The organism is Caulobacter sp. HJHS_5, from assembly GCF_056683955.1.
The window spans coordinates 497,243-547,130 of sequence record NZ_JBWZNC010000002.1; the positions used below are offsets into that span (position 1 = coordinate 497,243).

At 68.2% G+C, this 49,888-nt stretch carries 49 protein-coding genes and 1 tRNA gene (1 of these 50 only partly in view); 18 read left to right on the forward strand and 32 right to left on the reverse strand.

The features are described from left to right. Nucleotides 1-532, reverse strand: the 5' portion of a protein-coding gene (gene purC / locus ACFLIT_RS06080) for a phosphoribosylaminoimidazolesuccinocarboxamide synthase (protein ID WP_479910306.1). The gene continues 227 nt to the left of window position 1, outside the view; only the first 532 of its 759 coding nucleotides appear in the window; it begins with the start codon at nt 530-532; its stop codon lies beyond the left edge, outside the window. A 238-nt stretch (nt 533-770) separates the two neighbouring features. Here purC and ACFLIT_RS06085 point away from each other — a divergent pair, with 238 nt between their 5' ends. The 3 genes from ACFLIT_RS06085 to ACFLIT_RS06095 all read left to right on the forward strand — a co-directional run bounded on the left by ACFLIT_RS06085 (nt 771) and on the right by ACFLIT_RS06095 (nt 1,510). Continuing rightward, a complete protein-coding gene (locus tag ACFLIT_RS06085) occupies nt 771-1,088 on the forward strand; it encodes a DUF1476 domain-containing protein (protein WP_479910307.1) in 318 nt (105 codons plus the stop codon). Nucleotides 1,089-1,187: 99 nt separating this feature from the next. Continuing rightward, nucleotides 1,188-1,352: a hypothetical protein gene (locus ACFLIT_RS06090; RefSeq protein WP_479910308.1), complete on the forward strand. Its 165-nt coding sequence runs from the start codon at nt 1,188-1,190 to the stop codon at nt 1,350-1,352. Next, entirely contained in the window at nt 1,352-1,510 is a 159-nt protein-coding gene (locus ACFLIT_RS06095) for a hypothetical protein (protein ID WP_479910309.1), read from the forward strand. The genes ACFLIT_RS06090 and ACFLIT_RS06095 overlap by 1 nt, the downstream gene beginning before the upstream one ends. On the opposite strand, the gene ACFLIT_RS06100 is transcribed toward ACFLIT_RS06095, so the two are convergent. Then, nucleotides 1,501-1,986, reverse strand: a complete 486-nt coding sequence (locus ACFLIT_RS06100; protein WP_479910310.1) for a DNA-deoxyinosine glycosylase — start codon at nt 1,984-1,986, stop codon at nt 1,501-1,503. The two genes, ACFLIT_RS06095 and ACFLIT_RS06100, sit on opposite strands and share 10 nt — an antisense overlap. 8 nt (nt 1,987-1,994) lie before the next feature. Then, on the reverse strand, nt 1,995-3,308 hold the full coding sequence (purB, locus tag ACFLIT_RS06105; protein ID WP_479910311.1) for an adenylosuccinate lyase: 1,314 nt from the start codon (nt 3,306-3,308) through the stop codon (nt 1,995-1,997). Nucleotides 3,309-3,435: 127 nt separating this feature from the next. Between purB and ACFLIT_RS06110 the strand changes: the two genes are divergently transcribed. Beyond that, entirely contained in the window at nt 3,436-4,239 is an 804-nt protein-coding gene (locus ACFLIT_RS06110; protein ID WP_479910312.1) for a DUF3313 domain-containing protein, read from the forward strand. Nucleotides 4,240-4,246: 7 nt separating this feature from the next. Here the strand turns inward: ACFLIT_RS06110 and ACFLIT_RS06115 are convergent, their stop codons facing one another. Together ACFLIT_RS06115 and ACFLIT_RS06120 are read right to left on the reverse strand one after the other, a co-directional pair. Further along, complete coding sequence (locus tag ACFLIT_RS06115; RefSeq protein ID WP_479910313.1) at nt 4,247-5,098, reverse strand: CsgG/HfaB family protein; 852 nt, start codon at nt 5,096-5,098, stop codon at nt 4,247-4,249. 77 nt (nt 5,099-5,175) lie between these two features. Next, the gene (locus ACFLIT_RS06120; RefSeq protein ID WP_479910314.1) at nt 5,176-5,586 is read right to left on the reverse strand and encodes a hypothetical protein; all 411 of its coding nucleotides are present in this window, start codon (nt 5,584-5,586) and stop codon (nt 5,176-5,178) included. A gap of 180 nt (nt 5,587-5,766) precedes the next feature. Between ACFLIT_RS06120 and ACFLIT_RS06125 the strand changes: the two genes are divergently transcribed. Next, a complete protein-coding gene (locus tag ACFLIT_RS06125) occupies nt 5,767-6,411 on the forward strand; it encodes a glutathione S-transferase family protein (protein WP_479910315.1) in 645 nt (214 codons plus the stop codon). Continuing rightward, entirely contained in the window at nt 6,408-6,824 is a 417-nt protein-coding gene (locus ACFLIT_RS06130; RefSeq protein ID WP_479910316.1) for an N-acetyltransferase family protein, read from the forward strand. The genes ACFLIT_RS06125 and ACFLIT_RS06130 overlap by 4 nt, the downstream gene beginning before the upstream one ends. 4 nt (nt 6,825-6,828) lie before the next feature. On the opposite strand, the gene ACFLIT_RS06135 is transcribed toward ACFLIT_RS06130, so the two are convergent. From ACFLIT_RS06135 to ACFLIT_RS06175, 9 genes are all read right to left on the reverse strand, one after another. Further along, nucleotides 6,829-7,437, reverse strand: a complete 609-nt coding sequence (locus ACFLIT_RS06135) for a hemerythrin domain-containing protein (RefSeq protein WP_479910317.1) — start codon at nt 7,435-7,437, stop codon at nt 6,829-6,831. Between the two features lie 149 nt (nt 7,438-7,586). Next, nucleotides 7,587-8,015: a VOC family protein gene (locus ACFLIT_RS06140; RefSeq protein WP_479910318.1), complete on the reverse strand. Its 429-nt coding sequence runs from the start codon at nt 8,013-8,015 to the stop codon at nt 7,587-7,589. 80 nt (nt 8,016-8,095) lie between these two features. Beyond that, nucleotides 8,096-8,917 carry a hypothetical protein gene (locus ACFLIT_RS06145; protein WP_479910319.1) on the reverse strand — a complete coding sequence of 274 codons (822 nt, stop codon included), beginning with the start codon at nt 8,915-8,917 and terminating at the stop codon, nt 8,096-8,098. Nucleotides 8,918-9,021: 104 nt separating this feature from the next. Further along, nucleotides 9,022-9,714 (reverse strand): response regulator, encoded by a 693-nt coding sequence (locus tag ACFLIT_RS06150; protein ID WP_479910320.1) that lies wholly within the window; start codon nt 9,712-9,714, stop codon nt 9,022-9,024. Next, nucleotides 9,711-12,371 (reverse strand): DUF4118 domain-containing protein, encoded by a 2,661-nt coding sequence (locus ACFLIT_RS06155; protein WP_479910321.1) that lies wholly within the window; start codon nt 12,369-12,371, stop codon nt 9,711-9,713. Before ACFLIT_RS06155 ends, ACFLIT_RS06150 begins: the two co-directional genes overlap by 4 nt. Beyond that, nucleotides 12,371-12,952 carry a potassium-transporting ATPase subunit KdpC gene (gene kdpC, locus ACFLIT_RS06160; RefSeq protein ID WP_479910322.1) on the reverse strand — a complete coding sequence of 194 codons (582 nt, stop codon included), beginning with the start codon at nt 12,950-12,952 and terminating at the stop codon, nt 12,371-12,373. The genes ACFLIT_RS06155 and kdpC overlap by 1 nt, the downstream gene beginning before the upstream one ends. A 10-nt stretch (nt 12,953-12,962) precedes the next feature. Beyond that, nucleotides 12,963-15,014 (reverse strand): potassium-transporting ATPase subunit KdpB, encoded by a 2,052-nt coding sequence (gene kdpB, locus ACFLIT_RS06165; RefSeq protein ID WP_479910323.1) that lies wholly within the window; start codon nt 15,012-15,014, stop codon nt 12,963-12,965. Nucleotides 15,015-15,034: 20 nt separating this feature from the next. Next, nucleotides 15,035-16,744, reverse strand: a complete 1,710-nt coding sequence (gene kdpA, locus ACFLIT_RS06170; RefSeq protein ID WP_479910324.1) for a potassium-transporting ATPase subunit KdpA — start codon at nt 16,742-16,744, stop codon at nt 15,035-15,037. Next, nucleotides 16,744-16,842 carry a potassium-transporting ATPase subunit F gene (locus ACFLIT_RS06175; protein WP_479910325.1) on the reverse strand — a complete coding sequence of 33 codons (99 nt, stop codon included), beginning with the start codon at nt 16,840-16,842 and terminating at the stop codon, nt 16,744-16,746. The genes kdpA and ACFLIT_RS06175 overlap by 1 nt, the downstream gene beginning before the upstream one ends. A 424-nt stretch (nt 16,843-17,266) precedes the next feature. On the opposite strand from ACFLIT_RS06175, the gene ACFLIT_RS06180 reads away from it, so the two are divergent. From ACFLIT_RS06180 to ACFLIT_RS06190, 3 genes are all read left to right on the forward strand, one after another. Continuing rightward, nucleotides 17,267-19,618 (forward strand): TonB-dependent receptor, encoded by a 2,352-nt coding sequence (locus ACFLIT_RS06180; protein WP_479910326.1) that lies wholly within the window; start codon nt 17,267-17,269, stop codon nt 19,616-19,618. A gap of 319 nt (nt 19,619-19,937) precedes the next feature. Next, nucleotides 19,938-22,355 (forward strand): TonB-dependent receptor, encoded by a 2,418-nt coding sequence (locus ACFLIT_RS06185; RefSeq protein WP_479910327.1) that lies wholly within the window; start codon nt 19,938-19,940, stop codon nt 22,353-22,355. Between the two features lie 159 nt (nt 22,356-22,514). Further along, nucleotides 22,515-24,287 (forward strand): tetratricopeptide repeat protein, encoded by a 1,773-nt coding sequence (locus tag ACFLIT_RS06190; RefSeq protein ID WP_479910328.1) that lies wholly within the window; start codon nt 22,515-22,517, stop codon nt 24,285-24,287. A 3-nt stretch (nt 24,288-24,290) separates the two neighbouring features. Here ACFLIT_RS06190 and ACFLIT_RS06195 read toward each other — a convergent pair whose 3' ends face one another. From ACFLIT_RS06195 to ACFLIT_RS06250, 12 genes are all read right to left on the reverse strand, one after another. Continuing rightward, nucleotides 24,291-25,253: a cation diffusion facilitator family transporter gene (locus ACFLIT_RS06195; protein WP_479910329.1), complete on the reverse strand. Its 963-nt coding sequence runs from the start codon at nt 25,251-25,253 to the stop codon at nt 24,291-24,293. A gap of 68 nt (nt 25,254-25,321) precedes the next feature. Then, complete coding sequence (locus ACFLIT_RS06200; protein ID WP_479910330.1) at nt 25,322-26,098, reverse strand: SDR family oxidoreductase; 777 nt, start codon at nt 26,096-26,098, stop codon at nt 25,322-25,324. 103 nt (nt 26,099-26,201) lie between these two features. Then, nucleotides 26,202-27,107 carry an AraC family transcriptional regulator gene (locus ACFLIT_RS06205; RefSeq protein ID WP_479910331.1) on the reverse strand — a complete coding sequence of 302 codons (906 nt, stop codon included), beginning with the start codon at nt 27,105-27,107 and terminating at the stop codon, nt 26,202-26,204. A gap of 86 nt (nt 27,108-27,193) precedes the next feature. Then, a complete protein-coding gene (radC, locus tag ACFLIT_RS06210; RefSeq protein WP_479910332.1) occupies nt 27,194-27,940 on the reverse strand; it encodes a RadC family protein in 747 nt (248 codons plus the stop codon). Nucleotides 27,941-28,024: 84 nt separating this feature from the next. Next, nucleotides 28,025-28,228, reverse strand: a complete 204-nt coding sequence (locus tag ACFLIT_RS06215; RefSeq protein WP_479910333.1) for a dodecin family protein — start codon at nt 28,226-28,228, stop codon at nt 28,025-28,027. An 82-nt stretch (nt 28,229-28,310) separates the two neighbouring features. Further along, a complete protein-coding gene (locus tag ACFLIT_RS06220; protein ID WP_479910334.1) occupies nt 28,311-28,685 on the reverse strand; it encodes a DUF3597 domain-containing protein in 375 nt (124 codons plus the stop codon). Nucleotides 28,686-28,870: 185 nt separating this feature from the next. Next, nucleotides 28,871-29,053: a DUF3606 domain-containing protein gene (locus ACFLIT_RS06225; protein WP_198574899.1), complete on the reverse strand. Its 183-nt coding sequence runs from the start codon at nt 29,051-29,053 to the stop codon at nt 28,871-28,873. 7 nt (nt 29,054-29,060) lie between these two features. Beyond that, nucleotides 29,061-29,885, reverse strand: a complete 825-nt coding sequence (gene map, locus ACFLIT_RS06230; protein WP_479910335.1) for a type I methionyl aminopeptidase — start codon at nt 29,883-29,885, stop codon at nt 29,061-29,063. Nucleotides 29,886-29,968: 83 nt separating this feature from the next. After that, on the reverse strand, nt 29,969-30,643 hold the full coding sequence (locus ACFLIT_RS06235) for a spermidine synthase (RefSeq protein ID WP_479910336.1): 675 nt from the start codon (nt 30,641-30,643) through the stop codon (nt 29,969-29,971). Between the two features lie 68 nt (nt 30,644-30,711). After that, on the reverse strand, nt 30,712-30,966 hold the full coding sequence (locus ACFLIT_RS06240) for a hypothetical protein (protein WP_479910337.1): 255 nt from the start codon (nt 30,964-30,966) through the stop codon (nt 30,712-30,714). Between the two features lie 252 nt (nt 30,967-31,218). Continuing rightward, nucleotides 31,219-32,055, reverse strand: a complete 837-nt coding sequence (locus tag ACFLIT_RS06245) for an alpha/beta hydrolase (RefSeq protein ID WP_479910338.1) — start codon at nt 32,053-32,055, stop codon at nt 31,219-31,221. A gap of 132 nt (nt 32,056-32,187) precedes the next feature. Continuing rightward, nucleotides 32,188-32,550 carry a winged helix-turn-helix transcriptional regulator gene (locus ACFLIT_RS06250; protein ID WP_479910339.1) on the reverse strand — a complete coding sequence of 121 codons (363 nt, stop codon included), beginning with the start codon at nt 32,548-32,550 and terminating at the stop codon, nt 32,188-32,190. Between the two features lie 102 nt (nt 32,551-32,652). On the opposite strand from ACFLIT_RS06250, the gene ACFLIT_RS06255 reads away from it, so the two are divergent. Continuing rightward, entirely contained in the window at nt 32,653-33,249 is a 597-nt protein-coding gene (locus ACFLIT_RS06255; protein WP_479910340.1) for an NADPH-dependent FMN reductase, read from the forward strand. On the opposite strand, the gene ACFLIT_RS06260 is transcribed toward ACFLIT_RS06255, so the two are convergent. After that, a complete protein-coding gene (locus ACFLIT_RS06260) occupies nt 33,246-33,626 on the reverse strand; it encodes a YciI family protein (RefSeq protein WP_479910341.1) in 381 nt (126 codons plus the stop codon). The genes ACFLIT_RS06255 and ACFLIT_RS06260 overlap by 4 nt on opposite strands. A 63-nt stretch (nt 33,627-33,689) precedes the next feature. After that, nucleotides 33,690-34,403: a DNA/RNA nuclease SfsA gene (gene sfsA / locus ACFLIT_RS06265; protein ID WP_479910342.1), complete on the reverse strand. Its 714-nt coding sequence runs from the start codon at nt 34,401-34,403 to the stop codon at nt 33,690-33,692. 54 nt (nt 34,404-34,457) lie between these two features. Here sfsA and ACFLIT_RS06270 point away from each other — a divergent pair, with 54 nt between their 5' ends. Together ACFLIT_RS06270 and ACFLIT_RS06275 are read left to right on the forward strand one after the other, a co-directional pair. Further along, nucleotides 34,458-35,228 carry a competence/damage-inducible protein A gene (locus tag ACFLIT_RS06270; RefSeq protein WP_479910343.1) on the forward strand — a complete coding sequence of 257 codons (771 nt, stop codon included), beginning with the start codon at nt 34,458-34,460 and terminating at the stop codon, nt 35,226-35,228. 52 nt (nt 35,229-35,280) lie between these two features. Beyond that, nucleotides 35,281-35,367, forward strand: a tRNA-Leu gene (locus ACFLIT_RS06275). A gap of 70 nt (nt 35,368-35,437) precedes the next feature. On the opposite strand, the gene ACFLIT_RS06280 is transcribed toward ACFLIT_RS06275, so the two are convergent. Both ACFLIT_RS06280 and ACFLIT_RS06285 read right to left on the reverse strand, forming a co-directional pair. Beyond that, nucleotides 35,438-36,466, reverse strand: coding sequence for a poly(ethylene terephthalate) hydrolase family protein (locus ACFLIT_RS06280; protein ID WP_479910344.1), 1,029 nt, complete (start codon nt 36,464-36,466; stop codon nt 35,438-35,440). 69 nt (nt 36,467-36,535) lie between these two features. After that, nucleotides 36,536-39,421, reverse strand: a complete 2,886-nt coding sequence (locus ACFLIT_RS06285) for a TonB-dependent receptor domain-containing protein (protein ID WP_479910345.1) — start codon at nt 39,419-39,421, stop codon at nt 36,536-36,538. A gap of 694 nt (nt 39,422-40,115) precedes the next feature. Here ACFLIT_RS06285 and ACFLIT_RS06290 point away from each other — a divergent pair. The 5 genes from ACFLIT_RS06290 (at nt 40,116) to ACFLIT_RS06310 (ending at nt 46,195) form a co-directional block, all read left to right on the forward strand. Next, the gene (locus ACFLIT_RS06290; RefSeq protein WP_479910346.1) at nt 40,116-41,594 is read left to right on the forward strand and encodes an aldehyde dehydrogenase; all 1,479 of its coding nucleotides are present in this window, start codon (nt 40,116-40,118) and stop codon (nt 41,592-41,594) included. Then, the gene (locus ACFLIT_RS06295; RefSeq protein WP_479910347.1) at nt 41,591-42,796 is read left to right on the forward strand and encodes a CaiB/BaiF CoA transferase family protein; all 1,206 of its coding nucleotides are present in this window, start codon (nt 41,591-41,593) and stop codon (nt 42,794-42,796) included. Before ACFLIT_RS06290 ends, ACFLIT_RS06295 begins: the two co-directional genes overlap by 4 nt. Further along, nucleotides 42,796-43,659 carry a citryl-CoA lyase gene (locus ACFLIT_RS06300; RefSeq protein WP_479910348.1) on the forward strand — a complete coding sequence of 288 codons (864 nt, stop codon included), beginning with the start codon at nt 42,796-42,798 and terminating at the stop codon, nt 43,657-43,659. The genes ACFLIT_RS06295 and ACFLIT_RS06300 overlap by 1 nt, the downstream gene beginning before the upstream one ends. Next, nucleotides 43,656-45,422 carry a thiamine pyrophosphate-binding protein gene (locus ACFLIT_RS06305; RefSeq protein ID WP_479910349.1) on the forward strand — a complete coding sequence of 589 codons (1,767 nt, stop codon included), beginning with the start codon at nt 43,656-43,658 and terminating at the stop codon, nt 45,420-45,422. Before ACFLIT_RS06300 ends, ACFLIT_RS06305 begins: the two co-directional genes overlap by 4 nt. 122 nt (nt 45,423-45,544) lie before the next feature. After that, nucleotides 45,545-46,195 (forward strand): TetR/AcrR family transcriptional regulator, encoded by a 651-nt coding sequence (locus ACFLIT_RS06310; RefSeq protein ID WP_479910350.1) that lies wholly within the window; start codon nt 45,545-45,547, stop codon nt 46,193-46,195. A gap of 40 nt (nt 46,196-46,235) precedes the next feature. Here ACFLIT_RS06310 and ACFLIT_RS06315 read toward each other — a convergent pair whose 3' ends face one another. Then, nucleotides 46,236-47,240 (reverse strand): ThuA domain-containing protein, encoded by a 1,005-nt coding sequence (locus tag ACFLIT_RS06315; protein ID WP_479910351.1) that lies wholly within the window; start codon nt 47,238-47,240, stop codon nt 46,236-46,238. A gap of 35 nt (nt 47,241-47,275) precedes the next feature. Beyond that, entirely contained in the window at nt 47,276-49,264 is a 1,989-nt protein-coding gene (locus ACFLIT_RS06320; RefSeq protein WP_479910352.1) for a pyrroloquinoline quinone-dependent dehydrogenase, read from the reverse strand. A 249-nt stretch (nt 49,265-49,513) separates the two neighbouring features. On the opposite strand from ACFLIT_RS06320, the gene ACFLIT_RS06325 reads away from it, so the two are divergent. Continuing rightward, a partial coding sequence (locus ACFLIT_RS06325; RefSeq protein ID WP_479910353.1) for an MFS transporter occupies nt 49,514-49,888 on the forward strand: 375 nt, incomplete at its 3' end.

Below are 49,888 nucleotides of genomic sequence, written 5' to 3' on the forward strand. Positions count from 1 at the left end.
TGAAATCCACCAGGCTGATGCCGACGGCGCCGAACATGCCGGTGAGGTAGTCGTTCACCCGCAGGGTCATGGCCATGATGTCGTCGATCTCCTGGGTGGCGGCCCAGTTGAATGCCGTGATGTGCTCTTCCGAGACCATCGGGTCGCCCAGCTTGTCGTCCTTGAGGTAGAACTCGATGATCGAGCGGGGAAGGGGCGTGCCCTCCTCCAGGCCGAGGCGGGTGGACAGCGAGCCGGCCGCGATGTTGCGGCAGACCACTTCCAGCGGAATGATCTCGACTTCCTTGATCAGCTGCTCGCGCAGGTTCAGGCGCCTGATGAAGTGGTTCTGCACGCCGATGGCGGCGAGCCGGCTCATCACGTGCTCGCTGATGCGATTGTTGATGACGCCCTTGCCTTCCAGCACCGCCTTCTTCTGGGCGTTGAACGCCGTGGCGTCGTCCTTGAAGTACTGGATCAGGGTGCCGGGCTCGGGGCCCTCGTAGAGGATCTTGGCCTTGCCTTCGTAGATCTTCTTGCGGTTCTTCGTCATGCCACGGTCTCTCGAGCGCCCATCGTCTTCCGCGAGGCGGCGGAAATGAAAAATCGCGCGGACCGGTCTGGCGGTGCGCGCGTGTTTCCGACTCAAGGCGGCTCAGGTGATTGTCGAGGCGGAAATTACTCCATGGGGCGTGGCGGCGCAAACCTCGGGGCGCGGCGAGTTGTCTCTTGTCATTGCCCCATCCCCGGAGGCGCTATAGACAGCGCTCGAGTTCGAGACAGAGGCTTCGATGACCACGTTTGACGACCGCGAAAAGGGCTTCGAGAGGAAGTTCGCCCTCGAGCAGGAGCAGGAGTTCAAGGTCGTCGCGCGCCGCAACCGCCTGCTGGGCGAATGGGCGGCCGGGGTGATGGGCCTGGAGACCGTCGCCGAATACGCCAAGGCGGTGGTGAAGTCGGATTTCGAGCAGCCGGGCGACGAAGACGTGCTGCGCAAGGTGTTCGGCGACCTGAAGGGCGCCGGCTCGGGCGTGAGCGAAGGCGAAGTGCGCATGAAGATGAACGAGCTGCTGGCCGTGGCCCGCGGCCAGCTGGACGCCGAGGGCTGATTTCGGCCATCTGAATTCAGAAAACGCCGGTCTTGGTCTCTCGCCAGGTCGGCGATCCTGACCCAGGCTGCCCGCACCCCTTGTGAGGCGGGCGCCTTCATGAACAGCAAGGTCGTTTCCGCCGCGCTCGCGGCCTGCGCCGCGATGCTTGCCGCCGGGCCGGCCCTGGCCGCCTGCGAGTTCAAGAAGATCGCCGACCTGAAGGTCGATACACGGCGTGGCGCGCCGATGGTCGAGGTGGGGGCAACGGCAAGACGGCGCTGATGCTGCTCAACATGTCCAGCCAGCCGAACCTGGTGCTGGGCCTCGACTTCATGAGGTCGCACCGGGTGCCGGTCTCGAACAGTCAGGGCAAGATGTACATCAGCTACAACGGCGGCCCGATCTTCTCGAAACCGGACGCTGAGGCCGCTCAGAAGTAGGCGGCGAGCGCGCGCCAGGCTTCGGCCTTGCGGGCGAAGGGTTGGGTGAAGGCGGGGCTGGAGCTCGGCAGGCGCAACACGGCCAGCCGGTCCGTCCAGGGACCGAGAGATTTGAGCCCGATCTTCGCGGCCGCGCCGCCGTTGAAGGCGACGCAGCGCAACGCCGGCAGGGTGTCGATCACGCCCTGGAGGTCGGCCGCTTCGCTGAGGCGGATGGCGCTGTCGAGGCTGCCTTCGCGCGTGGCCGAAGCGACCACGTCCCACAGGCCGACGCCCCGCGCGCGCAGGCGATCCAAGCGGGTCTCGTAGGGCAGGGCGGAGAGATCATCGCCCAGGGCGTCGCCGAGGAGGCGCCAGAAGGCGTTCCGGGGATGGGCGTAGTAGCGCTGGGCGGCCAGCGACGCCTCGCCCGGCAGGCTGCCGAGGATCAGCACGCGGGTGCGATCGTCGACGACCGGGGCGAGGTGACGCTTCACCGAAAGGGCTAGACCGCGTCGTCGCCGAACACGCGGCGGAAGATCGTGTCGACGTGTTTGAAGTGGTAGCCGAGGTCGAACAGGCTCTCGAGCTGTTCGTCGGTCAGGGCCTTGGAGACCACCGGGTCGGCCTTCAGGAAGTCGAGGAACTGGCCCTCGCCGCGCCAGACCTTCATGGCGTTGCCCTGCACGGCGGCGTAGGCGTCCTCGCGGCTGACGCCGTGCTGGGTGAGGCCAAGCATCACACGCTGCGAGTGAACCAGGCCGCCAAGGCGGTCGAGGTTCTTCTGCATGTTGGCCGGATAGACCAGCAGGTTTTCCATCAGGCCCGCCAGGCGGCGCAGGGCGAAATCGAGGTGGACGGTGGCGTCCGGCGCGATGCCGCGCTCGACCGACGAGTGGCTGATGTCGCGCTCATGCCAGAGGGCGACGTTCTCAAGGGCCGGGACGACAGCGGAGCGGACCAGGCGGGCGAGGCCGGTCATGTTCTCGGTCAGCACCGGGTTGCGCTTGTGCGGCATGGCCGACGAACCCTTCTGGCCGGGCGAGAAGAATTCCTCGACCTCCAGAACCTCGGTGCGCTGCAGGTGGCGCACCTCGACGGCCAGGTTCTCGATCGAGGAGGCGACCACGGCGAGGGCGGCGAAGAAGGCGGCGTGGCGGTCTCGCGGGATGACCTGGGTCGAGACCGGTTCGACGGTGAGGCCCATCTTCTCGGCCACATATTCTTCCACGCGCGGATCGACGTTGGCGAAGGTGCCGACCGCGCCGCTGATGGCGCAGGTGGCGATCTCGAACTTCGCCATGGCCAGGCGTTCCTTGGCGCGCTGGAACGCGGCGTAGTGTCCGGCGAGCTTGAGGCCGAAGGTGGTGGGCTCGGCGTGAATGCCGTGGCTGCGGCCGACGGTGGCGGTCAGCTTGTGTTCTAGGGCCCGCTTCTTCAGCGCCGCCAGCACGAGATCGACGTCGTTGATGAGGATGTCGGAGGCGCGGGCGAGCTGGACCGACAGGCAGGTGTCGAGCACGTCGGAACTGGTCATGCCCTGGTGCAGGAAGCGGGCTTCCGGGCCGACGATCTCCGACACGTGGGTCAGGAACGCGATGACGTCATGTTTGGTGGTGCGCTCGATCTCGTCGATGCGGTCGGAGTCGAACACCGCATTGCGGCCGTGTTCCCAGATGGCGGCGGCCGATTGCTTCGGGATCGTCCCCAACTCGGCCATCTTGTCCGCCGCGTGGGCCTCGATCTCGAACCAGATGCGATATTTGGTCTGCGGCGACCAGATGTCGGCCATCTCGGGACGGGCGTAGCGGGGGATCATCGAACAGCTCCAGAAACTCGCGCGGTGCTTGGAAGGCCGCGCCGTCGCTGTCAAGAAATGCGTCCGAGACGTTGAGCGAAACGTAGCTTGGTGTGTTTACCGTCGGACCGCTGCTCCGGAGAATTTCGTGCGTCTGCTGACAATCTCCGGCCTCGTTTGCACATGGGCGGCGGGCCTGACCGCCTGCGCCAGCGTCGACGCCACGCCGTCGGCCAGCCTGGGCGGCGCGGGAGGTGAGCTGACCGAAACCAGGGGCATGCGCGCGCGGGCCGCGTTCCGCGTCGATGCACCGGCCGTGCGGGCGGCGCGGACTGTGCAGCTGCAGCCGGCGACGGTGGCCGACGCGGCCGACGACAACATCAACGGGCGCCAGCGCGAGGTGCTGCTGACGGCGCTGAACCAGACGCTCTGCAAGCGGCTGAGCCGGCATTTCGAAGTCGTGGACGAGGGCCGGCCCGCCGACCTGACCGTGCGGGCCGACATCACGCGGCTGGGAACGACCAGCTCAGGCTCAGCCGCCGTCTCGCAGATCGCCGGCTTCATTTCGCCCGTCCCCTTCACCCCGCGCCTGCCGGTGGGCATGGGCAGCTTGGTGGTCGAGGGCGTGGCGACCGACGGTCAGGGCGCGCCCAAGGCAGCGATGGTGTGGGCGCGTGGGGCCGACATGTTCACCACCAACGCCCGCGCCTCGTCGATCGGCGACGCCTTCAGCTTGGCCCAGGCCTTCGGCAAGGACTTCGCCAAGCTGCTGGAGCGGGGCGGCGATCCCTTCAAGTCCGAGGGCGCGCCGCGGCGGGTGAAGCGTAAGGCGGAGCCGCGGGAATGCGAGGCCTGGGGCAGGAGCCAGGGCGCGGCGGGCTTCATCGGCAGCCGACTGGGTCTGCCGCCGGAGATGACGGCGGCCAAGCCGAAATCGACGCCCGATCGCTGACGCCGCTTTAGGAGCGCGGCCCGGCCAGGCCGCTCCCTTCCTCCGCCATCGTCAGGCATTGGCCGGCCGGCATGCGGTAGAGGCCCGCGCCCATCTCGGCCACGCCGCGCTCGATCAGCGAGCGGACGACGAGTTGCAGGGGCTCATTGGCGCCTGAGCCGGCCGAGACCTTGAAGAGGCCGCCGGAGAGGCCGTCGAACAGGTCGACGCCGACCTGTTTGGCCACCACCTGCTTCTGGTAGGAGACCATGTCGACTACCCGCAGAGTGCGCGTGTCGATCAGGCGAAGGTCGATGCCGACGTTCATCACCAGCACTTGGCGTCCCGCGCCGTATTCGCCGCGCTTGAGGAAATTCACGTCCGCCGAACTCGTACGGATGTCGGCGTTCAATTCGGTCACGCCGCCGACCAGATAATAGTCGGAGCGCGGGATGGCCGGTTCGGCGCGGCTAGCCTTCTCCAGCATGTCCTGGCCGTCGTAGGCGACTTCGAGCGCCGAAACGGCGGTGTCGAACCGCTCGACTAGTGGGAAGCCGGCCTTCCCGAAGGCCGTCATGGCCATCAGGGCCGCGCCCTGGGTCACGCGGGTGGCCCCCGTGCCGGTCGGGTCCAGGGCGCCGGTGTAGTCGCCGATCCGTCCCACCGCCACGCTGGGGGCGGGAAGCCGCGCGGCGCGGGCGCGATAGGCCAAGCACACCAGGGCGTTGGAATAGGGCGTTGGATTGGCGGTGACGCGGGACGCGCCGATCGGGGTGGCGTAGTTGCCGTCTGGGCGCAGGTCCGTGGCGGTGGCGCAGGCGCCCAGCGGGGCGAGCGCGAGAACGGCGAAGGCGGCGGCGAGGGATCGGCGGACGGTCATGAGCCTTGAACCTTGCATCTGGGGAAGACGGTGGGACCTCCGTGCGAAGACGGAGGCCCCTTCGCTGAAGCGGTGGATCAGAAGCCCACGCCGCCGAGGCCGATGCCCAGGCCGAGCAGGCCGCCGCTGCGACCCTTTTTGCCGACGTTGGCGTCGATGCTGAGCAGCGAGCCCCCGCGACCGTTCTTCAGGAGGTCGACGTCGGCGTCGAGCAGCGACCCGCCGCGATGTTGCGAGCCGACCGAAAGGTCGACGTCGGCCACGGAGCCGCCGCGGCGGCCGTTGTTGTTCAGCAGGTTCACATCGGCGTCGACGAGCGAGCCGCCACGGCCGTGGCTGGACTTGCCGACATCGAGATCGACGCTGACGGCGCTGCGCGGGGCGGAGGGACGATAGCTGTGGCTGTTGTAGCCGCCGGCATTGGCGGCGGTGGCGAACAGGGCGCTGGCCAGGAGGGCGGCGCCGGCGACGGTGGTGAACTTCGACATGGGGTGGTTCCTCTCCAAGAGCTACCGTCTAGGTTGACGGCAAATTAACGCCTTCAAGTTGTGTTCCATGGATTTTACCCGCTGAAATGGTCATTTCGCCGGTGATCTGGATCAATCTGGCGCCGTCCTGTTCCGAAACGGCACGGCCTCTGGCATGAGACCCCGGTGCGGGAGTGATCGATGCAACTTGTGATTGGCGACAAGGCTTGGTCGAGCTGGTCGTTGCGACCCTGGCTGGTGCTGAAGCGTCTCGGCGTTGCTTTCGAGGAGGTGCGGATCCCTCTGCGCCAGGCCGAGGTCACCGCCGCCGCCATCGCGGCCCATTCTCCGTCCGGCTGGGTTCCGGCCCTGAAGGACGGCGACCTGACGGTCTGGGACAGCCTGGCGATCTGCGAATACCTGGCCGAACGCTTCCCCGCGGCGAAGCTGTGGCCCGACGATGCGACGGCGCGGGCCGTCGGGCGTTCGGCGGTCGCCGAGATGCATTCCGGCTTTCGCGGCGTGCGAATGGAAATGTCGATGGCGCTCGGCGAGGTCCTGCCGACGCCGGACCTGACCGAGGATGCCCGGAAGGACGTCCGCCGTATCGTCGGCCTGTGGCGCGACCTGCTCTCGCGGTTCGGCGGTCCCTGGCTGCTGGGTTCGGACTACAGCATCGCCGACGCCTTCTATGCTCCGGTGGCGACCCGTTTTCGCACCTACCAGATCGACCTGGCGGCCTACGGCGACGATGCAGGCCCTGAGGGATCGGCTCGGGCCTGGGCCGAGCGCGTGCTCGCCGATCCCGCCTTCCTGGAATGGGAAGCGGCGGCGAAGGTGAGATGATCCGCGAGGCGAGGCTTGCCGACGCCGCGGCGCTCGCGCCGCTGATCGGTGAACTCGGCTACCCGACGGCCGCCGACGAGGTCGCGGCGCGGCTGGCGCCCTTTCTCTCCCAAGGTCTGCCGCCGTTGGTCTGGGACGAGGGGGACGCTCTCCTCGGCGTGCTGGTCCGGACCGTCGCGCCAAGCCTGCACCGACCTGGCGCCATCGCCGGCATTTCCGCCCTGGTGGTGGCCGAGGACGCGCGCGGGCGCGGCGTGGGACGCGCGCTTGTCGCCGAGGCGGAGGCGCGCTGCCGAGCGCTCGGTTGCTGTCGCATGGAAGTGACCAGCAACATGCGCCGCGAGGAGGCGCATCGGTTCTACGAGGCGCTGGGCTACGCGCGGACCAGCTTCAAGTTCGTGAGGGCGCTGTAGAAGGTCAGAACGTCAGGTGCGCGCCGCGAAGGGTGAGCACCGGGACGACGATCTCCTCCTCGTCGCGGAGGTGGTTGTTGATCAGGGCGGCGCCGCGTCCGATCCGATCGGCCAGGGCGGCGGCCAGGGGTTTCAGGTTGGCCTCGGACGAGCCCGGCTCGGCGCCGGTCTGGACAAGGGTGTTCGACGCCTCGGCCATGGCCGCGAGGAGATGCTCGATGGCGTCATGATCGCGGTCGAGCAGGGCGAAGCCTTGCGCCATGCGCGGCTCGACGGCGGTCAGCATCGGAAACGCCTGCTCGGTCTCCAGGGTGTGGTGATGATGCAGGTTGTTCAGTAGTTGACGCAGCCGGGGCGTCGCCGCGAGGAGATAGCCGCCGGCGTCGATCCGCCCCTCACGCCACGCGACGCCAAGCGTTTCCAGGTCCTCGATGCGATCCCGAAACCAACCATGGATATCGAGCCAATGCTGCGCCATGGGATGCAGCGCCATGCTCGGCCATGCCGAACGCGGACACCCCGTCTCCAGAAAGCGGAAGGCGGCGGGCAGGCCGTCGCGGCGATGCAGGGCGTCCGCGGGCGCGAGATCGCGGTCGGTTTCGATTGTGGACATGCGGCTACCCTCCCTGCGAAACGTCGATCGCCAGCGCCCAGATGGGGCTTCGGCCCATGGCTCCGCAAGGAGGCACAGCCGCGACACCAGGTATCGTTGAGGTGACCGGGTTTGTCCGCCGCCGGACGCTGGAAAGCCCCAGCTTGCCGTCACTCCGTCGCCGTCGTGACGTTGATCATCCAGGGGATGCCGAACTTGTCGATCAGGGCGCCGAAGCCCGGCGTCCAGAAGGTGGCGGCGAAAGGCATGGTCTGCTTGCCGCCCTCGGACAGCTGTTCGTACCAGCGCTTGGCCTCGTCGATGTCGGCGGTGTGCAGGGTGACGTCGAAGCCGTTCTTGGGCTTTTCGATGTTGGGCGCCCAAGCGGTGTCCATGTCGCCGCCCATGATCGCCTGGTCGCCGACTTCCAGCCAGCAGTGCATCAGCCAATCCTTGTACTTCGGGTCGCTGATCGGCATGTCCGGCGGCGCGTCGCCATAGGACATGGCGGAGGTGATTTTGCCGCCCAACACCTCGGCATAGAACTCGAACGCCTCACGGCATTGGCCCTGAAAGCTCAGGCTGGTCACGATCTTCATGGTCGTCTCCTGGGTTGCCCGGCCGCAGAATGGCACGCCTTTTCGGCTGTGATGCGACGAAGTTGAGGGTGGCTCCTGTCCTATTGCGTTCCCGTCGTCGGCGGCGCCGACTGCGGCTTCGGCAGGATCACGAACAGGCCGAAGGCCGCCGAGGGGATGCGACTGGTGTGCAGGCCGTTGGTGATCCAGGCCTCCTTGAGGCGCGCGCTGCCGGCGAGGTTGGCCACAAACTGAGCATCGGGCGCGCTGGGCGCCAGCACCCCGTTCAGGCCCGGCTGAACGGGGTGGAAGCTGTGATTGTGGAGGGCGATGTCCGCGCGCCAGCCGGCCCGAACGTCCCGCAGGGCGGGGCCGGTGAGCGGCGACATATTGCCGACCCCGTCTTCGTTGACCGTCATGTAGTAGATTCGCAGCCGGCGGCCGTTGGGGGAATGCAGCACCAGGGCGGCGAATTCCGTCGGGCGTTCGAACAGGTCGACCCGTGCATGCTGGTTGGCGAGCAGCAGCTTTTCAAGGCAGCCGGCGGGCCGGATCCACTCCAGGGACCGATTGGCGAGCATGGCGTTGCTCTGCCTGAGGCTGGGCTCGCCCGAGATCCAGGCGTCCCGCAGCAGGGTGATCGGATCGGTGACCGGCGCCCGCTTGGGGACCGCCGCGGCGAAGTCCTTATAGGCGGGGGCGATAGGATCGGCGGACGACCAGTAGACCGCCGCGTCGGGGACATCCCACACCTGCACCAGCCGTGCGCCCTTGGCCCCGTTCGCGCCTTCGCCGACGAGGATGCGGGGTGCGGACGGAAAGGCGCAGACGGCCGCCTTGGCGACGCCTCCGCCGCCGAGGGTGAGGGCGCACAGCGCCATCGCGATCCGCGCGGCCAGCCAGCCGAGGCGCCCAGTCATCATGGCGCGAAAGTCGGGGCGCGCCTCGCCGCTGTCAACGGCGCGCTGGATGGGAAAAACGGGGCGGGCTTGCTTCCCGCGCATCCATGCTCGTCTTCAGGCGGCCGTCAGTCCGGCGCCCAGCGGTAGCCGACGCCAGGCTCGGTGACGATGAGGGTGGGCAAGGCGGGGTCGAGCTCGATCTTCTGGCGCAGCTGGCCGACAAAGACGCGCAGGTACTGGACGTCCTCGACGTGGGCGGGGCCCCATACGGCGGTCAGCAGCTGGCGATGGGTGACCACCCGGCCCGCGCCCTGCACGAGCTGGGCGAAGAGGTCGTATTCGCGGGGCGACAGGCGGATCGGCGCGCCGTCGCGGGTGACCAGGCGCTTCACCAGATCGACGGTGAGGCCGCCGACGGCGATCACGCCGCTGACGCCGGTCGCCTCGATGCGGTGGCGCAGGGCGACACGCAGGCGGGCCAGCAGTTCGCCGACCCCGAAGGGCTTTTCGACATAGTCGTCGGCGCCGGCGTCGAGGGCGTCGATCTTCTCGGTCTCGCGGTCGCGGGCCGAGAGGATGAGAACCGGGCCGTGATAAAAGGCGCGGGCCTTGGTCAGGGCGTCCTTGCCGTCCATGTCGGGCAGGCCGAGGTCGAGGATGACGGCGTCGGGCGCCTTGCGGGCGATTTCGCGCAGGCCGTCGGCGGCGGTGTCGGCGCGGACGGGCTCGTAGCCGGCCGCGTCGAGGGCCGGTCCGAGAAAGCGGTGAATCTGCGGTTCGTCGTCGACTACGAGGATGCGGGGCCGAAAGTCACTCATAGGAAGTCCACCGGGGTGGCGCGTTCCTTGGGCAGACTGATCAGGATGCGGGTGCCTTTACCCTCGTGGATCGGGCTGGCGGCGGCGATGCGGCCGCCCATCGCCTCGACGAAACCTTTGGAGATGGCCAGGCCCAGGCCCGCGCCCTTGCCGCGATCGCTCGCCTCATCCATGCGGCGGAACTTCTCGAACACGCGCTCCAGCTCGGCGGTGGGAATGCCGCGGCCCTTGTCCTCGATGCTGATCACCACATTGCCGCGATCCTCGTAGGCGGCGACCTCGATGACGGTTTCGGCCGGGCTGTAGGCGATGGCGTTCTCGAGGATGTTCACCAGGGCCTGCTCCAGCAGCGAGGCGTCGGCCATCACCGCCGACAGGCGATCGGGGAAATCCCAGTCGACCTTGCGGCCGTCAAGCCGCCGACGGACGCGCTCGACGGCGGCGCGCAGGACGTCGCGCACGTCGGTCCACTCCCGGCGGGTGGTCAGGGCGCCGCCTTCCAGGCGGGTCATGTCGAGCAGGTCGCCGACGTAGCGGTTCAGCCGCTCGGCCTCCTCTCGGATCGAGACCAGCAGGTCGTCGCGCACGCGCGCGGTCAGGGACTTGCCGTAGTCGATCAAGGTGGTGACCGAGCCGAGCACGGTGGAGAGCGGCGTGCGCAGGTCGTGGCTGACCGAGTTGAGCAGGGCCGAGCGCAGGCGGTCGGTGCGGCGCAGGGCCTCGGCGTCGACGGCCTCGGCGGCGAACTCGGCCCGTTCGAGGGCGACGGCGCCCTGGTCGAGCAGGGCGGCGACGAAGCGCTCGGCATCCTCGGTGGCGACGGCCTCGGGCTCGACGCCCGCCACGCCGGCGCGGGCGCGCACCCCCTGCAGGGGACGGAAGGTCCAGGCGGCGTTGGGCAGGGTGCCGGTCCCGGCCCCGGCGGGCTCGCCCTTCTCCCAGGCCCAGCGGGCGGCGGCCATGTCGCCGGGGGTGATGGTCGGGGACGGAGGCGAGGCGGCGGTGACGGCGAGGTCATCCCCGGCGGGCGCGAGCACCACGGCCCGGCCGCCGGTGGCGGCGGCCATTTGCTCGGCCAGGGCGACGGCGGCGTCGCGGGTGGTGGCGGCGGCCGAGAGACGGCGGGTGGCGGCGAGGACGGCGGCGATGGCCGAGGCGCGGCGGGAGGCGGCGCGGCTGTGGTCGCGCACCCGGCCGGTGAGCCAGCCGGTGGTCATGGCCACGGCGAAGAACACCGCGAAGGTGAAGACGTCGGCGGCGTGGCCGATGGATAGGGTCAGGCGCGGTTCGAGGAACAGGAAATTGTAGGCCGCCGCCGCCGCGGCGGCGGCGCTGATCGCCGGCCACAGGCCGAAGGCGAGGCCGCTGACCAGCACGCTGAGCAGGAAGACCATGGCGAGATTGGCGCTCTCCACCGACTGGTCGACCAGCCAGGCGACGCCGGCCGCGACGGTGACGATGCCGAACGCCGCGAGGTGGCCGAGCCAGGGGCGACGGCGGGACGGCGGGCGCTGGGCCGGTTCGGGTTGGCCCGCTGTCTCCTCGGTGATGATGTGCAGCGCCGCGCCGTTGGCCTCGTCGAGCAGGGCGCGGATCAGGCTGCGGCCCCAGAGGCGTCGGCGGCGTGTCTTGCCGAGCACGATCTGGGTGACGTTGTTGCGCCGGGCGTAGTCGAGCACCGAGCCCACGAGGTCGTCGCCGGTGAGGGTGACGGTGGAGCCGCCGAGCTGGTCGGCCAGTTTCAGCGCCTCGCGCAGCCGCTGGGCGCCAACGGCCGAGGGGGCGGGCGCGTTGGGGCGCTCGACGTGGGCCACGGTCCACGGCGCGTCCATCATCATGTCCGACAGGCGGCGGCCGGCGCGCACTAGAGCCCCCGCGGTCGCGTCGGGGCCGACGAGCACGAGGATGCGCTCGCCCGCCGCCCAGGGCCCTTCGACGCCGGCCCGCTTCATGGCCCCGAGCAGTTGGTCGTCCACGGTCTGGGCGGCGCGGCGAAGGGCTAGTTCACGCAGAGCGGTGAGGTTCTCTTCCTTGAAGAAGCGCTCGGCGGCGGTGCGCGCCGTGTCGCCGAGGTAGATTTTCCCCTCGCTCATCCGTTGGCGCAGTTCGGCGGGGGTGATATCGATCAGCTCGATCTCGTCGGCCTTGGAAAGCGCGAGGTCGGGCACCGTCTCGCGTTGGCGCACGCCGGTGATCTTTGTGACCACGTCGACCAGGCTTTCGAGGTGTTGGACGTTGAGCGTGGTCCAGACGTCGATGCCCGCCGCCAGCAGTTCCTCGACGTCCTGCCAGCGCTTGGGATGGCGCGAGCCGGGGGCGTTGGAGTGGGCGTACTCGTCGACCAGCAGCAGGGCGGGGCGGCGGGCCAGGGCCGCGTCGAGGTCGAACTCCAGCAGGGTCGCGCCGCGATAGGCGATGGGCGCGCGCGGCAAGACCTCCAGGCCGCGCAGCAGGCTCTGGGTCTCCTTGCGACCGTGGGTCTCGACGACGCCGACGACGAGGTCGCCGTCCTTGGCCGCCTCGCGGCGGGCGGCCTTGAGCATCTCGTAGGTCTTGCCGACGCCCGGCGACATGCCGAGAAACACCTTGAGCCGCCCCCGCTGGGCGCGGGTGGCGGCTAGGAGCGCATCAGGGTCCGGGCGACGGGGTTCGTCCATCAGGGTTTAGCTGTAGACCTCCCGAAGGCGGCGTCGAGGGCCAGGTTGGTCTTCAGCACATTGACCCGGGGTTGACCGAGGAAGCCGAGCGCCGGGGCTTGGGTTTCTTGGCCGATGATCGTCTCCACTTCGGCCAGGGTGCGACCACGGGCGGCGGCGATGCGGGCGGCCTGGCGGTGGGCGTTGGCGGGGGAGATGTCGGGGTCGAGGCCGGATCCGGAGGTGGTCACCGCGTCGGCCGGGATCGGGCCGACGCCGCGCAGGGCGTCGGCGCTGGTCTTCACCCGTTCGATCAGGACGGGGTTCAGGGGGCCGAGGTTGGAGCCGGAGGAGCCGGAGGCGTCATAGCCGTCCGCGCCGGCCGCCGAGGGGCGGGGATGCAGATAGCCGGCGCCGGTGAAGGGCTGGGCGATCAGGGCCGAGCCGATCACCTGGCCGGAGGCGTCGCGGATCAGCCTGCCGTCCGCCTGGGCGGGAAAGACGAGGCGGCCGAGGCCGGTGACCGCCAGCGGATAGGCGACGCCGAGCAACAGGGTGAAGCCGAGGGTGAGCACCAGGGCGGGGCGGATTTGCGAGAGCATGTTCAGGTCCTTAGGCCAGGCCGAGCGCCGAGATGACGACGTCGATGGCCTTGATGCCGATGAAGGGGGCGACCACGCCGCCGAGGCCGTAGATCAGCAGGTTTCTTTGCAACAGGCGGGCGGCGCCGATGGGGCGGTACTTCACCCCGCGCAGGGCCAGCGGGATCAGGGCGACGATGATCAGGGCGTTGAAGATCACCGCCGAGAGGATGGCGCTCTCGGGGCTGGCCAGGTGCATGATGTTGACCCCGGCCAGGGCGGGCAGGGCGACCACGAAGATGGCCGGGATGATGGCGAAGTACTTGGCCATGTCGTTGGCGATGGAGAAGGTGGTCAGGGCGCCGCGGGTGATCAGCAGCTGTTTGCCCACCTCAACGATCTCGATGACCTTGGTCGGGTCGCTGTCGAGGTCGACCATGTTGCCGGCCTCGCGGGCGGCCTGGGCGCCGGTCTGCATGGCGACGCCGACATCGGACTGAGCCAGGGCCGGGGCGTCGTTGGCGCCGTCGCCGCACATGGCCACGAGGCGGCCCTTGGCCTGTTCGGCCCTGATCAGGCGCAGCTTGTCCTCCGGGGTGGCCTCCGCGAGGAAGTCGTCGACGCCGGCCTCGGAGGCGATGGCGGCGGCGGTGACCGGGTTGTCGCCGGTGATCATGACGGTGCGCAGACCCATGCGGCGAAGGTCCGCGAAGCGCGTCTTCACATTGGGCTTCACCACGTCCTTCAGGTGGATGACGCCGAACAGGACGCCGTCCTCGGTGACGGCCAGGGGCGTGCCGCCCGAGCGGGCGATGCGTTCCACGGCGGCGGTGAACTCGGCGGGAACGTCATGAGGCTCGAGGCCGAGATCGCGCAGGGTGGCGTCGACGGCGCCCTTGCGCCAGCGCTGGCCGTCGGCGTCGAGGCCCGACTGGCGGGTCGTGGCGCTGAACGGGATGACCACGGCGCCGGCCGGGGCTTCCAGAGTGAGGCCCTGGTTGCGCGCCAGCTCGACGATGGAGCGGCCTTCCGGGGTCTCGTCGCCGAGCGAGGCCAGCAGGGTGGCGCGCAGCATGGCTTCGGCGCGGACGCCGGGGACGGCGATCAGTTCGGTGGCCATGCGGTTGCCGAAGGTGATGGTGCCGGTCTTGTCGAGCAGCAGGGTGTCGACATCGCCGGCCGCCTCGACGGCGCGGCCCGAGGTGGCCAGGACATTGACCTTCAGCAGACGATCCATGCCGGCGATGCCGACGGCGGACAGCAAGCCGCCGATGGTGGTCGGGATCAAGCAGATGAACAGGGCGCCGAGCACCAGAGGGGAGAGCTTCACGCCCGAATAGGCGCCGAGGCCGAGCAGGGTGACGACGGCGATCAGGAACACCAGGGTCAGGCCCGCCAGCAGCACGGCGAGGGCGATCTCGTTGGGCGTCTTGCGGCGGTCCGCGCCCTCGACCATGGCGATCATGCGGTCAAGGAAGGACGAGCCGGCCTCGGCGGTGACCCGCACCTTGATCCAGTCGGAGACGACGGTGGTGCCGCCGGTCACCGCCGAGCGGTCGCCGCCGCTTTCACGGATCACCGGCGCGCTTTCGCCGGTGACGGCCGCCTCGTTGACCGAGGCGATGCCCTCGACGATCTCGCCGTCCGCGGGGATCACGTCGCCGGCCTCGACCAGCACGATCTCGCCGACGCCCAGCTTGTGAGCCGGGGTGGGCACGATCACCTCGTCGCCGCGACCGGTCTTGGGATCGACGATCAGCTTGGCCTTGGTGGTGACGCGGGCGGCGCGCAGGGCGTCAGCGGCGGCCTTGCCGCGGCCCTCGGCGACGCTTTCGGCGAGATTGGCGAACAGGACGGTGGCCCAGAGCCAGAGGGCCATCTGCAGGGCGAAGCCCCAGTGCTGGCCGCCGGCGATGGCGAGGCCGGCCGAGATCGAGGCCAGCAAGGCGACGATCCAGGTGGCGAAGATCACCGGATTGCCGGTCAGCTTGCGCGGATCGAGCTTGGCGAAGGCCTGGCCGGCGGCGCGGCCGATCATGGCGCCGGAGAAGCCGCCGGCGAGGGTAGGGGAAGTCGTGGTCATTCTGAGATGTCCGGACAAAGTCAGTGTCCAGCCACGGCCTGGAGCGCTTGGAAGTGCTCCACGATCGGGCCGAGGGCGAGGGCGGGGAAGAACTGCAGGCCGCCCATGATCAGGATCACCCCGATCAGGAGGCCGACGAACAGTCCGCCGTCGGTGGGGAAGGTCCCGGTGGTGGCGGCCAGCTTGGGCTTGGCGGCCAGGGCGCCGGCGATGGCCATCACCGGGATGGCGTAGGCGAAGCGGCCCAGCAGCATGCCGATGCCCAGGGTGGTGTTGAACCAGGGCGTGTTGGCCGAGATGCCGGCGAAGGCCGAGCCGTTGTTCGCCGCCGCCGAGGTGTAGGCGTAGAGCAGCTCGGTGAGGCCGTGGGCGCCCGGATTGGCGAGGCTCTTGAGCGCCACGGGCAGGACGGCGGCGACGGCGGTGAACCCGAGGATGGCCAGGGGCAGGATCAGCACCGCCAGCATGGCGTACTTCACCTCGCGGGCTTCGACCTTCTTGCCGAGATACTCCGGCGTGCGCCCGACCATCAGCCCCGCCACGAAGACGGCGATCAAGGCCATGACGATCATGCCGTAGAGGCCCGAGCCGACGCCGCCCGGCAGGATCTCGCCGAGCTGCATCAAGAACAGAGCGACCCCGCCGCCAAGCGGCATGAAGCTGTCGTGCATGCCGTTGACGGCGCCGTCGGAGGCGCCGGTGGTGGCGGCGGCGAACATGGCGGTGGAGGCGGCGCCGAAGCGGGTCTCCTTGCCTTCCATGTTCACGTCAGCGGTGACGCCGGCGGCGACGAGCGCGGGAGCCGGCTGGGTTTCGGCGGCGTAGATGGCGCTGGCGCCGGCGGCCAGCAGGATGACCATCACGGCGACGATGGCGCGGGCTTCCTTGGCGGCCATGACCACGCGGCCGAAGGCGACGACGCAGGCGAGGCTGAGGGCGTTCATCGAGACGATCTCGATGAGGTTGGTCCAGGCGTTGGGGTTTTCGAACGGATGGGCGGCGTTGGCGTTGAACACGCCGCCGCCGTTGGTGCCGAGCTGCTTGATGGCCTCCTGGCTGGCGACGGGGAACAGGGCGAGGGTCTGCCGGCCGCCTTCAAGGCCGTGGGCGTCGACATGGGCCGCGAGGCTCTGCGGCAGGCCGAGGCCGACATAGGCCAGGGCGACGACCAGCGAGATCGGCAGCAGGAACCAGAGGACGATGCGGGTGAGGTCCCGCCAGAAGTCGCCCAGACCCTCGGCGCGGTCGGCGACGAAGGCGCGGGCGAGGGCGCAGGCCAGGGCCATGCCGGCGGCGCCGGAGAGGAAGTTGTGGGTGGTCAGGCCCGCCATCTGCGAGAAGGTCGAGACCGTCTGCTCGGGCGCGTAGGACTGCCAGTTGGTGTTGGCGACGAAGCTGACGGCGGTGTTGAACGCCAGGTGCGGCGACATCCCGTCGAACCCCTGCGGATTGAGCGGCAGCAGGTTCTGGAAGCGCAGGATCAGAAAAAGGACGAGGAAGCTGGCCGCCGAGAAGGCGAGGAAGCTCATCGTATAGGCGAGCCAGGTCTGGCTGCTGTTTTCCTTGACGCCGCCGGCGCCGAGGATGGCGCGTTCGACGGGACGCAGCACCGGATCGAGCCAGGTGCGCCGCCCGGTCCAGACGCGGGCGAGATAGAGGCCAAGCGGCCAGCCGACGGCCACGATGACCGCCAGGGTGAAGAGGATTTCGAGCCAGCCCTGCGCGTTCATCAGAAGCGCTCCGGCTTGACCAGGGCGACCAGCATGTAGCCGCCGATGACGAGGGCGCCTGCGCCCCAGATCAGCATTTCAACCATCGCCGCCCTCACAGACGCCGGAGGGCGGCGGCGTAGACGCCGAAAAGCGCGAAGGCCGCGAGGCCCAGCGCCAGATAGACGAAATCGAACATTTGAAGTCTCCGGCCGGCTCTTCGCCGACGTGCGGAGGCTCGCTCAGAAGCGCATCAGGGTTCGATACGGAAAGCGGGGGAGGGGGCATAAGGCGCGCATAAAGGCGGCGGACGTTACGGGGCGGGCCTGTATTCGTCAGGGGTTTGGTGTGATCGCCTCGGCGAGGTTGTCCCGGCAATGTTTTGTTACATCGTAGATATACTTAGTAATAAGTGTGTTGTTTTGGTCGCGATATTTGTCTCGACCCTGATTGTCTAGGAAACATCACAAAGTTTGAGAAAAAGCTGCAAGCCCCAGCCTTAACCGCTGCGCCCAGAAAGACCGCCAAGGGGATCTGGGCAAAATGTCGAACAAAACCAACCTTCGTCTGGCCATGCTGGCCGGCGCCGCCGCGATGGCCGCCGTCGCCGCTCCGGCCTACGCGCAAGAGGCCGGCGCGCTGGAAGAAGTGATCGTCACCGCGACCAAGCGCGAAACCGATCTGCAGAAGACGCCGATCGCCATCGCGGTGGTGAACGCCGAAACCATGAAGGCCAGCCAGGTGCTGTCGCTGCTCGACATCGCCGGCAGCATCCCGACCCTGCGCATGTCGACCTTCGAGTCGCGCCAGACGGCGCTGACCGTCGGCATCCGCGGCATCGTGCCGAACGACGCCAACCAGCCCGCGCGGGAACAGGGCGTCGGCATCTATCTCGACGGCGTGTACCTCGGTCGTCAGCAGGGCCTGAACGCCAGCATGCTGGACCTGGAGCGCGTGGAAGTGCTGCGCGGCCCGCAAGGCACCCTGTTCGGCCGCAACACCGAAGGCGGCGCGGTGAGCATGGTCACCCGCAAGCCGACCGGCGAATATGGTCTGCGCGCCACCGCCGGGGTGAGCAACTTCAACGGCTACAACGCCGAAGCCCACCTCGACCTGCCGGAGATCGCCGGCGTGGCCATCAAGGTCGACGCGACGACTCAGCGCCACGACGCCACCACCGAAAACCCGATGTCGGGCCAGGAAGGCTGGAACTACCTCAATCGCCGCGGCCTGCGCGTCTCGGCCCTGTGGAACCCCACCGACCGCCTGGAGGCGATCTACGCCTATGACGTCGGCCACAGCGAATCGACGCCGTTCATCAGCCAACTGGTGAACTACAACCCGCTCGGCCTGCCGGTCTCCAGCGCCTTCCCGCGCCCGAGCGGCACGATCTCGCCGCTGCCGCCGAACGTCACCGTGCACCCCGACCGTCAGGACCGCGCCGACATCGGCGTGCCGCAGCAGCCGAGCGTCGACGAGATTTCGGGCCACATGCTGCGGGTCAACTACGACCTGACCGACGACCTGGAGCTGCGCTCGATCACCGCCTTCCGCGAAGTGGCCGTGCAGCAGTACGACAACGCCGGCGGCCCGAACCGCCCGCCGGTGTTCCAGCCGAATGCGCCGGAAGGCAATTCCGCCCGCAACTTCTCGCGCTACAGCCTTTCGGACCTCGAGCAGTTCCAGCGCAGCCAGGAGTTCCAGTTCGTCGGCTCGGCCCTCGAAGGTCGCTTCGACTACGTGGTCGGCCTCTACTACTTCTTCGAAAAGGCCTGGGAAGAAGCCGCCACGCCGAGCAGCCTGACCTACGTCGGCGCCAACGGCGACTATGTGGTGCGTGACCCCAAGGTGGCCGGCATCACCCGCGGCTTCCGCGCCATCGACCGCGGCAGCGTCGCCGAGTCGGAAAGCAAGGGCGTGTTCGTCCACACGGTCTACACCCCGCCCATCCTCGACGACCGCATGAAGGTCACCCTGGGGGGCCGCTACACCTCCGACAACAAGCAGGGCACGCTCTACAAGGTGAGCAACACGCCCCGGAACTTCCAGTTCACCCTGGAAGAGAACCGCTTCGACCCGGTGGCCACCCTGGCCTTCGACGCGACGCCGGACATCAACATCTACGGCACCTACGCGACCGGCTACCGCGCCGGCGGCGCCAACTCGCGCTCGCTGACCTTCACCCCCTTCCAGTCGGAAGAGGTGAAAAGCTTCGAAGTCGGCCTGAAGGCCCGCCTGTTCGACCGGTTCAACCTGAACCTGGCCGCCTTCTCGATGGATCGCACCAACACCCAGATCGAGTTCACCCTGGTCGCGCCGGACCCCACGACGGGCAATACCCGCAACACCGTCGAAACTGTCAACGCGCCGGGCACGAGCAAGATCAAGGGCGTCGAGTTCGACCTCAACGGCCGCATCACCGAAAACCTGCGGGCGAGCTTCTCCTACGCCTACATCGACGCCATGGTGCCGAACGCTCGCAACCCGTTCCCCGCCTCGGCCAACTGCCCGGCGTGCGGTACGATCCAGCCGGTCTACATCATCTACACCCCGCCGCACGCGGCCAGCGCCGCGCTGGACTACACCTATCCGCTGAGCTTCGCCGACCTGCGCTTCCACGTGGACGCCAACTTCTCCAGCGGCACGCAAAGCTTCGAGCAATCGCCCGAAAAGACCGACGACGCCTTCCTGGTGAACGCCCGCGTTTCGCTGGCCGACTGGCAGGTGGGCGAAGGCCAGCGCCTGGGCGTCTCGCTCTGGTCGCGGAACCTGCTCGACAAGTCCTACATCTACCGCCTGTCGACCGAGGGTCGCTCGGGCTCCAACGCGATCGGCGACTACGCGAACTTCAACGAGCCGCGCACTTTCGGCCTGGAGTTCAACCTGCGCTATTAAGGCGCGGGCTGTTTAGAGACGGCTGTCGGCCGGGGACCTCTGTCTCCGGCCGATTTGCGTTGTAGGGCGCACTACGGCCCGTACGGCGCAGGGAAAAAATTTCGCCTTCCTCGGCCTTGTGCCGAGGGAAGCTGGGGTGGGGGACGGGTGTTCAACGCCCACGGAAGCAACAAGCTCCACCGTGCTGTGTCATTTCGGCCGCAGACGCCGGATGCTCGGCGTCCGTCATGGAACCGTCGCAAACCCATAACAAAACCCGCAAGCCCCCGGCGTAACCGCTGCGCCAACATTTCTGAATGTTGCCAGGGGATAACGGCAAATGACTCAATCCAACCTTCGTCTGGCCATGTTGGCCAGCGCGGCCATGATGGCCGCTTTCGCCGCGCCGGCTTTCGCGCAGGACGCCGCCGCAGCGCCGCAATCGGTCGGCCTGGAAGAAGTGGTCGTCACCGCGACCAAGCGCGAGACCTCGCTGCAGAAGACCCCGATCGCCATTTCGGTGGTCAGCGACGAATCATTGGAAGCCCGCCACGTCGACAGCCTGCTGAGCTTCGCCGACGGCGCCGTGCCCTCGCTGCGCGTGGCGACCTTCGAAGCCCGCCAGTCGGCCCTGACCATCGGCATCCGCGGCATCGTGCCGTTCGACGCCAACCAGACCGCCCGCGACCAGGGTGTCGGCGTCTATATCGACGGCATCTACCTGGGCCGTCAGCAGGGCTTGAACGCCGCCCTGTTCGACGTTGAGCGCATCGAAGTGCTGCGCGGCCCGCAGGGCACCCTGTTCGGCCGTAACACCGAAGGCGGCGCGCTCTCGATCGTCACCAAGCAGCCCACGGGCGAGTTCGGCGGCCGCATGTCGGCCGGCGTCGGCAACTACGGCAGCTACAGCGCCGAGCTGCACCAGGACTTCCAGGAGTTCGCCGGCCTGTCGGTGAAGGTCGACGGCCTGATCCAGCACCAGGATCCGACCACCAAGAACCCGATGTCGGGCCAGGCGGGCTGGAACCAGTATCACCGCGTCGGCGGCCGCGTGACCGCCCTCTACAAGCCGGTGGACAACTTCAGCGCCGAAATCTCGGCCGACTACGCCAAGGACGAGAACACCCCGTTCTACAGCCAGCTGCTGAACTTCAACCCCTACGGCAAGCGCGTCCGCACCCTCGCGGAAATGCAGGCGGCGGCCTCGGCCCCGGCGGGCACGATCAACGCCCTGCCGTCGTTCCTCAAGGTGCATTCGAGCCGTCAGGACACCTCGGACGTCGGCACCATCCAGCAGCCCAGCGTCGACAAGACCGGCGGCGTCGCGGCGACCCTGAAGTACAACGTCAACGACAATCTGGAACTGCGCTCGATCACCGGCGTCCGCGCCGTGCAGACCAACCAGTGGGACAACTCGGGCATCGGCTCGCGTAACGTCTTCGCTCCGAACGCCAACTTCGGCCGCTATTCGCTGTCGGACCTGTATCAGCGCCAGGTCAGCCAGGAATTCCAGGCGGTCGGCAGCTACGGCGACGTGCTCGATTACGTGGTCGGCCTCTACTACTTCAACGAGAACGCCAAGGAATCGGCCGCCACGCCGTTCAGCAACCAGTTCAACGCCGACGGCACCGGCTGGATCATCCGCGACTCGCGCGGCACGTCGAAGGCGTCGGCCGCCACCGCTGGCTGGGAATACGGCACGCGCTTCCTGACGCGCGCCTCGCGCGCCGAGGCCACCAGCTGGGCCGTCTATGGCCAGGGCACCTACACCCCGGCGGGCGCCGACCAGTTCCACCTGACGGTGGGCGGTCGTCTGACCAAGGATAAGCGCGACGGCGTGCTCTACATCGTCAACGGCAAGGCCACGAACTTCCCGTTCACCTACGACAACGACCGCTTCGACCCGATGGTCAACCTGGCCTGGGACGCCGCGCCGGGCATCAACCTGTACGCCAAGTACTCGACCGGCTTCCGCGCCGGCGGCGCCAACGCCCGCTCTCAGACCTTCACCCCGTTCAACCCGGAAGAGGTGAAGGCCTATGAAGTCGGCGCGAAGATGGACCTGGCCAACAGCGTCCGCCTGAACCTGGCCGCCTACGCCATGGACCGCACCGACACGCAGATCGACTTCGACAACGTCGACACCACGCCCGGCAGCCCGACCCAGGGCGCGCACACCGAAGAAACGCGGAACGCGCCGGGCAAGTCGACCATCCGCGGCTTCGAAGCCGACCTGACCTGGAAGGCCAGCGAGAACTGGACCCTGGGCGCCTCCTACGCCTACACCGACGTGAAGGTGCCGGCCGCGCCGTTCCCCTTCGCGGGCAACGCCGACGTTCCGCAGGGCACGCCGTTCCCGGTCAATGTGGTCTACACGCCGCCGAACGCCGCCACGGCCTATGTCGACTATGAGCAGCCGGTCGGCGACTTCACCTTCCGCGCCCACCTCGACGCCAACTACGCCGACGCCCAGTACTCGTTCCAGACCGAGTTCGCCGACGTCTCACCGACCGGCAAGCTGATCCAGAACGTGGCCGTGAAGGGCGACGACAGCCTGATCTTCAACGGCAGCATCCAGCTGACGGACATCAACATGAACGGCGGCGGCGCCGTCGGCACCATCTCGCTGTGGAGCCGCAACCTGCTCGACTCCGACTACGTCTACCGCATCTCGGCCGCCAACCGCGGCACCATCGGCGACTACGGCAACTTCAACCCGCCGCGCACCTTCGGCCTCGAACTGAAGGTGAAGTACTAAGCTTCATCGTTTCTTCGGAACGATCGGCGCCGGCCAGGGACCCCGTCCCTGGCCGGTTTTCTTTTGGGAGCAAGGGGACAAATCGAAGAGGGTCTTGCGGAGCAGGGTCAGGTGCGCCGTCATACGTCATAAAACGACGTTACGGGGGACATCGAGTTCGTGAGTCTGGACGCGGCGAGTCTGTTCGAACGGGCCAAGGCGGCGCTGATGGCCGGCGATCCCACCGCCGCGGCGACGGCGGCGCGGCAGGTGGTTCTTCTCGCGCCCGGGGCTTGGCCGGCGCTCTATCTGCTGGCCGTCGCCGAACGCGACAGAGGCGCCAGCGAGGCGGCGCGGCGCGCTTTCGAGGCGGCGTTGAAGGCGGCGCCGGATCATCCCGACATCCTCAACGATTACGCTCGCCTGCTGGAGATGGCGGGCGAGCGCGACGCCGCCATCGCTCGCTATCGACAGGTCGTCGCCGCGCGGCCGGATCACCTGGAGGCCTGGACGAGGCTTTCGGCGGGTCTGACCGCCGTCGGCGCGCTCGGCGAGGCGCATGAGGCGGTCCTGACGGCGACGCGCCTGGCGCCGCAGAACGCGGAAATCTGGCTGATGATGGGCGGCAACCGCCATGCGGCGGGCGACGCCGATGGGGCGGCCGAGGCGCTGGAGCGCGCCGTCGCCCTGGCGCCAGACGATGTGCGGGCGGTGCGGGCGCTGGCCGAGCTGGAGACCGACCGCAGCGGATCGGGTCTGGCGCTGTTCCACCGCGCCGCGGCCATGGACCCCGGCGATGTCGACACCGCCATGGGCCTGGCCCTGGCGCGGCACGAAGCCGGCGAGACGGCGGCGGCGATCGCCGCCCTGCTGGATCTGGCGCGTCTTCGTCCCGGCTGGGTCACGCCGCTGCAAACCGCGGCCAAGCTGGCGATCACCGATGGCCGCCCCGAGGCGGCGCGAGCCATGTTCACCGAGGCGCTGGAGGTGCGGCCGAACCACTCCGGGCTGTGGCACGCCTACCTGCAGATGCTCGCCCAGCACGAGGACTATGCGAGGGTGCTGACGGAGGCCGAGGCCGCGCGCGGCCGCCTCGGGGATTTTCCGGCGCTGCAGGCCTTCATCGCCGTCGCCCTCGACGAGACGGGCGATCACGCTCAGGCGACCGAAATGCTGGAGCGGCTCGACGCCAGCCAGACCCTGCCGTCCATCGTCGACGCGCGGGTTCGCAATCTGCTGCGCACTGGCCGGATCGAGGAGGCCGCGCAGCGCGCCGCCACGGCTGTCGCTCGGGATGGACGACGCCGGCTCTGGGCCTATCTCGCCACCGCCTGGCGGATGCTCGGCGATCCACGCTCGAACTGGCTGGAGGCGCCGGAGTTCGTACAGACCGTCGAGGTCGAGGACGGCGTGGCGCTCGCCGAGGCGGCGGCTCCGGTGCTGCGCGCTTTGCACACCGCCCGCGCCGCGCCCCTGGGCCAGACGGTGAGGGGGGGCAGCCAGACCGATGGCCAGCTATTCCTGCGGCATGAGCCCGAGATCCGCCTGCTGGGCGCGGCGCTGAAGCGGGCGGTCGAATCCTACGCCGCCGGCCTGCCGCCGATCGAGGCGGGGCATCCGCTGCTGGAGGTCCCGCGCGACCACATCCGGCTGTCCGGCTGGTCGGTGCGGCTGCCGTCGGGCGGGCTGCATGTGAACCATATCCACCCCGAGGGCTGGCTGAGTTCCGCCTTTTATGTGGGCCTGCCGGAGCTGACGCCCGGGTCGACCGAGGGCTGGCTGGCCATCGGCGAGCCGCCGAAGGAGCTGAAGCTGGACTTGGAGCCCTATCGCCTGATCGAGCCGAAGCCGGGGCGGCTGGCCTTGTTTCCGTCCTACACCTGGCACGGCACGCGGCTGTTCGGCGGCAAGGGCGAGCGGCTGACGGTGGCCTTCGATGTGATGACGGGCTGATGGCTAGTCGTCGGCCGGGGTCTGGCGTGCGGCCTTGAGCTGATCGTAGCGATCCCGGCTCTGGGGCTTGATGAACAGCATCACGATCTCGGGGAAGGCCGCCCTGGCCTTGTCCTCCAGGGCGACGACCTGGGCTTCGATCTCGGCGGCCGTGCAGTCCGGCCCGAACGCGATGCTGAGGGCGACCACCACCTGATCCGGTGCCAGCTGCACGGTGAGCAGGCCATTGGCCTCCTGTACGCCCGCTTCGGCGCGGGCCATCTCGATCACCGATCGCGCGAGGTGCGGCGACGCCTGCTCGCCGATCAGCAGGCTCTTGCTTTCCCGCGCCAGGACGGCGGCCGTCGCCGCCAGGATCAGGCCGATGACGATGGAGGCGGCGCCGTCCAGCGCCGGCTGGTTCAGGGTCACCGACAGGAAGGTTCCGAGCGCGGCCACGGCGATGCCGAGCAGGGCGGCGCTATCCTCCAGGAGGACCATGAACGACGGCGGGTCCTTGCTGCGGTGGATGGCTTCGAGGAGGCCCATCCCGCCCTTGCTGGCCCGGAACTGGCGGAACGCCACCCACCAGGAGCCGCCTTCGAACAGGAAGGCGAGGGTGAGGACGACATAGTTGACCAGCGGGTTGCGGATCGGTTCCGGCGCGCGGATGTGCTCGACGCCCTGGTAGATCGAGACCCCGGCGCCCACGGCGAAAACCAGCAGGGCGACGATGAAGCTCCAGAAGTAGAGCTCGCGGCCGTAGCCCAGCGGGTGCTCCCGGTCCGGCGCCCGTCGCGAGCGGCTCATGCCGTAGAGCAACAGCAGCTCGTTGCCGGTGTCGACCAGGGAATGCACCGCCTCGCTGCCCATGGAAGCGCTGTTGGTGACAACGGCGGCGATGGCCTTGGTGACGGCGACCAGCAGGTTGCCGACCAGGGCGGCGTAGACCGAAGTCCTGGAGGACGGTGCTGCGCAACGCGCCATGGGAGGGCTCCGAGCGGGGTTCGGATGCTCAACGCGGAGCGCGGTGATCGGGAGCCGCCCCTCGGCGGTCAGGCCAGTGCGAGCGCGTTCGGCGGCTTGCCGAAACGCGCCTCGGCGAGGGCTTCGGCGTCCTCGCCGGCGGGGAAATGCATTCGGCCGGAGGTGTTGTGGACCGCGGCCCAGACGGCCTCGGCGACGTCGGTCTCCTTCGTAGTGGCGCCGGGATTGGCGAAGGCCGTGAAGATCGGGCCGGCGAAGGGCGCGTAATCCGGCGGGATCAAGTCCTCGACTTTGACGTCCGTGTTCTGCGCGAAGCGCGTCGTCGGACCGTATCCCGGCTCGACGAGCGTGGCGCGCACGCCGAAGAAGGCTAGTTCGTGGGCGAGGGAGCCGGTGAAGCCTTCGATGGCTTGCTTGCTGGCCGTATAAGCGGCGGCCAACGGCATGGACGCCAGGGTCACCGTCGAGGTGATGTTGACGATAACGCCGGAGCGGCGCTGGCGCATCTGGGGGATGACGGCCTGGGTCATGGACATGACGCCGAATGTGTTGGTCTCGAACACCTGGCGCACGTGCGCCATCGGCGTAGCTTCGAAGGCGCCGACAACGCCGACGCCAGCGTTGTTTACAACAACGTCGATTGGGCCGGCCGCTTCGACAGTTGCGGCGATACTGTCGGCGCTGGTGACGTCGAGCGGAAGGATTCTCAGTCGCGGCGAGGCGGGCAGGACATCCGGGTTCGGCCGCCGCATGGTGGCGATGACGTTCCAGCCGCGAGCGAGGAAGTGACGGGCCGTCTCCAAGCCGTAGCCGGACGAGCTGCCAGTGATCAGGATGGTTTGCATGTGGACCTCCGTTGTGTCGGACGGTCGCTGAACTAGGCCCGGCGAGCGGGATGCGACATAGGCCGAAGTCCAGGATCTATGCGCAACCGTCCAGAACGAGCGATCAGGAGGCGGCGCCGTGTCTAGAGAACCGGCCGGGCGGCGCCCCGAGGCGCTTGCGGAACGCGGTGCTGAAGGCGCTGGCCGACCCGTAGCCGACCTCGTTGGCGATGTGGTCGAGGGTCTTGGCGCCGCGGATCAGCGCCTCCTTGGCCAGGGCCATGCGCCAGCGCGCGAGATATTCGATCGGCCCGCATCCCAGCATCTCGCCGAAACGAGCGGCGAAGGCCGAGCGCGACATGCCGGCGACCTTGGCAAGACCGGCGACGGTCCAGCCGGCGCGGACGTCGGCATGCATGGCGCGGAGCGCCCTCGCCAGGGCTGGATCGCGCAGGCCGCGCAGGAGGCCCGCGGGCGCCGCAGCGCCCTCGGCGCCGCGCCATCGCAGAGCTTCGACGAGGAGGACTTCCAGCAGCCGCCGCAGGAGAAGCTCCCTCCCGGGCTCCCTATGGGCGCACTCCTCGCCGATCAGAGCGATGATGCGGTGCAGCCGGTCGGTCCGACCTTCCGAGGCGGGGATATGAATAACCGATGGCAGCAGGGCCAGCATCAGGGCGGCGTTGGCGCGCTCGATGCCGAACGTGCCGCCGAGGGCCACGAACTCCGGCTCGCCGTCCTGTTCGCCGTGGCGGACGGCGGTGGCGCTCGAGCGGGTGGGCTCGCCCCCGATGCCCGGGTGGCTGCTCAAGGTGAAGGCCGGCGTGCTGGGCAGGAGAAGAAAGTCGCCCTGGTGTAGAGGCGCCGGTGCGCCGGCCTTGAAGGACAACCAACATTCGCCTTGGAGGACGAGGGCGAAGCCCGGGGCGTCGTGAGCCTCGTAGCGCACGCCCCAGCGACCGCGGCCGCTGATCGGCTTGGCCACGGCGGCGGTCGGACGAAGCAAGGCGATGACATCGCTGAAGGGATCCATCTGGACGAATGATAAGTGATTGCAGCGCAATCATCACTATCGATCCGTGCCTTCAGTGGCGGCGACCAGGACGAAGTCGCCGAGGCTCAAAGCAAGCTCAGCGCGCGGAAGCTCGCCACCCCGTCGCGGCCAACCACCAGATGATCGTGCACCTCGATGCGCAGTGTCTTGCCGGCCTCGACGATGAGGCGGGTCATTTCGATGTCGGGCTTTGACGGCGTCGGATCACCGGAGGGGTGATTGTGCACTAAAATCAATGCGGTGGACGAAAGTTCCAAGGCTCTTCGCATCACCTCGCGGGGGTAGACCGGGGCGTGGTCGACGGTGCCCTGGTTCATCACCTCGTCGGCGATCAGCTGGTTCTTCTTGTCGAGGAACAGGACGCGGAACTGCTCACGCGGCTCGTGCGCCAGGGCAAGGCGGACATAGGCGAGCAGGGCTGACCAGGAGGAGATCACCGGGCGCTTGCCGATGGCCTCGCGGCCCATGCGCAGCGCCGCCTCGTGCACCAGCTTGAGATCCAGGGCCGTGGCCGGGCCGACGCCGCTGACCGTGCGCAGGCTTTCCAGACTGGCGCCCAGGACGCCGGAGACCGAGCCGAAACGCGCCAGCAGCCGCTTGGCCAGCGGCTTGACGTCCCCCCGCGAGATCGACCGGAAGAGGCAGAGTTCGAGGAGTTCGTAGTCGGGCAGGGCGTCGAAGCTCTTGGCCGCCCGGGTCCGCAGGCGTTCGCGATGGCCGAGCTGGTGCGCTTGCACGCCGATGGATGGCGCCCAGAGTTCGGCCTGGGCGATGTCGTGCAGGGTGTCCGACGAAGAAGCGGCGCTGTGCATGCGTCGGAATGTTCATCAATTGTTCCGGCCGCGCAAGGGCGCATGAGAAGCGGGGCCTCGAAGGGAGGCCCCGCCTTCAGCAAGTCAGTCCTCGACGGCGAAGGCGATCTTGGCGTTGACGCGGAAAACGTCGATGGCGCCGTCCTTCACGGTAGCCTGGAAGTTTTCAATGTAGATTGAGCGGATGCCGCGTAGCGTCTCGCCGGCTTCGGCCACCGCCTTGCGGGCGGCATCTTCCCAGCTGTCCGGCGACTCCGCCAGCACTTCGATGACTTTCATGATGGCCATGTCTTCCTCCCGTTATCGCCCCATTGACGGGGCAGTTTGGCCGCCCGGCGCCGCGACGCCGGGCAGGCGTCGTCGGTCGCGATCAGTCGCGGAGTGAGGCGGGCACCTTGCCGCCGTTCTGCTCCAGAGCGCGCCAAACCGCTTTCTGCAGGGCGATGTTCTGCTCGGCGCTGCCGTGAGCGCCGGCGTTGACGCCCAGTTCCTCGGCGAGTTCCTTGCGGGCGGCGAGGCTGGAGTCGAGGTCGAGCATCTTCAACAGGTCGACGATCGAGGTCCGCCAGTTGCCGCCGCCGCCCTTCTGAGCGGCCAGTTCGGTGAGCACGGCTTCGACGTCGACCGGTTCGGGGGGCGGCGCCGTGGGCGCGGCGGCCGGGGCCGATGTAGGGGCGGCCGGCGGCGGGGTCGCGGCCGGCTTGCGGTGGAAGATTTTCGACATGATGGAACTAAAGAGGCCCATTGCGCCCTCCCATGTTTTGCTGACGTAACGACGTCCGTTGCCGAACGTCGTTACGGCCGAGATTGTTCCAGGTGTGCGACAATCTTACCGTCGCCTTCGTCGAGGCGTGGGCGCGAAGGCGACGGACCTCGCGGCCGCGGCTTGGGCGGCTCAGCCCAGCCGCCTCCGATATCGGCGAGGTTGGCTTAGCGCTTCTTGCCCAGCTCGGCGGCGATGTCCTTGGTCATCTTGCCGACCTTGCGATGGGCGGCCGTGATCTGATCGCGGGTCACGCCCCAGCGCTTCATCCAGTATTCCACCGCCTGGCGCTCCGAGAGGTCGAGCCTCTCCTTGTCGATGAAGCCGCGTTTGTCCTTGAGGCCGGCCATGATGGGCTCAGGCTTCCTGCACCGGCGGTTTGAACAGGCCCTTGGGCGACAGGGTGAAGATTTCGACGCCCGTCTCGGTGACGCCGCAGGAGTGTTCGCACTGGGCCGAGAGGCTCTTGTCGCGGGTGACCGCCGTCCAGCCGTCGGCCAGCAGCTTCACCTGCGGCTTGCCGAGGTTCACCATCGGCTCGACGGTGAAGAACATGCCGGGCTCCAGCACCTCGCCCTGACCGGGGCGGCCGAAGTGCAGGATGTTGGGGGCGTCGTGGAACACCTGGCCGAGCCCGTGACCGCAGAAGTCGCGCACCACAGAGCAGCGCTGCGATTCCACATAGGCTTGGATGGCGTGGCCGATGTCGCCGGTCGTGGCGCCCGGCTTGATGGCCGCCAGGCCCCGCTCGAGGCCCTCGTAGGTGATGTCGATCAGGCGGCGAGCGCGGGGCGAGACGCCGCCGACGCCGTACATGCGCGAGTGGTCGCCATGCCAGCCGTCGACGATGACGGTGACGTCGATATTGGCGATATCGCCCTCGCGCAGGGTCCGCTCGCCGGGGATGCCGTGGCAGACCACATGGTTCGGCGAGATGCAGACGGTGTGGGAATAGCCTTTGTAGAACAGGCAGGCGGGCAGGGCGCCGTTATCCAGCGCGAACTCGCGAGCCAGCTTGTCGAGATGGGCGGTCGAGACGCCGGGCGCGACGTGGGGCGTCAGCATGTCGAGGCACTCGGCGGCCACGCGGCCGGCGCGGCGCATGCCCTCGAAGGCTTCCGGGCCGTGAATCTTGATCTGGCCGTCGCGCGTGGGGCGGTCGAGCGTGCTGGCGTCGTACATCGGGTTCGGGCGTCTGTTCAGCGGTTCGGGGGCGGTGCCTAGATCGTCATATTATCATGGAAGTTCAACCCGCGCGTCGGGTTTCAGGCGCGCGTGGCCAGCCAGATGACATGGCGCGCGCCGCGGCCCTTGCGGTGGGCGTTGACGCGCTGCTCGTCGACCGTGAAGCCGCCGGCGCGCAGGCGGCGGACGAAGGGCTCGTCCGGGGCGAAGGACCAGACGGAGAGCACGCCGCCCGGCTTGAGGGCCGCCTTGGCCGCCGTGAGGCCAGAATGACTGTAGAGCGCGTCGTTCTCGACCCGGTCGAGGCCGCCGGGGCCATTGTCGACATCGAGCAGGATGGCGTCGTAGGCGGTCTTGCCTCCGCGGATCGCCAGGCCGACGTCGGCCTCGCGAATGGTGACGCGCGGATCGTCCAGGCAGCCGGCGAAGATCTCGCTCATCGGGCCCCGCGCCCACTCGACCACCGCCGGGACAAGTTCGGCCACCTCGACGGAGGCGTCGGGCGGCAGCGCCTCCAGCGCCGCGCGCAGGGTGAAGCCCATGCCGAGGCCGCCGATGAGGATGCGCTGTCCGGGACGGCCCTGCAGGCGGGTGCAGGTGAGGGTGGCGAGGGCCTGCTCCGAGCCGCTCATGCGGCTGTTCATCAATTCCGTGCCGCCGGTCATGATCGAATATTCGGCGCCGCGCCGCATGAGGCGAAGGGCGCCGTCGGAGCCGGGGATCGGAGCGGTGGCGAGATGTTCCCAGCGGATCATCCCGCCGCACTACAGCAGCCGTCCCCGTGGCGCCACGGGATTGGACGCCACGCTAAAGAGGCGCGGCCTTACTTGGCGTTCGGCAGGTGGTGACGGTCGCGCCACACCTGCTTGGCGGTCCGCGAGTTCGCGGCGGTCGCCTTCTGGCCGTCGCGGCTGACGGCCGCGGTATTGGCGGCGTGACGCTGGGCGTCGTCGGCGCGCTGCGCGGCGGCGGGTTGGGCGGCCGTCTGCTCCGACGCCTGGGTCGCAAGCGCCGGCGCCGCGGCGAGGCTGGCGAACATCGTCGCCAGGGCGGCCAGTCGAAGGGGGCGCACGGTCATTCGTTTCACTCCGGATATCTTGACGGCTCAAGGCCGACCTGCGGAGAGAAACTTACAGGCCTCAAAAACTGACGTGTGTGACGTTTCGTGTCCTAAGTCCGGATTTCCGGGGGTGATTGACGAAAACTGAAGGTTAAAATCGCTTCCGGTGTTCGATATGGGCCAAATTTCCGCGAAACTGGCCTAGATTTCGGAAGTCCCGGTTTGGCGAGAATTTGCGGATGCGGCAGAATTTCTGGGGGCTCGGGCCGCCTATTTCACCCGCGCGTCGAGCCAGAAGACCATATCGGCCATGACGTCCGCCTTGCCGAGATCGTTCAGCAGGTCGTGGAAGTGCCCGTCGTAGAGCCTGAGCGTCTTGTCCTTCGAGGACGCCTTGTCGAAGAATTCCTGGCTGCCGGCCGGAACCGTCGCCTTGTCCGCCGTGCCGTGCAGGATGAAGACCGGCAGGCTGATTTTCTCAAACTCGCGGTGCAGCCGCTCGCTGGCCGTCACCAGGGCGCCGACGGTGGCGGCGGGCTGCGCCTCGCCCTTGATCAGCGGATCCTCGTGCATCGCCTTCACGGCGGCCGGATCGCGGGAGAAGGCCTCGAACGGCAGCTTCAGCACCGGCAGCTCGGGCGCGACCTTGCCCAGCCATTTCAGGATCGGCAGGGCGAAGTCGGGCGCGTAGACGCGATAGGCGAAGCTTTCGCAGATCAGGCCGGTAATCTCGGCCTGGTGATCGAGGGCGTAGTAGGTGGAGGTCAGGCCGCCGGCGCTGTGGCCTAGCAGGAAGACCGGCAGGCCCGGCTCGGCCGCCTTGGCGACGGCGATCATCCCGGCGACGGTGTCGGCGTAGGTCGCCACGCTGGTGGTGAAGAACCGCTTGCCCTCGGAGCGGCCGCGGCCGGGCAGGTCGGCGGCGTAGACGGCATAGCCGGCCGCGGCGAACTGCTCGCCGGCCCACAGATATTGGCCGGTATGCGAGTTGACGCCGTGGCAGATGACGACCACGGCCTTGGGCGCGCCGGCCGGCGCCCAATGACGGTAAAAGATTCTCAGGCCGCCGGGGCCGTCGAAATGGGATTCGGTTGGGGTGAACGCCACGGCTAGGACCTCTCTGCTGGGGAACGGTCGAACGCTGACGTACTGAAGCTTTACGCTACAACCTGCGGTTTTTCCCGCCGAACGCCATCCTCCATTTGGAGGATCATTTCGGCGTGGTCGCCCAAGCCTTGATCAGGCCGCCTCGGCCCGCGCCGCGTCGTAGCGCGCGCGGGCGTCGACCATGGCCGGATGGTTCTCGACCGCCCAGCCGCCGAGGGCCGCCACCGGCCCGCGCAGGGAGTGGCCGAGCGGCGTGAGTTCGTAGTCGACGCGGGGCGGAATGCTGGGCGTGACCGTGCGGGTGGCGAGGCCGTCGCGTTCGAGGTTGCGCAAGGTCAGGGTCAGCATGCGCTGGGAGATGGTCCCGATCCGTCGCCGCAGTTCGGAAAACCGCAACGGCCCGTCGCCCAGCAGCATGACGACCAGCACTGTCCATTTGTCGCCCACGCGGGCAAGGACTTCATTGGCGGGCAGGCATCGCTCGGTCACATGCATGATACTCGGTCTCGAAAATGTGCCGTCTTGCACGGCCGGGTTCGGTGTTGAATTTAGTGTCGGTCTCAAACGGTAACCAGCCTGGTTACGAAGGAAATCGACATGTTGAAGCTCGCCCTTATCGTCGGCAGCACGCGTCCCAATCGCTTCGCCGACACCCCCGCCCAATGGATCGTGGAGGGCGCCGCCGGCCGCTCCGACTTCAGCCTGGATGTGCTGGACCTGCGCGATCAGAATCTGCCGCTGTTCGAGGAGCCGGTGGCCCCGGTCTGGACGGAAGGCGTATACTCCAACCCGGCCGCCGAGGCCTGGCGCAGGAAGATCGGTCAGTACGACGGCTTCATCGTCACCGCCGCCGAGTACAATCACGGGCCCACCGCCGTGCTGAAGAACGCCCTCGACAGCGCCACTTTCGAATGGCGGCGCAAGGCCATCGCCTTCGTCGGCTATGGCGGGGTGGGCGGGGCGCGCGCCATCGAGCAGCTGCGCGGCGTGGCTATTGAACTGCACATGGCCCCGATCAAGGCCGAGGTGAACATCGCCATGGAGCCGTTCCTCGGCGTCCTGATGCAGGGCAAGACCCTGGGCGACTACCCCTACCTGGTCGAGGCGCGCGACAAGCTGTTCGATGAGATCGCCTGGTGGTCCGACGCCCTGAAGCTCGCCCGCGAGAAGACCCAGCGCGAGTTGGCCGCCTAGGCCGCACTTTCCGGCAAGGCCGCGCCCGGAAGATAGAGCAGGATGGGGCGGATTTCGTAGACGGCGGTCGGATTGGCCTGGCGCAGCTCGCGCGCCATGGCCACGGCTTCATCCCGCGTCTCTGCCTCCACCACATAGAGGCCGAGGAGCTGCTCCCTGGTCTCGGCGAACGGCCCGTCGACGATGACGCCGAGGCCGGGTCCGCGCAGGGTCACCGCATCGCCGGTGGCCCCCAGCCGCGCGGCGGGCCCAAGCTTGTCCTCGCCGACCAGGCGGTGGTGGACGGCCAGGAGGTCGTCCATCAGGGCGACGTCCTCGTCGGGCGTCCAGGATTGGACGGTCGCTTCCTCGTGGTAGGCCAGGATGGCGTAGAGCATGCGTTCTCCCTCGGTTGAGAGGACATCGCGCGGCGCCGCCGCGACGGCAAGGCTCGACGGCGCTTATCGCATCCACTCGATGCGGCGATTCATCCCGATCTCCTCGACGCTCATGGCGCACTGGTAGACCAGCACCTCGACGCCGGCCTCGGACGCCTCATCCAGCGCCTGGGCGAATTTCGGGTCGATGTCGCGGCAGGCGGTGAAGGCCTCGCAGTCCTCGCGCTGCACGGTGAACAGCACCACGGCCCGGTCGCCGGCCAGGGCCATGGCGGCCAGTTCGCGCAGGTGCTTGGCCGAGCGTGCGGCGACACAGTCGGGGAATTCGGCGAGGCCCGGGCGGCGGGCGAGGTGGCAGTTCTTGACCTCCAGCCAGGCGGCCGGGCGGTCCGGGCCGCTGAGCAGGAAATCGATGCGGCTGGCCTCGCCGTACTTCACCTCGCGGCGGACGGCGGCGTAGCCGGAAAGCTCGGGAATGGCGTCGGCCGCCAGGGCCTCGGCGACGATGCGGTTGGGGGTGAGGGTGTTGACGCCGGCCAGGGTGGGCGATCCGAACTGGGCGTCTTCGACGATCTCCAGCGTCCAGGCGAGCGACCGCTTGGGGTTGTCGGAGGGCGAGAGCCAGACGCGCTGGCCGGGGATGTTCAGGCCCAGCATGGCGCCGGGGTTGGGGCAGTGGGCGGTGACCGAACGGCCGTCGTCGAGCACCACGTCGGCGAAGAAGCGCTTGTAGCGCTGGACGAGCACGCCGGGCGTCAGGGATTGCGGGAAGCGCATGGGCCACCTATCCCCTTGGCCGTCGTCGCCCTCAAGCGGGAAGTCGCCCCTCCCATGATCGAAAGTTCCGTCACCGCCGCGATCCTGATCATCGGCGACGAGATCCTCTCGGGCCGCACGCAGGACACCAATCTGCACGTCATCGCCCGGTTTCTCGGAACCCACGGCATCGACGTGGCCGAGGCGCGGGTGGTGGGCGATGTGGGCGCCGAGATCGTGGCGGCGTTGAACGCCCTGCGCGGGCGCTACAGCTATGTGTTCACCACCGGCGGCATCGGACCGACCCACGACGACATCACCGCCGACTGCGTGGCCGAGACCTTCGGCGTCGCCCTGGTGGAAGACGAGGAAATTCTCGCCGAAATGCGCGGCCGCCATGGCGAGGAGCCCAACGCCGCGCGGCGGCGGATGGCGCGCATCCCCGTCGGCGGATCGAAGATCAGGAACCCGGTCAGCGGGCCGCCCGGCTTCCAGATGGGCAATGTGTTCGTCATGGCTGGGGTGCCGCGCATCATGCAGGGCATGCTGGAGGACATCGGCTGGCGCCTGGAGGGCGGGGCGGTGGTCGTCTCGCGCACCGTGCGCGTCGAGGGCTTCGGCGAGGGCGTGCTGGCCGCGCCGCTGGAGGCCGTGGCCAAGGCGCATCCGGCCCTGTCGCTCGGCAGCTATCCGTTCTGGGATGTGACCCGGCGGGAGACCGGCTACGGCTCCAATCTGGTGATCCGTGGGCGCGATCCGGCCGAGGTGGAGGCGACGGTCGAAGAACTGATCGCGGCGCTGGAGGCGGCGGGCGTGACCGGCGCACGGCAGGCCGAGGCCGACTGACGCATCAGACCGCTGCGCTTCGGCGGCGGATTGCTGTAGGAGTCTCACCGATGCGGGCGTGGCGAAACTGGTAGACGCAACGGACTTAAAATCCGTCGGCCGCAAGGCCTTGCCGGTTCGACCCCGGCCGCCCGCACCAACGAAGAAAAGCGCCTCCATCTCGGCCGAGTCGCGTCGGCGGGCCCGGTTCCCGCCGACGCGACCCCACGTCAGTCGATCTTCTTCTTCGCCACGTGCCAGCTAGGCTCGCGGCAGAGCAGGCAGTCGGCGCCCTTGAACATGCTGGCGGCGCGCTGGTCACCCTTCGTCTGCCAGTCGAGCCAGGCGATGGCGATGCGGCCAAAGGCGCCGCCACCCGTCGCGCCATAGGTGCCGATGTGGGTCATGCCGTCTTCCCAGGCCCAGAACACCGGCACGCTGTTCAGCGTCTCGAAGTTCATCTTTGAGGCCGGGAAGGCCACGTCCTTCGCCTGTTCGCCGCTGATGAAGGCGACAGGGGTGTGAATCTTGGCCAGGGCTTCGGTCGCCGGATTGTTGGGGATCATGCCGGCGCCGCTGTTCCAGATCATCATGGTGGTGATCCGGGGATCGCCCGCCACGGTCAGCGCCTGCACGCCGCCGCACGACTGGCCCATCACGGCGATCTTGCTGGTGTCGATTTTGCCGAAGAACTTCGAGCCTGAGCGGCTGTTTTCCTTGATCGCCCAGTCGATGCTCTCGCTCAGCTGCGCCGCCGTCGTCGTTCCGGGCGCCCGTTGCGGCGCATTGGGATTGGGCGGCGGAGGAGGGGGCGGCGGAGCAGCGCCGGGCGTGCGGACGGCGGGGTTCTCCTGTGGTCCGACTTCGAGCTCCGTCGCGGCCATTACTCCGTTGGCGGCCACGATGTAGCCGTGGCTGGCGATCTCGGTGAGGAAGACGCGGAAGCGATTGCCGGCATTGATACAGGCGCCGTTGCCCCAGGCCACCAACGGCAGCTTGCCGCCGGCGGCCAGATCCGCCGGGTAGTAGAGGACGTGGGCCGGCAGGGTGTCGTCGGCCACCATCACGGCCTTGCGCGGCCCGCCGCCCATCGGGGTGTCGCCGGGGCGATACTCCGGCCGCCCGAAGGGCAGGGGGCGGCCCGCAGCGTCCCTCTCGGGCGCGAGAGCGGGGGCGGGGGCCAAGGGCGCGGGCGTCTGGGCGGCGGCCGGCGCCGCGACGGCGACCAGGGCCGTCAAGGCAAGTAGGGTGCGTCTCATGTCAGCTCCAATAAAAGAAAGGCTCCCGGCGCGAGGCCGGGAGCCGAGATCAAGAGGCGTGGTCGGGGACTACCACTTCTTGCTGATGCCGAAGGTGACGACCCGGCCCATCGGGCTGGAGTCGCTGCCGTTGTAGCCGCCGGAGGCGTTGTAGAAGGGCGGATCCTCGTCGAAGAGGTTGCTGACGTCGGCGAACACCGAGGTGTCGGCCAGGTAACCTTCGCCTTCGAACCGGTAGCCGAGGTGCAGGTCGACGGTCTTGAACGCGTCGACGTTCTGACCGCCGGTGACGGTCGAGCCCGAGGTCGTCACCGTGAACGGCGCGTTGCCGTTCAGGTTCAGATACGGGTTGGTGTAATTGTAGAACGCGTCGGCCGACCAGGGGCCGAGGTTCCAGCCCAGCGACAGCCGGCCCGTCCATTCCATCGAGCTGAAGGTGGTGTTCACCCCGGCGGTGTTCAGGCGGTCGAAGATGACGCCGCCGCTGAACTGCTGGTCGAAGGAAAGCTTCTGGCTGGCGCTGAAGCCGAGGCGGAAGTCGCCCAGCGCGTCGGTCGTGAACCGATACCGGACGTCGTAGTCCAGGCCGCTGGCGCGCAGGTCGAAGGCGTTGCCCTGCCGGAAGCTGTAGATGAACGAGATATTCGCCGGCAACGCGCCGCTTTGCGGCAGGCCCGCCGTCGCCGCCGCGATCTGCGCCGCCGTGGGGTTGAGGGTGAGGCGCGAGTAGAGGCCAGGCGAAATCACCGCCGCCGACGAGTTGGGCGCGGTGATCGCGCCGTTGATGTCGGTATTCCAGTAGGTGAGCGAGACGTGAAGTCCGCTGAGCCAGGCCGGGTCGTAGTCGAAGCCGAACGAGTGGCTTTCGCCGGTCTGCGGCTTCAGCTTGTCGTCGCCGCCATTGATCTGGATGCCCTGGAACGGCGAGGCGCCGCCGAGCGTGCATCCCGTGGTCGTGCCGCAGAAGGCGTTCGCGCCGGGGAAGCTGGCCGGCAGGTTGAACTGGCCGGAGGTGGTGAAGTTCGACTCGCCCGTGAGGCCGTTGAAGCCGCCGCGGCTGGTCAGGGCGGGGGCGGTGAACGAGGTGCCCCAAGACCCGCGCAGTTGCAGGCCGTCGATCGGCTGCCAGGTGAAGGCGTACTTGGGATTCGTGGTGCCGCCGAAGTCGTCGTAGTGGTCGTAGCGTCCGGCCAGGCTGATATCGAGGCGCTGCACGAGCGGAAGGTTCATCTCCGGCCCGATGACTGGAACCAGGACCTCGCCGAAGTAGGCGTAGACCGTGCGGTTGTAGACGAGGTTGGTCGCCGCCGTGGAGACGCTTGCTCCGCCCGTCGTGCCGGTGCGCGTGTTCACCTGGCGCAGGTCGTAGGCGATCGCTTCGGCCCCGACGGCGGCCTTGACCTCGCCGGCCGGCAGGGCGAACAGCGGACCGTCCAGCTTGAGGCGCGCGGTTTTGAGGGTCTGCTTGGACTCCGCGAAGCTGATCGAGTCCAGCAACTGCCGCCGTACGGCGTCGGAGGTGAGGTTGGACCCGACGCCGTTCCAGATGTCGAGCGCGTTGTCGGGGTTCAACGCGCGCGTGACGGTGGTGACCGTGCCGTTCACCGGCGGGTTGGCGTTGGCCGTCAGCGAGCCGCCGGCGTTGACCGTGCCGTTCAGCGCCAGGAGGGCGCAGGGCGCGCAGACCTGGCCGGTCTGGTTCTGATAGCTGTTGTCGCCGCCGAAGGTCGCGCCGAACGTCGCCTGCCACTCGGCCGGCAGCTTGTAGTCGGCGCCGAGGGTGACGAATGACGTCTTCTGCCCCGCCTTGCTCATGGCGCCGGGCCCGAGCAGGCTGTCGAAGTTCAGGCTGGCGATTTCGCTGGTGGCGCCGGTCGGCCCCTGGAAGAACGGGTTGATCTGGCTGGCGTTGGCCGCGCCCGGGCCGAAGACCGTGGCGTTGGTCAGATTGCCTCGGCTGATCCGCGACTTGTTCACGCGTTCTGAGAACACGAGGTCGGCCGAGAGGCGCAGGTTCTCGCTGACGTCCTGCTCGATCTTGGCGAGCACGCTGTTGCGCACTTCCTGGGGCAGGATGTCGGCCACGCGGGTGGTGTCGCAGAAGGCCGGCGTGTTCCCGGCCTGGCCGGAACCGGTGGTGTAGGTTCCCTGATAGATCGTGCCCGTCGAGCCGCCGACGCGCACGGCGGCGGGGAAGCAGTTGAAGCTGGCGAAGTTGCCGCCGCCGCGATCGCGCTGATCGGCCTTGTAGTAGTCGCGGCTGTCGCCCTTCAGCTCCGAGCGATAGGAGCCGCCGTAGGCGAGGAGGACCTGGCCCGAATCCCAGTTGTGGCCGAACACGAAGCCGACGTTGCCGGTCTTGTAGCCGTCGCCGAAGCCGGCTTGAGCCGAGGTTTCCCAGCCCGTGAAGTTCCGGCGGGTGATGAAGTTCAGCACGCCGGCCACGGCGTCCGAGCCGTAGATGGCCGACGAGCCATCCGGCAGCACCTCGACCTGCTGCAGGGCGATGGGCGGAATGACCGACGGATCGGCCAGGGTGTGGTTCAGGCCGGTGAGCGGCAGGCGGTGGCCGTCGATCAGCACCAGAGTCTGGTTGGAGGCCGAGGCGCCGAGGCTGTGGATCGTCGGAGCGTTGGTGCCCGAGCCGTCGGCCGAGCCGAAGCCGCCCTGTCCGGTGTTGTTGAAGCCGGTGACCTGGGGAACGCTGCGCAACAGCTGCTGCACGGTCTGCGCGCCGGTCGCCTCGATCTCCTCCCGGTTCACCGAGATCACATTGGCGCCGACGGGGGCCGCGCCACGGATGCTGGTGCCGGTGACGACGACTTCCTCGACCGCCGCGGACGAGGTCTGCGCGACCGCGCCGCCGGCCATCGCCATGGCCGTCACGAGGGCGGTGCCGCCCAACAGGGTCACAAGCAGACTGGACCGATGGTTCACCGATTGGAGCTTCTTCATTTCCCCCTCCCAGAGGCTGTTTTCCGCGCGTTCGACTCGCGTCGCGTTTTCTGAGTTGTGATCGCGTTTGGCCTTGGCCCGGCATTCGCGCAGGACGCGATTCATGCGGCCATGGGGCATCCGTTCGCCGCGACGGATCAGCGTCGTTCGGCGGCCGCCCCGAAGTTTATGGGGGTCCTTTCGTTTCTTCCCAGAGTGGCTTCCCGTAGACCGGGGCCGTGATTGTGATGCGACATTACTAACTAGTCAGTACATGTCAAGCGCACGCCAAAATGTGTCTGAAACACGAATTATATCAATATGATAAAATTGATCGTCCGGGGCGAAGCCGAAGGGAAGACGGTCAAATTCCATCTATGTACAGACTGGTTCGTCACCTGTAAGCAGCGATGGAAGGAGCCGGGCGGACGGACCGAAAGGGGACGGAAGATGAAGGTCAACCTGTGCGGGTCATGGGGCGTCGTCGTCGCCACCATCCCTTCCTCCGAGGCGGGGCCTGCGGAGCGGCCATCGAGACGCCCGGGGATTGCTCATGGACAAAAACGGAATAGTCCGTACATTGTGGCGCGAAGCCGGCGGCAGCCCGGCGGCGGGAGCGGGCTTCCTTCCCAAATGGTGGTGTGGCGATCTCGCGGGCGCGGCGTCCCGTGCATCGCCGACGGCCTCCGGATGGGCGGAGAGACGAGTGCGGGACATGTCTGAATTGCGTCAGTACGGACTTTGGATCGATGGCGCGGAGGTTGCGCCGACCAGCGGCGACTATTTCCCGACGCAGGACCCCTACTCGGGCGAGACCTGGGCCCTGATCGGACGGGGCGGGGCGGGGGACGTCGATCTGGCCGTGGCGGCCGCCAAGCGCGCTTTCGAGGGCGAGTGGGCCGCTTTCACGCCGAGCGCGCGCGGCAAGGCGCTGCGCAAGCTGGCCGACCTGATCGTCGACAACGCCCCGCGCCTGGCCGAGATCGAGCGCCGCGACAACGGCAAGCTGGCCGCCGAGGTCGTCGCCCAGGTCCGCTACATGGGCGACTATTTCCACTACTACGCCGGCCTCGCCGACAAGGTGGAGAGCCACGTCATCCCCACCGACAAGCCGGGGGTGTTCGCCTACACCAAGTACGAGGCGAAGGGCGTGGTGGCGATCATCACGCCCTGGAATTCACCCCTGACCCTGACCAGCTGGAAGCTGGCGCCGGCGTTGGCGGCGGGCTGCACGGCGGTGATCAAGCCCAGCGAGTTCACCAGCGCCTCCATGCTGGAGTTCGCGAGGCTGTTCGAGCAGGCGGGAATTCCGAAGGGGGTGGTCAATGTGGTCACCGGCTTCGGCGCCGAGGTCGGCGAGCCCCTGGTTCTGCATCCCGACGTGCCGCACATCGGCTTCACCGGCGGCGACGCGGCGGGCCGGAAAATCTATGAGCTGGCGGCCCGCAATCTGAAGACGGTGACGCTGGAGCTCGGCGGCAAGTCGCCGAACATCGTGTTCGACGACGCCGACCTGGATCAGGCGGTGAAGGGCGTCGTCTCGGGCATCTTCGCGGCCACGGGCCAGACCTGCCAGGCCGGCTCGCGCCTTCTGGTGCAGGACACCATCCACGACGCCTTCGTCGAGCGACTGATCGACTTCGTGAAGACCGCGAAGATGGGCGATCCCGCCGATCTCTCGACCCAGATCGGCCCGGTTGCGACCCGGCCGCAGTTCGACAAGATCCTGGCCTACATAGAGATCGCCCGCGCGGAGGGGGCGACCTGCGTGCTGGGCGGCAAGGCGCGGCCCGACCTCGGCGCGGGCCAGTTCATCGAGCCCACCATCTTTACCGGCGTTCAGAACACCATGCGCATCGCGCAGGAAGAGGTGTTCGGGCCAGTCCTTTCGGTGATCCGGTTCACCGACGAGGACGAGGCGATCCGTATCGCCAACGATATCGACTTCGGCCTGGCCGGCGCGGTTTGGACCCAGAGCCTGAAGCGCGCCATGAAGATGACCGACAAGGTCAAGGCCGGCACCCTGTGGGTGAACAACTACCGGGCCACCAGTTTCACCTCGCCGTTCGGAGGCTTCAAGAAGTCCGGCATCGGGCGCGAGAGCGGCGTCGACGCCATCCGCGAGTACCTCGAAACCAAGTGCGTCTGGATCTCGTCGGATCTCGACGTGCCCAACCCGTTCATCCGCCGATGAACGGCGTGCTTGCGGGCATCCAGGTCCTCGATCTGACCAATGTGCTGGCCGGGCCGTTCTGCGCCTATCAGCTGGCGCAGCTCGGCGCCGACGTCCTGAAGGTCGAGACGCCGGGGACCGGCGACCTGGCGCGCGTGCTGGGGGCCGATCCGGCGCTCAGCGGTCAGCTGATGGGCGCATCGTTCCTGGCCCAGAACGGCGGCAAGCGCTCGATGACGCTCAACCTGAAGAGCGAGGGCGGCAAGGCGGTGTTCAAGCGCCTGGTCGCGGGCGCCGACGTCATCGTCGAGAACTTCCGCCCCGGGGTCATGGACCGTCTGGGCCTGAGCTACGATGTGCTGGACGCCGTCAATCCGAAGCTCGTCTACTGCGCCATTTCCGGTTTCGGCCAGACCGGGCCGATGCGTGGGGCGCCGGCCTACGATCAGATCGTGCAGGGCCTGTCCGGCGTGATGAGCATCACGGGCGACCCGGGCAGCGCGCCGCTGCGGGTCGGATATCCGGTCGCCGACAGCATCGGCGGGATCACCGCCGCCTTCGCGATCTCGAGCGCCCTGGTCGGCGCGGCGCGGACGGGCGAGGGGGCTTTCATCGATGTCTCCATGCTGGAGTCGAGCCTGGCGACCATGGGCTGGGTGGTTTCGAACTACCTGATCTGCGGCCAACAGCCCGCGCCGATGGGCAATGACAACTTCACGGCCGCGCCATCGGGGACGTTCCGCACGGCCGACGGCCTGCTTAACATCGCGGCCAACAAGCAGGAGCAGTTCGTCGCCCTCGCGCGCGTCATAGGACGGGAAGATCTGCTCACCGATCCGCGCTTCGCCGCCCGCGAGGCGCGCAAGGCGAACCGCCAGGCGCTCACCGTCGAGGTGGAGGCCGGCCTCGCCGGGCGGTCCGCCGCCGAATGGGAGACGCTGCTGAACGCCGCGGGCGTGCCCGCCGGCCGGGTGCTGACGGTCCCCGAGGCCCTGGACCTCGAACAGGTCCGCATGCGCGGGCTGGTGCACAGCTTCGAGGCGGTCGAGGCCCTGGGCGGGCGCGCGATCTCGGTCGCCAAGGCCGGCTTCAAGATCGCCGGCAAGGAGCCGGCCGTCGACCGGCCGCCGCCGGTGCTCGGCGAGCATACCGACGAGGTGCTGGCCGCCCTCGGCTACGCGGCCCCCGAAATCGCAGCCCTCAAAGCGGAAGGCGTCGTCTGATGGCGAAGACCCCAGAGGAGATCGTCTCGGAAGCCAAGACCTGGTGGACGACGGCGATCGTCGACATCCAGCCCGGCGAAATCCGCCTGCGCGGCTATCCGGTGCAGGATCTGATCGGCCAGGTCAGTTTCGCCCAGACCATCTGGCTGATGGTGCGGGGCGAGCTGCCGTCGCCGGCGCAGGCGCGGCTGCTGGAGGCGGCCCTGGTGGCGGGGGTCGATCACGGGCCGCACGCCCCGTCGATCGCCATCGCTCGCATGGCGGTGTCCTGCGGGGCCGAACTCAACAACGCCATGGGCTCGGCCATCAATGTGCTCGGTGACGTGCACGGCGGGGCCGGCCAGCAGTGCATGCAGCTCTATGCCTGGATCCAGGAGGCGCTCGCCGACGGGGCCGGCCTCGACGCGGCGGTGGAGGCGGGGCTCGGCCGCTATCACGAGGTCCACGGCAGGATCGTCGCCGGCTTCGGCCATCGCTGGCATCCCGTCGATCCTCGCAGCCGGCCGCTGATGACCCTGGTCGAGGAGGCCGCCGCCTCCGGGGCCGTGAAGGGCGACTACGTCGCCATCGGCTGGGCGGTCGAGCGCGCCCTGACGGCGCGCAAGGGCAAGCCGATCCCGATGAACATCGACGGGGCGACGGCGGTCATCTTCTCCGAACTCGGCTTCCCGCCTCCGATGGGGCGCGGCCTGTTCATCCTCTCGCGCTCGGTGGGCGTCCTCGCCCATGCTTGGGAGCAGTCGCAGCAGGGCGCACGCATCAAGGGGCCGATGCCGAAATCCATCCCGTTCACCTACGCAGGTCCGGAGCCCCGGACCCTCGCCGACGGCGACGCCGCGGCGCCCCAGAGGGACGTTCCATGAAAGATCTCGTTTCGCATCAGCTCGTCCGCTACCTCGAGGAACGAGGCGTCGAGCATCTGTTCGGCCTCTGCGGTCACTCGAACATCGCCTTGCTGTCGGCCATGGCCAACAGCTCGATCCGCTTCGTGAACACGCGCCACGAGCAGATCGCCGCCCACATCGCCGATGGCTATGCTCGCGCCCGCGGGGCCAGGACATCGGTGATGCTGAGCCACTGCGGACCCGGCCTGACCAATGCGGCGACGGGCGTGGCGACGGCGCAGCTGGATTCGATTCCGATGGTGGTGATCGCCGGCGACATCCCGACCCACATGTACGGCCGCCACCCGCACCAGGAGATCAATCTCCATGCCGACGCGCAGCAGTACGAGGTCTACCGTCCGTTCGTGAAGCGCGCCTGGCGTATCGACCGGGCCGACAAGCTGCCGGAAATCCTGGAGAAGGCTTTCCAACTCGCCGAAGCCGGGCGGCCGGGACCGGTGCTGGTTTCGGTGCCGATGGACGTATTCTCGACCGAGATCGACGTGAAGCTGTGGGACCGCGCCAAGAAGCACACCCGCCGGCTGCAGAAGCCGTCGATCGACGACCAGACGGCGGAACGGATCATCCTGACCCTGGCCGACGCCCGCAAGCCGGTGATGTACGTCGGCGGCGGGGTGATGATCGCCCAGGCCTATCAGGAGCTGGCCGAGTTCGCCGACCACATGAGCATTCCGGTCGCCCACTCGCTGATGGGCAAGGGGGTGGTGGCGGACGGGCATCCGATGGTGATCGGCATGACCGGCTTCTGGGGCACCCAGTACGTCAACGACACTACCCGCACCGCCGACTGGCTCCTCGCCCTCGGCACCCGCTTCTGCGAGGCGGACAGCTCGTCGTTCGAGGACGAATACACCTTCGACATTCCGAACCGCACCAAGCTCATCCACATCGACATCGACGACAACGAGATCGGGCGGAACTACCCGGTGGAGATCGGGGCGGTGGCCGACCTCAAGCAGGCGCTGAAGGTGCTGCTGCGGGTCGCCAAGCGGCTGTATCCCGCCGGCCGCAAGAACGACGCCCTGCGCGCCGAGATCGCCGCCTATCACCGCGATTTCAAGGCCAGCCGCGCCGAGCAGGAAGCTTCCGCCCAATATCCGATGCGGCCCGAGCGCATCCTCTCGGACCTGCGCGCCGTGATGCCCGACGATTTCATCATGACCACCGACGTTGGCTGGAACAAGAACGGCGTCGGCCAGCAGTTCGACATCCGCACCCCGGGTTCGATCCTCACGCCGGGCGGCTTCGCGACCATGGGCTTTGGATCGCCGGCCGCGGTGGGGGCCAAGATCGCCTGCCCGGACCGCGTGGTCGTCAGCCTGGTCGGCGACGGCGGTTTCGGCCAGAATCCGGCCGCCCTGGCGACGGCCGTCGAGCAGAACGCGGCGGTGATCTGGGTGGTGATGAACAACGGGGCTTTCGGGACGATCGCGGGCCTGCAGAAGGCGCACTTCGGCACCACCGTCGGCACCATCTTCCACACCCCGGATGGCGAAGGCTACTCGCCCGACTACGCCGCCCTCGCGCGCGCCTACGGGATCGAGGCCGCGCGGATCAACGCCGCCGACGAGTTCAAACCGGCGCTCGAGAAGGCGGTCGCCTCGGGCCGGCCCTATCTGCTGGACGTGATCATGGAGAACGCGCCGGTGCCGACCGCCGGGCACTGGAACATCATGGACATCTATTCGCCGGGCAAACACGTGCACCACGTGGCGACCTGAGGCGAGGGGGCTCGCGACAGGGCGAGCAGGCTGCGCGGCGCGGTGCTAATGTACCAAAAATGTCTAACGCCCCCGGGACTGATTCCCCGGGGCCCGCGCACGGATCAAACAGGGTGACGGACTTGAGGAAGCCCAGGCGGCGAAGCGCGACGGCCTCGCGGACAAACGATCCGGAACGTACAAAGGCCAACATCATCCAGGTCGCGACCGAGGAGTTCTCGGAGGTCGGCTACAGCGGCGCGCGCATCGATCGGATCGCCGACCGGATGCACACCTCCAAGCGGATGATCTACTACTACTTCGGGAGCAAGGAGGCGCTCTACAGCGCCGTGCTGCTGGAGTACTACCGCAAGCTGCGTGGGGCGGAGGCGGACCTTCAGCTCGACGAGAAGCCGCCGCTCGAGGCCCTGAAGGAACTGGTCGAGTTCACCTTCGACTACCACGCGGCCAATGCCGACAACGTGCGTCTGGTGATGGTCGAGAACATTCACAAAGGCCGGCACATCAAGCAGATGCCGTCGCTTGAGCCAATCAACACCGCGGTGATCGACATGGTGGGGCGCATCTGCGCGCGCGGGGCGGAAAGCGGCGTCATCCGCGCGGACGTGAAGCCGTGGGACGTCTACACCTCGATCGCCGCCCTCTGCTTCTTCAACGTGTCGAACCGCTACACCTTCTCGGCGATCTTCAACCACGACATGATCAGCGAAGAGGCCGCCACCGCCCGCCGCGCCGAGGTGGTCGACATGGTGATCCGCTACGTGAAGGCCTGAGGCCTGAGCGGGGCGTTGGCCCCGCCCAGATTTTCCGCCCCTATTGGCAGAAGGGCGCGGCGCCCATCGCCGACTTGACGCCGCCCGTGATCAGGGCCCGGAATTCCTTGGCCCCGGCGAAGCTGTCGTCGGTGAACAGCTTGGCGTCATGGCCGAGCGTGGTCACCCAGGAGCGACCGCCGTCGTAGTACTGGCACCAGGCGACGGGATGGAAATCGCCGTGACCGGGGCTGCGGCCGACGACGGAGGCCAGCCGGGGGCGAGGCGGTCCGCCTTGGGCGGCGCCGGGGGGCGGACCGGGAGGCGGGCCTTCGCGCTCAGGGACCGGCGTCCAGGACTTCTCGTCGACGGTGGCCAGGAAGCGCACGCGGGTGGGGAAGGGGACGAGGTTGTACCACTCGTCGGTCAGCTTCCAGCGGGGCGGCAAGTCCTTGGTCGAGACGTCCTTGCGGTCGACCGTGACGACCTCGCCGGGCCGATTGGGGCCGTGGTCATAGAAGTTCGCGCCGCCCAGCAGGCCTTCGTAATAGGGCCAGTTGTAGAGGGTGCCGAAGGCGTTGTGGATGCCGACGAAGCCGCCGCCGGCGCGCATGTATTGGCGGAGGGCCGTCTTGGCCCCGTCGTCCAGATTGTCGCGCGAGGTCGAGAAGAAGATCACCGCATTGTAACCGGTGAGGCTGGTCATCTGAGCAAGGTCTTCGGTGTAGTCGAGCTTCCAGCCGTTGTCGGCGGCCAGCTTCAGCATGCCCTTCTGCACGACGTTGGCGTCGGTCAGCGGCGGATTCAGCCCGGGCGCTAGGGCCGGGCCGAGGTTGGCGTGGCGAGGGCCCGCCGTGCGGGTGAACAGCAGGACGCGGTGCTCGGTCGTGGGCGTGCGCGGCCAGTCGTGGAAGCAGGCCGGATCGGTCCCGCGGCAGACGCCGTAGTCCATCTCGCCGAGGTTCTGGTTGATCGCCCCGCCCGGGATCCTGGTCTGGGCGGCCGCGCCCTGAACCAGAGCCGCCGCCATCGTCGCGGCCAGAACCGCCGTCATGCGTAAGGTCATGCTTCCCTCCTGTTGTTCTTATGGTCGTTGCGCGTTTAGGGCAGGGCGTAGGCGATGACCTCGTCCGAACGCAGCGGGGCGCCGGAGTTCGAGCCGCCGGTGGCGGTGATCACGACGTATTGCTTACCGCCCTTGCCCTGGTAGGTCGCGGGCACGGCGGAGCCGGAAGCGGCCATCTTGACGCTCCACAGCTCCTTGCCGGTCTTGGCCTCGAAGGCCCGGAAGCGGCTGTCGTCCGTGCCGGCGATGAACACCAGGCCGCTCGCGGTGGCGATCGATCCGGCGATGTTCGGACGGCCGGTGTTCTGCTTGTCGGCCGGCAGGCCTTCGGTCACGCCAAGCGGCGACTTCCAGGCGATGTCGCCGGTGTGCACGTTGATCGCCACCAGCGAGCCCCACGGCGGCTGGTTGCAGGGGATCAGGCCCATGGCGTCGTCGCGCACGGCGAAACGTCCCTGCGGGCCGAAGTTGGCATAGGGTCCCTGACGGCCGCCCTGCACGTTGCCGACCAGCGCGCCGACATTCACCGGTCCGGACGCCGGATCCTTCGTGCCGATGATCTGACCGAGTTCGTTGACGTTGATGAACAGCAGACCGAGGTCGGGATTGAACGACGAGCCGCCCCAGTTCGCGCCGCCGATCTCGCTGGGGAAGACCACCGCCGAACGGTTGTAGGCGTTGGGGGCGAAGGGCGGCCGCTCGATCAGCACATTGTTGTCGGCGACGAACTTCTTGCAGGCCGCCTCAAGTTCCGGCGTCAAACGATTGAGATCGCTGGCCGTCATGCTGTTGCGGGCGATCGGCGGCGGCTTCAGCGGGAAGGGCTGGGTCGGCGACAGGGTTTCCCCCGGCACATCGCTCTTTGGCACGGGGCGCTCTTCGACGCCGTAGATCGGTTTCCCGGTCGTCCGGTCCAGGAGGTAGAGCAGTCCGCTCTTGCCGGTCGCGGAGAGGGCCGGGATCGTCTTGCCGCCGCGCTTGATGTCGAACAGCACCGGCGCGGCGCCAAGATCGTAGTCCCAGATGTCGTGGTGCACGAGTTGGAAGTGCCAGACGTATTTGCCGGTGCGGGCGTCGACGGCGACGACGCTGGTGCCATAGAGATTGTCGCCGGGGCGATCGCCGCCGAACAGATCGCCGGACGGCGCGCCGAGCGGGATGAACACCAGGCCCCGCTGGGTGTCGACGCTCATCATGCCCCAGGCGTTGACGCCCGAGCGGCCCTTGGCGGAGGCGTCGGCCCACGACTTTCCGTAGTTCGGCTCGCCCGCTTGCGGGATGGTGTGGAAGGTCCACAGCTTCTTGCCGTCGTGGATGTCGTAGGCGTGAATGTCGCCCGGCGCGCCGGGGCCGGTTCCTTCGCCGGTGCGTCCGCTGACGACGATGATGTTGCGGAACATCACGGCGGGCGAGGTTGGAGCCTTGTCCAGGCTGACGAAACCGCCGTCGCCGAACTTGGTGTTCAGGGCTCCAGTCTTGGCGTCCAGCGTGAAGAGCTTGGAGTTGGTCGTGCCGACCACCAGCAAGGGGGGCGTCGTGGCGTCGCCCGGGAAATATTCCACGCCGCGAGTCGAGGGGTTGCCGGTCGGCAGCTTGTAGACCCAGATCTCCTTGCCGGTGACCGCGTCCAGCGCGACGACCCGTCCGTAGGGGGAGGGGATGTACATGATCCCGCCGACGACGATCGGCGTGGCTTCGGAATTGGAGAGACTGCCGGGCGCGGGCGGGCCGAATCCGGGCGGGGGCGCCCCAGGTGACGCAGCGGGAGGGGCCCCGGGCGGGCGTCCGCCGGGCGGTCCGTCGACCTCGTTGGGCGCGCTCGCCGGACGGGCGGAGCCGGGGGTGAAACCCTCGGGTTTCAGGTGATAAGTCCAGGCGGGCTTCAGGCTGGCGACATTGGCCGGGGTGATCTGCTTCAGCGGAGAAAAGCGATTGGCGCCCGCGTCATGGCCATAGGTCGGCCATTCGGTCGAAGCTGGGTGCGGAGGTTGCGCAAGGGCGGGCAGGGCGACGAGCGCGGCCACGGATGCAAGACAGCTCAAATGGATTGCGTGCCGCATCCGGTTTCTCCCAAGGCGCCGTTTTCGGTCTTGGGAGGTTCTTTGCATGAACGTACCGTTCAGTTCAATATCGACTCCGTCGGAAGTTCGTGAAAATGTTCTAATCAGTACATAATGGTGTGAGCCCACGGGAGCCGACGAATGCTCCCTCCAAGAAAACAGGGCGAGGGAGAGGGATTCAGGATGACGGCAATGACACCCGCTGCGCCGCCCATGCGTGCGACGAAGGGCCGGTACGGCGTGCTGGCGCTGATCGCGACGGCGACGATGATCAACTACCTGGACCGGACGCTGCTGAGCGTGGCGGCGCCTTTGATGTCGAGGGACCTGGACATCGGTCCGGCGGTGATGGGGCTGGTGCTGTCGGCGTTCTCCTGGACCTATGCGCTGGCCCAGCTGCCGGGCGGGGCGCTGCTCGACCGGTTCGGCACGCGGCTGACCTACGCGGTGTCGCTGGTGGGCTGGTCGATCTTCACCGGCCTGCAGGGGATGGCGGTCAACATCGCCACCCTGTTCGGCGCCCGCCTGGGCATGGGGGCGGCCGAGGCCCCGTGCTTCCCGGCCAACAGCCGCATCCTGGTCAGCTGG

Excerpts from the sequence above, each read along its gene's own strand:
- ACFLIT_RS06085 (WP_479910307.1), top strand. The coding sequence starts at position 771 with ATGACCACGTTTGACGACCGCGAAAAGGGCTTCGAGAGGAAGTTCGCC.
- ACFLIT_RS06090 (WP_479910308.1), top strand. The coding sequence starts at position 1,188 with ATGAACAGCAAGGTCGTTTCCGCCGCGCTCGCGGCCTGCGCCGCGATG.
- ACFLIT_RS06095 (WP_479910309.1), top strand. The coding sequence starts at position 1,352 with ATGCTGCTCAACATGTCCAGCCAGCCGAACCTGGTGCTGGGCCTCGAC.
- purB (WP_479910311.1), bottom strand. The coding sequence starts at position 3,308 with ATGATCCCCCGCTACGCCCGTCCCGAGATGGCCGACATCTGGTCGCCG.
- ACFLIT_RS06115 (WP_479910313.1), bottom strand. The coding sequence starts at position 5,098 with ATGACCGTCCGCCGATCCCTCGCCGCCGCCTTCGCCGTTCTCGCGCTC.
- ACFLIT_RS06120 (WP_479910314.1), bottom strand. The coding sequence starts at position 5,586 with ATGTCGAAGTTCACCACCGTCGCCGGCGCCGCCCTCCTGGCCAGCGCC.
- ACFLIT_RS06125 (WP_479910315.1), top strand. The coding sequence starts at position 5,767 with ATGCAACTTGTGATTGGCGACAAGGCTTGGTCGAGCTGGTCGTTGCGA.
- ACFLIT_RS06130 (WP_479910316.1), top strand. The coding sequence starts at position 6,408 with ATGATCCGCGAGGCGAGGCTTGCCGACGCCGCGGCGCTCGCGCCGCTG.
- ACFLIT_RS06135 (WP_479910317.1), bottom strand. The coding sequence starts at position 7,437 with ATGTCCACAATCGAAACCGACCGCGATCTCGCGCCCGCGGACGCCCTG.
- ACFLIT_RS06140 (WP_479910318.1), bottom strand. The coding sequence starts at position 8,015 with ATGAAGATCGTGACCAGCCTGAGCTTTCAGGGCCAATGCCGTGAGGCG.
- ACFLIT_RS06145 (WP_479910319.1), bottom strand. The coding sequence starts at position 8,917 with ATGATGACTGGGCGCCTCGGCTGGCTGGCCGCGCGGATCGCGATGGCG.
- ACFLIT_RS06150 (WP_479910320.1), bottom strand. The coding sequence starts at position 9,714 with ATGAGTGACTTTCGGCCCCGCATCCTCGTAGTCGACGACGAACCGCAG.
- ACFLIT_RS06155 (WP_479910321.1), bottom strand. The coding sequence starts at position 12,371 with ATGGACGAACCCCGTCGCCCGGACCCTGATGCGCTCCTAGCCGCCACC.
- kdpC (WP_479910322.1), bottom strand. The coding sequence starts at position 12,952 with ATGCTCTCGCAAATCCGCCCCGCCCTGGTGCTCACCCTCGGCTTCACC.
- kdpB (WP_479910323.1), bottom strand. The coding sequence starts at position 15,014 with ATGACCACGACTTCCCCTACCCTCGCCGGCGGCTTCTCCGGCGCCATG.
- kdpA (WP_479910324.1), bottom strand. The coding sequence starts at position 16,744 with ATGAACGCGCAGGGCTGGCTCGAAATCCTCTTCACCCTGGCGGTCATC.
- ACFLIT_RS06180 (WP_479910326.1), top strand. The coding sequence starts at position 17,267 with ATGTCGAACAAAACCAACCTTCGTCTGGCCATGCTGGCCGGCGCCGCC.
- ACFLIT_RS06185 (WP_479910327.1), top strand. The coding sequence starts at position 19,938 with ATGACTCAATCCAACCTTCGTCTGGCCATGTTGGCCAGCGCGGCCATG.
- ACFLIT_RS06195 (WP_479910329.1), bottom strand. The coding sequence starts at position 25,253 with ATGGCGCGTTGCGCAGCACCGTCCTCCAGGACTTCGGTCTACGCCGCC.
- ACFLIT_RS06200 (WP_479910330.1), bottom strand. The coding sequence starts at position 26,098 with ATGCAAACCATCCTGATCACTGGCAGCTCGTCCGGCTACGGCTTGGAG.
- ACFLIT_RS06205 (WP_479910331.1), bottom strand. The coding sequence starts at position 27,107 with ATGGATCCCTTCAGCGATGTCATCGCCTTGCTTCGTCCGACCGCCGCC.
- radC (WP_479910332.1), bottom strand. The coding sequence starts at position 27,940 with ATGCACAGCGCCGCTTCTTCGTCGGACACCCTGCACGACATCGCCCAG.
- ACFLIT_RS06215 (WP_479910333.1), bottom strand. The coding sequence starts at position 28,228 with ATGGCCATCATGAAAGTCATCGAAGTGCTGGCGGAGTCGCCGGACAGC.
- ACFLIT_RS06220 (WP_479910334.1), bottom strand. The coding sequence starts at position 28,685 with ATGGGCCTCTTTAGTTCCATCATGTCGAAAATCTTCCACCGCAAGCCG.
- ACFLIT_RS06225 (WP_198574899.1), bottom strand. The coding sequence starts at position 29,053 with ATGGCCGGCCTCAAGGACAAACGCGGCTTCATCGACAAGGAGAGGCTC.
- map (WP_479910335.1), bottom strand. The coding sequence starts at position 29,885 with ATGTACGACGCCAGCACGCTCGACCGCCCCACGCGCGACGGCCAGATC.
- ACFLIT_RS06235 (WP_479910336.1), bottom strand. The coding sequence starts at position 30,643 with ATGATCCGCTGGGAACATCTCGCCACCGCTCCGATCCCCGGCTCCGAC.
- ACFLIT_RS06240 (WP_479910337.1), bottom strand. The coding sequence starts at position 30,966 with ATGACCGTGCGCCCCCTTCGACTGGCCGCCCTGGCGACGATGTTCGCC.
- ACFLIT_RS06250 (WP_479910339.1), bottom strand. The coding sequence starts at position 32,550 with ATGCATGTGACCGAGCGATGCCTGCCCGCCAATGAAGTCCTTGCCCGC.
- ACFLIT_RS06255 (WP_479910340.1), top strand. The coding sequence starts at position 32,653 with ATGTTGAAGCTCGCCCTTATCGTCGGCAGCACGCGTCCCAATCGCTTC.
- ACFLIT_RS06260 (WP_479910341.1), bottom strand. The coding sequence starts at position 33,626 with ATGCTCTACGCCATCCTGGCCTACCACGAGGAAGCGACCGTCCAATCC.
- sfsA (WP_479910342.1), bottom strand. The coding sequence starts at position 34,403 with ATGCGCTTCCCGCAATCCCTGACGCCCGGCGTGCTCGTCCAGCGCTAC.
- ACFLIT_RS06270 (WP_479910343.1), top strand. The coding sequence starts at position 34,458 with ATGATCGAAAGTTCCGTCACCGCCGCGATCCTGATCATCGGCGACGAG.
- ACFLIT_RS06280 (WP_479910344.1), bottom strand. The coding sequence starts at position 36,466 with ATGAGACGCACCCTACTTGCCTTGACGGCCCTGGTCGCCGTCGCGGCG.
- ACFLIT_RS06285 (WP_479910345.1), bottom strand. The coding sequence starts at position 39,421 with ATGAAGAAGCTCCAATCGGTGAACCATCGGTCCAGTCTGCTTGTGACC.
- ACFLIT_RS06290 (WP_479910346.1), top strand. The coding sequence starts at position 40,116 with ATGTCTGAATTGCGTCAGTACGGACTTTGGATCGATGGCGCGGAGGTT.
- ACFLIT_RS06295 (WP_479910347.1), top strand. The coding sequence starts at position 41,591 with ATGAACGGCGTGCTTGCGGGCATCCAGGTCCTCGATCTGACCAATGTG.
- ACFLIT_RS06300 (WP_479910348.1), top strand. The coding sequence starts at position 42,796 with ATGGCGAAGACCCCAGAGGAGATCGTCTCGGAAGCCAAGACCTGGTGG.
- ACFLIT_RS06305 (WP_479910349.1), top strand. The coding sequence starts at position 43,656 with ATGAAAGATCTCGTTTCGCATCAGCTCGTCCGCTACCTCGAGGAACGA.
- ACFLIT_RS06315 (WP_479910351.1), bottom strand. The coding sequence starts at position 47,240 with ATGACCTTACGCATGACGGCGGTTCTGGCCGCGACGATGGCGGCGGCT.